General features: G+C 41.1%; 45 protein-coding genes (1 of these 45 running past the window's edge). 21 read left to right on the top strand and 24 right to left on the bottom strand.

The genetic code is table 11. From position 1 onward, the window contains the following. On the bottom strand, positions 1-861 hold an 861-nt coding region (locus tag L8106_RS00005; RefSeq protein WP_009782080.1), incomplete at its 3' end, for a calcium-binding protein. A gap of 119 nt (positions 862-980) precedes the next feature. Here L8106_RS00005 and L8106_RS00010 point away from each other — a divergent pair. The 4 genes from L8106_RS00010 (at position 981) to L8106_RS00025 (ending at position 4,949) form a co-directional block, all read left to right on the top strand. After that, complete coding sequence (locus L8106_RS00010) at positions 981-1,613, top strand: HAD-IB family phosphatase (protein WP_009782081.1); 633 nt, start codon at positions 981-983, stop codon at positions 1,611-1,613. 34 nt (positions 1,614-1,647) lie between these two features. Continuing rightward, positions 1,648-2,688 carry a patatin-like phospholipase family protein gene (locus L8106_RS00015; protein ID WP_009782082.1) on the top strand — a complete coding sequence of 347 codons (1,041 nt, stop codon included), beginning with the start codon at positions 1,648-1,650 and terminating at the stop codon, positions 2,686-2,688. A gap of 84 nt (positions 2,689-2,772) precedes the next feature. After that, on the top strand, positions 2,773-3,615 hold the full coding sequence (locus tag L8106_RS00020) for an RnfABCDGE type electron transport complex subunit D (RefSeq protein ID WP_009782083.1): 843 nt from the start codon (positions 2,773-2,775) through the stop codon (positions 3,613-3,615). A 20-nt stretch (positions 3,616-3,635) separates the two neighbouring features. Next, positions 3,636-4,949, top strand: coding sequence for a DUF2330 domain-containing protein (locus L8106_RS00025; protein WP_009782084.1), 1,314 nt, complete (start codon positions 3,636-3,638; stop codon positions 4,947-4,949). On the opposite strand, the gene L8106_RS29160 is transcribed toward L8106_RS00025, so the two are convergent. Continuing rightward, complete coding sequence (locus tag L8106_RS29160) at positions 4,950-7,028, bottom strand: diguanylate cyclase (protein WP_198012873.1); 2,079 nt, start codon at positions 7,026-7,028, stop codon at positions 4,950-4,952. It lies immediately after the preceding gene. Positions 7,029-7,267: 239 nt separating this feature from the next. Here L8106_RS29160 and L8106_RS00035 point away from each other — a divergent pair, with 239 nt between their 5' ends. Then, on the top strand, positions 7,268-9,157 hold the full coding sequence (locus tag L8106_RS00035) for an alpha/beta hydrolase (protein ID WP_009782086.1): 1,890 nt from the start codon (positions 7,268-7,270) through the stop codon (positions 9,155-9,157). On the opposite strand, the gene L8106_RS00040 is transcribed toward L8106_RS00035, so the two are convergent. Beyond that, positions 9,158-9,601, bottom strand: a complete 444-nt coding sequence (locus L8106_RS00040; protein WP_156803543.1) for a hypothetical protein — start codon at positions 9,599-9,601, stop codon at positions 9,158-9,160. Between the two features lie 225 nt (positions 9,602-9,826). Beyond that, positions 9,827-10,507, bottom strand: a complete 681-nt coding sequence (ispD, locus tag L8106_RS00045; protein ID WP_009782088.1) for a 2-C-methyl-D-erythritol 4-phosphate cytidylyltransferase — start codon at positions 10,505-10,507, stop codon at positions 9,827-9,829. Between the two features lie 71 nt (positions 10,508-10,578). Here ispD and L8106_RS00050 point away from each other — a divergent pair, with 71 nt between their 5' ends. After that, a complete protein-coding gene (locus L8106_RS00050) occupies positions 10,579-11,541 on the top strand; it encodes a glycosyltransferase family 9 protein (protein ID WP_009782089.1) in 963 nt (320 codons plus the stop codon). A 298-nt stretch (positions 11,542-11,839) separates the two neighbouring features. On the opposite strand, the gene L8106_RS00055 is transcribed toward L8106_RS00050, so the two are convergent. Continuing rightward, positions 11,840-12,832 (bottom strand): ribose-phosphate pyrophosphokinase, encoded by a 993-nt coding sequence (locus L8106_RS00055; protein ID WP_083798355.1) that lies wholly within the window; start codon positions 12,830-12,832, stop codon positions 11,840-11,842. A gap of 325 nt (positions 12,833-13,157) precedes the next feature. Between L8106_RS00055 and L8106_RS00060 the strand changes: the two genes are divergently transcribed. From L8106_RS00060 to L8106_RS00075, 4 genes are all read left to right on the top strand, one after another. Then, the gene (locus L8106_RS00060) at positions 13,158-13,616 is read left to right on the top strand and encodes a GatB/YqeY domain-containing protein (RefSeq protein ID WP_009782091.1); all 459 of its coding nucleotides are present in this window, start codon (positions 13,158-13,160) and stop codon (positions 13,614-13,616) included. 112 nt (positions 13,617-13,728) lie between these two features. Next, positions 13,729-14,304, top strand: coding sequence for a hypothetical protein (locus L8106_RS00065; protein ID WP_009782092.1), 576 nt, complete (start codon positions 13,729-13,731; stop codon positions 14,302-14,304). Between the two features lie 51 nt (positions 14,305-14,355). Continuing rightward, positions 14,356-14,985: a DUF4433 domain-containing protein gene (locus L8106_RS00070; RefSeq protein WP_009782093.1), complete on the top strand. Its 630-nt coding sequence runs from the start codon at positions 14,356-14,358 to the stop codon at positions 14,983-14,985. 285 nt (positions 14,986-15,270) lie between these two features. Then, a complete protein-coding gene (locus L8106_RS00075; protein WP_009782094.1) occupies positions 15,271-16,335 on the top strand; it encodes a macro domain-containing protein in 1,065 nt (354 codons plus the stop codon). 416 nt (positions 16,336-16,751) lie between these two features. Here the strand turns inward: L8106_RS00075 and L8106_RS00080 are convergent, their stop codons facing one another. Further along, on the bottom strand, positions 16,752-18,098 hold the full coding sequence (locus tag L8106_RS00080; protein WP_009782095.1) for a TldD/PmbA family protein: 1,347 nt from the start codon (positions 18,096-18,098) through the stop codon (positions 16,752-16,754). Between the two features lie 547 nt (positions 18,099-18,645). On the opposite strand from L8106_RS00080, the gene uvrC reads away from it, so the two are divergent. Together uvrC and L8106_RS00095 are read left to right on the top strand one after the other, a co-directional pair. Next, positions 18,646-20,595, top strand: coding sequence for an excinuclease ABC subunit UvrC (gene uvrC, locus L8106_RS00090; protein WP_009782097.1), 1,950 nt, complete (start codon positions 18,646-18,648; stop codon positions 20,593-20,595). A 101-nt stretch (positions 20,596-20,696) separates the two neighbouring features. Then, a complete protein-coding gene (locus L8106_RS00095; protein WP_009782098.1) occupies positions 20,697-25,541 on the top strand; it encodes a PAS domain S-box protein in 4,845 nt (1,614 codons plus the stop codon). Here the strand turns inward: L8106_RS00095 and L8106_RS00100 are convergent. Further along, positions 25,538-26,530 (bottom strand): nucleoside hydrolase, encoded by a 993-nt coding sequence (locus L8106_RS00100; protein WP_009782099.1) that lies wholly within the window; start codon positions 26,528-26,530, stop codon positions 25,538-25,540. The genes L8106_RS00095 and L8106_RS00100 overlap by 4 nt on opposite strands. Before the next feature lie 36 nt (positions 26,531-26,566). After that, on the bottom strand, positions 26,567-27,112 hold the full coding sequence (locus L8106_RS00105) for a nucleoside 2-deoxyribosyltransferase (RefSeq protein ID WP_009782100.1): 546 nt from the start codon (positions 27,110-27,112) through the stop codon (positions 26,567-26,569). 95 nt (positions 27,113-27,207) lie between these two features. On the opposite strand from L8106_RS00105, the gene rbsK reads away from it, so the two are divergent. The 3 genes from rbsK (at position 27,208) to L8106_RS00120 (ending at position 29,725) form a co-directional block, all read left to right on the top strand. After that, complete coding sequence (gene rbsK, locus L8106_RS00110) at positions 27,208-28,125, top strand: ribokinase (protein ID WP_009782101.1); 918 nt, start codon at positions 27,208-27,210, stop codon at positions 28,123-28,125. Between the two features lie 107 nt (positions 28,126-28,232). Beyond that, positions 28,233-28,772: a DUF2267 domain-containing protein gene (locus L8106_RS00115; RefSeq protein ID WP_009782102.1), complete on the top strand. Its 540-nt coding sequence runs from the start codon at positions 28,233-28,235 to the stop codon at positions 28,770-28,772. A 257-nt stretch (positions 28,773-29,029) separates the two neighbouring features. Next, positions 29,030-29,725, top strand: a complete 696-nt coding sequence (locus L8106_RS00120) for a GUN4 domain-containing protein (protein ID WP_009782103.1) — start codon at positions 29,030-29,032, stop codon at positions 29,723-29,725. Here the strand turns inward: L8106_RS00120 and L8106_RS00125 are convergent. Next, positions 29,722-31,740: a heavy metal translocating P-type ATPase gene (locus L8106_RS00125; RefSeq protein WP_009782104.1), complete on the bottom strand. Its 2,019-nt coding sequence runs from the start codon at positions 31,738-31,740 to the stop codon at positions 29,722-29,724. The genes L8106_RS00120 and L8106_RS00125 overlap by 4 nt on opposite strands. Positions 31,741-31,885: 145 nt before the next feature. Between L8106_RS00125 and L8106_RS00130 the strand changes: the two genes are divergently transcribed. Then, positions 31,886-33,412: a hypothetical protein gene (locus L8106_RS00130; RefSeq protein WP_039895161.1), complete on the top strand. Its 1,527-nt coding sequence runs from the start codon at positions 31,886-31,888 to the stop codon at positions 33,410-33,412. Positions 33,413-33,518: 106 nt separating this feature from the next. Here L8106_RS00130 and L8106_RS00135 read toward each other — a convergent pair whose 3' ends face one another. Beyond that, positions 33,519-33,923 carry a DUF4278 domain-containing protein gene (locus tag L8106_RS00135; RefSeq protein WP_009782106.1) on the bottom strand — a complete coding sequence of 135 codons (405 nt, stop codon included), beginning with the start codon at positions 33,921-33,923 and terminating at the stop codon, positions 33,519-33,521. Positions 33,924-34,661: 738 nt separating this feature from the next. On the opposite strand from L8106_RS00135, the gene L8106_RS00140 reads away from it, so the two are divergent. Continuing rightward, on the top strand, positions 34,662-36,923 hold the full coding sequence (locus L8106_RS00140; protein ID WP_009782107.1) for an EAL domain-containing protein: 2,262 nt from the start codon (positions 34,662-34,664) through the stop codon (positions 36,921-36,923). 37 nt (positions 36,924-36,960) lie between these two features. Then, on the top strand, positions 36,961-37,326 hold the full coding sequence (locus tag L8106_RS31185; protein WP_198012874.1) for a hypothetical protein: 366 nt from the start codon (positions 36,961-36,963) through the stop codon (positions 37,324-37,326). Here the strand turns inward: L8106_RS31185 and L8106_RS00150 are convergent. The 9 genes from L8106_RS00150 to L8106_RS00185 all read right to left on the bottom strand — a co-directional run bounded on the left by L8106_RS00150 (position 37,309) and on the right by L8106_RS00185 (position 49,578). After that, the gene (locus L8106_RS00150) at positions 37,309-37,686 is read right to left on the bottom strand and encodes a four helix bundle protein (RefSeq protein WP_009782109.1); all 378 of its coding nucleotides are present in this window, start codon (positions 37,684-37,686) and stop codon (positions 37,309-37,311) included. The genes L8106_RS31185 and L8106_RS00150 overlap by 18 nt on opposite strands. Positions 37,687-37,705: 19 nt before the next feature. Further along, a complete protein-coding gene (locus L8106_RS00155) occupies positions 37,706-38,851 on the bottom strand; it encodes a hybrid sensor histidine kinase/response regulator (protein ID WP_009782110.1) in 1,146 nt (381 codons plus the stop codon). Further along, positions 38,848-43,980, bottom strand: a complete 5,133-nt coding sequence (locus L8106_RS29165) for a chemotaxis protein CheB (protein WP_009782111.1) — start codon at positions 43,978-43,980, stop codon at positions 38,848-38,850. Before L8106_RS29165 ends, L8106_RS00155 begins: the two co-directional genes overlap by 4 nt. Before the next feature lie 60 nt (positions 43,981-44,040). After that, a complete protein-coding gene (locus L8106_RS29170; RefSeq protein WP_009782112.1) occupies positions 44,041-45,573 on the bottom strand; it encodes a serine/threonine-protein kinase in 1,533 nt (510 codons plus the stop codon). 238 nt (positions 45,574-45,811) lie between these two features. Beyond that, positions 45,812-47,506, bottom strand: a complete 1,695-nt coding sequence (locus L8106_RS00170) for a mechanosensitive ion channel family protein (RefSeq protein WP_039895193.1) — start codon at positions 47,504-47,506, stop codon at positions 45,812-45,814. 396 nt (positions 47,507-47,902) lie between these two features. Then, complete coding sequence (locus tag L8106_RS00175; protein WP_009782114.1) at positions 47,903-48,094, bottom strand: hypothetical protein; 192 nt, start codon at positions 48,092-48,094, stop codon at positions 47,903-47,905. A gap of 18 nt (positions 48,095-48,112) precedes the next feature. After that, the gene (locus tag L8106_RS29175; protein ID WP_009782115.1) at positions 48,113-48,349 is read right to left on the bottom strand and encodes a hypothetical protein; all 237 of its coding nucleotides are present in this window, start codon (positions 48,347-48,349) and stop codon (positions 48,113-48,115) included. 51 nt (positions 48,350-48,400) lie between these two features. Further along, positions 48,401-48,562 (bottom strand): hypothetical protein, encoded by a 162-nt coding sequence (locus tag L8106_RS31855; RefSeq protein WP_009782116.1) that lies wholly within the window; start codon positions 48,560-48,562, stop codon positions 48,401-48,403. A gap of 62 nt (positions 48,563-48,624) precedes the next feature. Further along, complete coding sequence (locus L8106_RS00185) at positions 48,625-49,578, bottom strand: S-adenosyl-l-methionine hydroxide adenosyltransferase family protein (RefSeq protein ID WP_009782117.1); 954 nt, start codon at positions 49,576-49,578, stop codon at positions 48,625-48,627. Positions 49,579-49,613: 35 nt separating this feature from the next. On the opposite strand from L8106_RS00185, the gene L8106_RS00190 reads away from it, so the two are divergent. Next, positions 49,614-50,450 carry a DUF3598 family protein gene (locus L8106_RS00190; RefSeq protein WP_009782118.1) on the top strand — a complete coding sequence of 279 codons (837 nt, stop codon included), beginning with the start codon at positions 49,614-49,616 and terminating at the stop codon, positions 50,448-50,450. Positions 50,451-50,452: 2 nt separating this feature from the next. On the opposite strand, the gene L8106_RS29180 is transcribed toward L8106_RS00190, so the two are convergent. Both L8106_RS29180 and aat read right to left on the bottom strand, forming a co-directional pair. Further along, positions 50,453-53,455, bottom strand: a complete 3,003-nt coding sequence (locus tag L8106_RS29180) for a PAS domain S-box protein (protein WP_050779048.1) — start codon at positions 53,453-53,455, stop codon at positions 50,453-50,455. A 253-nt stretch (positions 53,456-53,708) separates the two neighbouring features. Next, complete coding sequence (aat, locus tag L8106_RS00200; protein WP_009782120.1) at positions 53,709-54,287, bottom strand: leucyl/phenylalanyl-tRNA--protein transferase; 579 nt, start codon at positions 54,285-54,287, stop codon at positions 53,709-53,711. Positions 54,288-54,345: 58 nt separating this feature from the next. On the opposite strand from aat, the gene L8106_RS00205 reads away from it, so the two are divergent. Together L8106_RS00205 and L8106_RS00210 are read left to right on the top strand one after the other, a co-directional pair. Next, positions 54,346-54,765 carry a hypothetical protein gene (locus tag L8106_RS00205; protein WP_009782121.1) on the top strand — a complete coding sequence of 140 codons (420 nt, stop codon included), beginning with the start codon at positions 54,346-54,348 and terminating at the stop codon, positions 54,763-54,765. Positions 54,766-55,203: 438 nt separating this feature from the next. Continuing rightward, positions 55,204-55,533 carry a hypothetical protein gene (locus L8106_RS00210; RefSeq protein WP_009782122.1) on the top strand — a complete coding sequence of 110 codons (330 nt, stop codon included), beginning with the start codon at positions 55,204-55,206 and terminating at the stop codon, positions 55,531-55,533. A gap of 79 nt (positions 55,534-55,612) precedes the next feature. Here L8106_RS00210 and rpsN read toward each other — a convergent pair whose 3' ends face one another. From rpsN to rseP, 3 genes are all read right to left on the bottom strand, one after another. Beyond that, a complete protein-coding gene (gene rpsN / locus L8106_RS00215; RefSeq protein ID WP_009782123.1) occupies positions 55,613-55,915 on the bottom strand; it encodes a 30S ribosomal protein S14 in 303 nt (100 codons plus the stop codon). Positions 55,916-55,988: 73 nt separating this feature from the next. Further along, the gene (gene nth, locus L8106_RS00220; protein ID WP_009782124.1) at positions 55,989-56,663 is read right to left on the bottom strand and encodes an endonuclease III; all 675 of its coding nucleotides are present in this window, start codon (positions 56,661-56,663) and stop codon (positions 55,989-55,991) included. Between the two features lie 19 nt (positions 56,664-56,682). Continuing rightward, positions 56,683-57,671: the 3' portion of an RIP metalloprotease RseP gene (rseP, locus tag L8106_RS00225; RefSeq protein ID WP_009782125.1), read on the bottom strand. It continues 106 nt past the right edge of the window; only the last 989 of its 1,095 coding nucleotides appear in the window; its start codon lies beyond the right edge, outside the window; its stop codon occupies positions 56,683-56,685.

Below are 57,671 nucleotides of genomic sequence, written 5' to 3' on the forward strand. Positions count from 1 at the left end.
AAGATCATTTTCACTGACACCAACAACAAACCCAATAAACAAATCATTAGTATTACTATCGGTATCAATCCGAATTAAAGCACCACTTTGTCCGCCAACTGTAGTATCTTCTATTTCCAAATCTCCAAACCGTAGACCATCTATGAGGAGAATCTCATCATCATCGTCGGTAAAGTCAAGAATAAAATCAGTCTGGCTTGCAATCGAAGTTGCTCCACTCTCACCGATCACAAAAGAGTCTTCTCCCTCACCTCCAAATAAAGTATCACGGCCTAAATCACCCGAAAGATAGTCATCTCCATCAAAGCCAATCAGACTATCGTTATCTCGACCCCCGTAGAGACAGTCATCATCTATACCGCCGATGATCGTATCATTACTGAAATTACCAAAGAGCAACTTGACATCATCACGTTGTTGATCATCACCCGGTTCACCACCATAGATTGAATCCCCTCCCTGGCCTCCATAGATCGTATCATCCCCTTCTCCACCAATCAGAGTATCGAGGCCTTGATTTCCAAACAGGAGATCATTTCCGTCATCTCCTCGGAGAGAATCATCACTATCACCGTTATCATCAGGGCCACGTCCATAAATCGTATCGCGTCCTCCCGTACCATAGATACTATCGGGGCCAACATTACCGACAAGCAAATCTGCACCTGCTGTTCCTCGAAGTGTATCTCCATCGGGATCATCAATCCGTCGAGCGTCATCAAAGTCAATTTCGGGGCTTGGTGAGGATTCTCCGGGGCTTGGTGAGGGTTCTCCGGGCGTGGGTGCGGGTGTGGGTGTGGGTTCCGGTATGAGAACGCGGGGAATTTCTGAATTACTGGGGACTACACCAACTGATGTCATAATCGTAAAAAAGTTGTGTAAGGTTAAATTGCACGCTCAATCAACAGCAGATCTGATTGATATTCTATCAACTCACGAATCTATTGTTGCTGTCAGTATAGACGGTTGCTAAACCCCCGATGAATAAGATTATTTTCTGTGATTTTGATGGCACGATTACCGCCCAAGAAACTTTTGTTGCCATGCTCAAACAGTTTACCCCCCAAATCTCAGCGGAGATTATGCCAAAATTGTACAATCGAGAGTTAACCCTTCGTCAAGGGGTGCGACAGATGTTGGAGTCGATTCCTTCGGTACGATATCAAGAGGTGATTGAATTTTCTCGCCATCAGCAAATTCGCCCAGGATTGGTAGAATTGATTGATTTTCTTGATGCTCAAGCGGTTCCTCTGGTTGTAGTTTCCGGTGGCATTCGGGTGATGGTTGAAACGGTATTAGGAGACTTAGTGAATCGTGTCGCGGCAATTTATGCGGTTGATATCGGGACTCAGGGTGAGTATTGGCAAGTGCATTCTGAGTTTGAAGGCGATACTGAATTAGTCGCCAAAGTCAAGATTATGGATTTGTATGAAAGTGATGAAAAAGTCGCGATTGGAGATTCAGTCACCGACTTAAATATGGCTTTAAGTGTGCCGCTTGTTTTTGCTCGCGATCGCCTTGCCCAATACCTCAACGAACAGCAAAAGCCTTATATTGTTTGGAATAATTTTTTTGAAGTTCGTGATTATTTAGCTCGACACTGGAATCTTTAGTTTTGGTTTGTTATCTATAAATTCTGAATCTGTTATGGCTAAATTTACCCGAATATTATCTCTAGATGGTGGTGGAATGCGGGGATTAATTCCTGCTCAAGTCTTGATTTATGTCGAACATAAAATTCGAGAAAAGACGGGTAATTCCCAAGCTAAACTGGCTGAATACTTTGATTTAATCGCCGGAAGTAGTGCCGGAGGAATCTTAACCTGCTTATATTTATGCCCTGATCCCAACTCCCCCAATAAACCCTTACTTTCTGCCGAGGAAGTCTTACAGTTTTATTATCAAAAGTCTAATCAAATTTTTGCGAAATCTTTTTTACATAGTTTACTAAACTTTGGAGGTTTTTTAAATGAAAAGTATTCTCACTATAGTTTTGAAAAGCTCTTAAAAACTTTTTTTGGGGATTTAAGATTGAGTCAACTTTTAAAACCTAGCTTGATTACCGCTTATGAAATTGAACAACGTAAAACTCATTTTTTTACTCAACATGATGCCCGAGTTGATTCTCGATATGATTTTTTAGTTCGAGATGTGGTTCGGGCGACAACTGCGGCACCGACATTCTTTGAAGTTGCTCAAATTAGATCGTTAAAAAACGAAATTTATACCTGTGTTGATGGGGGTGTTTTTGCGAATAATCCGGCTCTTTGTGCCTATGCAGAAGCCCGTCACAAATTTAACCGTTATTTTAATTTAGATGAACGCTATGAAAGTGGCCCCACGGCTGAAGCAATGGTGATTCTTTCTCTAGGAACTGGAGATGTTAAACGAACTTATCCCTACAATAAAGCTAGAAATTGGGGTAAAATTGAATGGTTAATTCCTTTGTTTGATATCATTATGACCGGAGTTTCTGAGACTGTAGATTATCAGATGAAGCAAATTTATGATGCGATAGAAAAACATAGTCATTATTTGCGAATTAGTCCTATTTTGAAGGATGAAGATATCTTTCCTATTGATGATACTTCAGAAAAAAATCTTCGAGCGATTATTAAATTAGCTCAAGAACAAACCGAAAAATATCAAAATCGTCTGGATGATTTTATCGATTTATTGTTGATATAAACTTTGAACAGGGTGAATAATCAGGAACAATTAAAACCCCTGATCAAGTCATAAATCACTAGATAGCAGACCTGAAGAAAAACAATGTTTAAAGATGCTCGGAATGCTCAAATTTTGTTTCTTTCTCTCTTTTTAGGCTTAGGTGTAAATACCCGAGACTGGACAGTGAAACCTGAATTAATCATCACTGTGATTTGCACTTGTTTATTAACACAGGGAATCATCGTTGGGTTACAACAATTAAATTCTCAATCGCTTCAAGTTTGGGACTTTAATAAAGCAAGTTTATCCTCCTGGAAAAGTGCTTTAATTACGGCTTTGGGATTATGCTTATTACTTCGAGCCAATAGTGTCAATACAATGATATTAGCTGGAGTTTTTGCGATCGCCAGTAAGTTTATTTTACATCATCGAGGGAAACATTTTTTCAACCCGGCTAACTTTGGAATGATTGCAGCTTTAACCCTCACCTCTGATGCTTGGGTTTCTCCTGGACAGTGGGGAACCGAAACTTGGTATTTCCTATTCTTTTTAGGACTGGGTGGAATGATTTTAAAACAAGTCGGACGATGGGAAACGTCAGCTACCTTTTTAACCACCTACGCTGGACTTGAAGCCGTTCGTTCTGTTTATTTAGGATGGAGTTTGGATGTTTATACTCATCAGTTAATGAGTGGAAGTTTGCTTTTATTTGCCTTATTTATGTTAACCGATCCGCGTTCAATTCCCAACGCTTCTCAAAGCCGGATTGTTTGGGCAATTATGATTGCCAGCCTAACATTTATTTTACAGCATCTATTCTTTTTGTCAACGGCATTATTTTGGGCATTATTTATCCTCTCTCCCCTAACTCTTGTTTTCGATGAGATTTGGTCAGCCCCTCGGTTTATTTGGCTGAATAGTCGCTCAACTCGGTTTTCAGTTTAACCTATTTTCCTTTTTTGACGATGAAAAATATCCCTAAACTTTTAACTTTATTTCTGTTAATTTTAGCCATTTTTACTGTCTTTTCCCCCTCAGCTTGGGCATTTTGTGGATTTTATGTCGCCAAAGCCGATAGCCGCTTATACAACGAAGCTTCCCAAGTCATTCTGGCTAGAGATGGATATCGCACCGTTTTAACAATGGCAAATGACTACAAAGGAGAGGTCAAAGATTTTGCTTTAATCGTTCCGGTTCCTGTTGTTTTAACTGAAGAGCAAGTGCGAATTGGAGAACCCAAAATTATTGAACGAATTGATGCGTTTAGTGCGCCTCGACTGGTCGAATATTTTGATGAAAATCCTTGTACATATTATCCCAGAGGAACCCGAGGCGGTGGAGATGTATTCCTGCAATCAGCCCCGGAAGCTGAAGCCCAAAGTGATAAAACCTTGGGTATAACCATCGAATCTCGCTTTACAGTCGGAGAATATGATATTATTATTTTGAGTGCAAAAGAATCGGACGGATTAGAAACTTGGTTAATTCAAAATGGGTATCAAATCCCTCAAGGTGCGAGTCAACTTTTACAACCTTATATTCGACAAAATTTAAAGTTTTTTGTAGCTAAAGTCAATTTAACTGAATTTGATCGGGCGGGTTTTCAATCATTACGTCCGTTGATGATGGCTTATGAATCCCCTAGATTTATGTTACCCATTCGCTTAGGAATGATCAATGCCACCGGAGAACAAGATTTAATTGTTTATTTACTTTCTCCTCAAGGCCAAACCGAAATTACCAACTATCGCACCGTCAAAATTCCTTCTAATGTTGAGGTTCCTGAGTTTATTCAAAATAAGTTTGCTGACTTTTATCAAGCTATGTTTAAAACCACCTACGAACTAGAACAAAAAAGAGTTGCGTTTTTAGAATATGCTTGGAATATGCAAGGTTGTGATCCTTGTGCTGCTGACCCTTTAACCCCCGAAGAATTGAAACAAGCGGGTGTATTTTGGTTAAACCCCGGACAACCCACAAATGTATTTATTAGTCGGGTTCATGTGCGGTATACTCGGGAAACGTTCCCAGAAGATTTACAGTTTCAAACAACCGGAAATCAAGAACTTTTTCAAGGACGGTATGTGATTAATCATCCCTATACTGGGGAAATGACTTGTGATCTCACTGAAGCCTATCAAGAATCTGTTCAAGAACGACAAGAACAAGAAATCCAAAATTTAGCCCGGTTAACCAATTGGGATATTAACGAGATTCGTACTCAAGCCAATTTACCCCCTGTTAAAGAAGAACCCTGGTGGCGACGGTTATGGAATTAACTAATCTGCGACGACCACCTGATCTCGCCCTTGTTCTTTGGCTTTGTAAAGGGCTGCATCTGCGGCTTGAATCACAATTTCTCCCGTTAACCCTTGATCGGGGAAACAAGCCACTCCAATTGAGACTGTAATTTCATTCAACTTCTGGCTACCTCTTTTTAGTTGAAGTTTTTTGACACCTTCGCGAATTTGTTCGGCTCGATTTTGAGTCTCTTTTAAGTTGACTTCTGGAAGAATCAAAATTAATTCTTCTCCCCCGTAGCGACAAGCAATATCGCTCCCTCGAACTTGACTTTGCAAAAAATGACCTATCGCCTTTAAAACACTATCTCCCGTATCGTGACCATAGGTATCATTAAATTGCTTAAAATGATCAATATCAATCATTAAAATCCCAATTGGATAAGTATTACGAGTGACTCGATTGATTTCCCGTGTGAGAGATTCTTCCATATAGCGACGGTTAAAGAGTGTGGTGAGGGGATCACGAATACTTTGATATCTCAGACTTTCTCGGAGTTGTAAATTTGCTAATGCTAACCCAATTGAACGGGCAAACATTATCCCGAGTTGTTGTTGATTTTCATTGAGCTTGTCAACTTCTAAAAAGCTTAAATAGAGTATTCCTAGTGCTTCTCCTTGAGCGATCATCGGAATACACAAATGAGAAATTGAGGGAGAATTTTCTATGTGTTGACAGGGTAAACAAATGTCTGTTTCATCTGATAAATAGGGTTGACCTTGACGTAAACTAAAACATTCATGGGGTGCAAATACGATTTTACTGGTTTGAGTTTCTCCCCAATTGGCAATCGCTTCTACCCAGGTGTGAGAATCATTAATCCAATAAATCCCACCAGAACTTGTAGGAAAGAGTAATGGAACTGTTTTAGAAACCACTTGTGTTGCTTCTTCTGTGCTTAAAGAAGCCTGTAATAAATCATTCATTCGGTTGAGTAAGGCTCTTTCTTTATTGCGTTGTTCGAGTGTATTCACCCAAGCAATTCGTTCTTGTGATTGCTGCTCTAAATTATCATAAGTTTGTTGTAATGCTTGTTCTGTTCGATGACGTTCTTCAACTTCTTTTTGCAGATCTTGGTTGGCGATTTCAAAGTTTTTTGCCCGACGATTTAAAATTTGCGCCTGACGAATCACCAAACCCATTAAAAGGGCGATTAACCCTCCACTTCCGAGTACAAGGATAGGTAAATGAGTTTGTTCTAAAGCAAGGAGTTCTTCGGTGGGATAAACTCGCACTCGCCAATTGATGCTATCGAGGTTCACTTCTTCTTCTTTCACCAATTCTGTTAGACTGCGTTTTTGCGGATTGAAATATTCATAAATCTTGTGTTCGCCATCCCAGATTTCTATTTCATATCCCTGTAATAGATCTTCGCTCACTAATTTTTCAATTAATGTATCAGAAGGAGAAACAGTCATTATAAACCCATCAAATCTACGATATATATCATCTTCTCTACTTGTTTTGACTTGTGATGACGAAGTGTTTTCTAGTCTCACAAAAATGGGAATTGCGATCACAATATCTGCATCTTTTGAGGCATTTAAACGAGGAATTTGTTGAATAACAAGATGACCTTGTGTATAAGCTGCTTTTAAAATATCTTTGTAGGGTTGCTTGAGTGAGGCGTTGCTATCATAGATTGATTCTAGACTTATATCCGGTTCAATCCAACGCAATTGATAGTCGGAGTCAACCCAACTAATTGCCTGATAAGCCCCAAGATGCAAAACGAAAAGAGCAGCATCTCTCTCCCACTCTCGCTGAATGGGACGTCCTGAGTTTTCCCAGCGTCCCGCCATGCGAACTAAAGCTAAAATACGTTCCTCTAACTGATTGCTGATTTGGTTGGCAACGCTGGTTGCTTGTAAGCGGGTTTTGCGTTCAATTTGTTGATTTTGTTGCAGGGCTAGGGCTTGCCAAAGCAGCACAGAAAAACTAAAAATACTAATTGCAGTCAGTGCGGGTAAAAGTCGTAAGAATTGGCGTGCAATCAGTTCTACTTTCATCTTTGGAGTCGAGAGAGTGAATTTTTTGATTGCGGAATAAAGCCACATTCGTTGTTTTGAGTTGAAGATCATCGCGATGGCAATAGTAATAACTTAAGTATAAATTTTAACTGAATATAACTTTCGAGTTGGCGACATTAATTTTAACAAATATTTATAACTCTCAATCGTTTTGTATAAGTATTTGTTGTGATCAATTTGATCGAGAGACTTCTCTCTAGTGTTTCGCCTCACAACCTGTTATAAATAGAGTGAATCTCTAAGTATAATCCAAGATTAAAACAACTATGGAAATTCAGCCCACCTATGACAGTTTGCCCTTTTATTGGCAGAAAGAAACCCTAAAAAGCGATCGCCGTTGGTTAGAGTCAATTGTTCGCAATGCAGCACCCTTTTCTGACTGGTGGACAAAAGCTCGTATTGTACAGCTTGCTTACACTCAACCCACAGGTGTAAAAACCCAAGCCGTTTATGGTTTACCCACCTATGGATCTTATCAGCAAGAACAGGCGATCGCAGAGGCTTTGCGTTCAACTTGTGATCCGAATGAGTATCCTGAATTTGCCAAACAAGTCGATGAAGATTATGTGATTCGGACTCTCAATAGTTGGTACAATAAACAGTTTACACAAGCAGTTAGTCGCAACTTTGAAGTTTATGCCAATCGACAATATTCTAACATATTTTTGGTCGTAAGTACAGCCCCAACTTCATTAAATGTAGCTCGAAAGTTACCACCAATGGATCAATTTCGTCCGTTGTTTAATATTGCTGAGTTGGGAATTATCCTGCGATCGCAAAACTTCAAACGCTTGACTCTGAGAACTCATGGTTACTCGACTCCCGCAGAACAATTCTATGACTCTTTTGAGAGTGAAGCCGAATCATTATGTTTAAAAGGGCCGATTAATTATATTGGAACATTAGAAGATAAAAGTGCTTATATTGGCTATAATTGGCCGGGAGAACAGCCTTTTGTCGCCCCCGGACTTTGGACGGATGCACGATACAATTGGGGGATTTTCTTTAAGTTTTTATTAACCATTGCAGTATTAGCGGGGTTAGCTGGAACGGTACTTTATATTCTCAGTGCTTTAGCCATAGTTCCTTTCTTACAAAGTTTCGGACTAGACCCTATTTTAGATCCGCTTTGGGCTTGGTTTAATTTCTCTAAAATTAGTTCATTAATTAAACAATGGCAAGCGGTAACTTTTGTTGTCTTTGTTTTGTGGTTACTATTGATGCAAATTTTGCGATTAGTTGTCTATCAACGCGATCGCTATCGAGCCATTCATTACGGCGCACCCGACTTAGCCGAGTTCTTTTGGCGTTTAGATAAAGTATTAGGAGAAAATCCTTATATTAGTATGCCATTTGACCCAAATACTGAAGCTAAAATTCCCGCTTTTACCTCTTTAAATGTCAATTTAATTGGGCATAGTATGGGAGCTTTAGTTCTCGTAAATGTTTTAAGAATATTATCCGATAAGTTTGGTAAAGACGAACGAATTGACGAAGAAAAAAGTCAGATGGGAGATTATCTAATTGTGAATAAACTGATTTTATCCTCTCCCGACATTCCTCTAGAATTCCTCCGAGAAGGACGCAATAACTATGTCCGTTCTGCCATTCAACGCTGTCAAGATATCTACTTATTCTCCAGTGATCGAGATATCGTTCTCCGATACCTTTCCTTATTAGCCAATTGGTTTACAGAACCTAGTTTAGAAATGTCAGGATTACGATTAGGAAACGTCTACCTTAAACCCGTTAAAACCTTTCAAAATCAGACAGAATATCGTCCTTACATTCGAGTGATGATTACATCGCAATCTGCCGTCGAACCCACTTCTGCCTATGACTTATTTGAAAAGTTTAATTATCTCGACTGTTCTTTAATGAAAGGAGTTAATCGTGTAGATTTTAAGTTAAATATGTGGAATGGTTTGATGATTGATGTGATCAATATTATTTTCTTGTTTTCGGGAAAAGTCGATGTCCATGGCGGTTATCATCGGGTTGAAACCCCAAGTTTTGATATCTTGAAATGCTTAATTACCCGAGAGGACTTTTCTCACACCGAAACAATAGGTGAAATTAATCGCTTAATAGCAGATACACCCATTCGTTTCTGGCCTTGTCAGCCGTTTATAAATCGGGAAACCCGCTCAAACTGATTAGGGTTTCAAAATCCAGTTGTGACCAATATTTTCACCCTCGGAATTAATCTGTACCCATCGATTTTCATAGACAGTCAATACCGGTAAATTAGCTGAATCACCAAACCTCCACCCTTCCACTTTGCTTGGTTCGCCTAAGTTTGAATAGGAAATCGCCCAAGTTTTGAACTGAGTAGAACACCAAAAAAGTTGGAAATCTTCTTTGTCTGATAAAGACCAGGTTAACCCGGAAATCTGAGCTTGAAAACGGAGAACTTTAAACCAATTTTCTGGGAATTCGATTTTAACTGAAGCCTGACCAAGCGGATTGATAAAATCTCCTTCAAAGGGAGTTGCAGCAGATTGAAAAGTTCCTTGTCCGACTGGGGTTTGGTTTGAGTCAAAAAATACAATTTCAGAGAAAAGACTCCTTGAGTTTGTATTCCATCGCATAATCGGCAAAATTCTGGCTCCTAATTGATTGGGAAAATGGGGTTTTGATTGGGGAAATCATTGTAATCTTGACATCAGTTAAACCTGTTATAAAGTTGACGTGATTTTCAGGGGAGTTGATTGGATGCCCTAATCTTTTCATACAACTCAAGTCTCAACATTTCCTCAATTTACTCAAAATAAACTCACAACCCCAAGAAATATTCAGGGGTGCAAAGTCAGCACCCTCACTGTTTATTTTCTTTCTCTTAAAATAAACTCAGCCACTCGCAAATCTACCGGAGTTGTGACTTTCAGATTAGTTTCCTCCCCTTCGACAATATGAACAGGTAAACCACATTTTTCAAACAACGCCGCATCATCCGTCACCGCCCAACCTTGAGACTGTCCAGTATCGTGACATTGTTTAAGCAATTTTACCTCAAAGCCTTGGGGAGTTTGGGCAGCCCATAATTGTTGTCGATCAGGGGTATCTTGAACTAACCTATTGCGATCAACAATTTTAATCGTATCTTTGACAGGAATTGCAGCAATTAAACCCGGACAAGTTTGCAACACTTCCGCACAGCGATCAAATAATCCAGGCGTCACCAAACAGCGGGCGCCATCGTGAATTAAGACTCGTTCCGCCTCGGGGGGCAAAGCCTGTAAGCCGTTGTAAACGGACTCCTGACGGGTGGAACCGCCTTGAATGAACTCAATGGGGGTTTTGAGGTTTAGTTGGGCGAGAATGGCTTTAAAATCGGGGAAATCAATGGGTTGACCGATAACTCCTATCCATTGGATGGCAGTAGAAGCTTCTGCGGCTTTAAGTGTCCAGGCGAATAACGGTTGTTCGAGTAGAGTCAGAAGCAGTTTATTACGGGAAGATCCCATGCGTCGCCCCATACCTGCGGCGGGAATTAATAAGTGCATTTTGAGATTTTGAGTGTGTAAGGTGGTATTCCTTTAAAATTAAGCTGTTCAGTAGATTAACTCGTATACAGATGAGAATACTAGCCCTTGTCCCTGGCGGGATTGGTGATCAAGTTTTGTTCTTTCCGACCTTAGACGATCTCAAACAAGCTTACCCCCAAGCCCGGATTTCTGTGGTGGTTGAACCCAGGGCGAAAGGAGCTTATCGGGTGTGCAAATCAGTTTCTGAAGTTTTGGCCTATGATTTTAAAGACCGCAATAGCCTCGCGGACTGGGGAAATTTTTTGGGCATTGTCCGAGAACGAGAGTTTGATCTGGTATTATCGCTAGGAAAGCGATGGACGGTAGGGCTGCTGTTGTGGCTAACTGGAATTCCCCAACGAGTCGGTTATGCTGGAAGTGCAGGCGGGATGTTTCTCACCCAATCTGTTCCCCTAAAAACCGAACAATATGCCGCCGAAATGTATCACGATTTGCTGCAAGGATTGGATTTAAGCCTACCGTTTTCGGGTTTGGCGATCAATGTTCCAAAATCCGATATTAGTTGGGCTGAGACTCAACAGCAACAGCTAGGGATTAAAGACAGTGGTTATATCCTGATTCACGGAGGATCGAGTTTGCTGGCTCAACAACTTGGGATTGACAAGATTTATCCGGTTGAGAAATGGCAGAAAGTGATTCAAGATATGCAGCAACAACAACCCAATATCCCGGTGGTTGTGGTGAAAGGGCCAGAAGATGCCGATTGGGTCAATCAACTCACCCAGTCTTGTCGGGATGTGAAGGTGACAACACCCGGAGATATTGGTAAACTGGCGGCTATGATTGCGGCGGCAAATTTGATGGTTTGTACCGACAGTGCGCCGATGCACTTAGCTGTTGCAGTGGGAACTTATACCATTGCCTTATTTGGGCCGACTGATCCTGAGAAGTTATTGCCCAAAACTGATCGGGTGATTGGGGTAAAATCTCCCACGGGTAAAATTGCTGATCTCTCACCCGAAGATATTCTCAAAAAAGTTTGGGGAGGTTAAGGTTTTCGGTCTGCGATGATCCAAACCCGTTAGGGAGAGAGCAAAGCTGTTTCATTCTCAGTTAAAAATTGCCGAGGTTGATGGGGTGATAGGGTGATAGGGTGGTGGGGAGAAGATTTTTTGGAGATGAAAAATAGCTTTTTGTTAATAAAAATCCTCCCTATCTCCCTACTTCCCCACCTCCCCACCTCCCCACAAATCAAGTTTTAGGGTTAGAACGCGCATTGCCCTGGGAGAGAGAGGGAATAGGAAAGTCTCATTTGTAAAAGAGCTTTCCTCCTCCCGACTCTCTGTTAATCTAACGGAACATACTGCTGACCGAAGTATCTTCGTGAATACGCCAAATTGTTTCTCCGAGCAAGTTGGCTACAGATAGCACCGTCAACTGCTTAAATTGCTTTTCTGGCGGAACAGGTATGGTATTGGTAACAATGACTTCTTCCAATAGTCCTTCTGATAACCGTTTGGTTGCAGGGGGAGAAAACACCGCATGAGTCGCACAAGCATAAACTTGTCTTGCTCCTTTTTCCCGTAGGAGTCTAGCCCCTTCGCTAATCGTACCTGCCGTATCAATCATATCATCGACCAACACGGCTGTCTTCCCTTCAACATCACCAATCACATTTAAAACTTCGGCGACATTGTGAGACTGACGACGTTTATCAATAATTGCTAAAGGCGCATCATCCAACTTTTTCGCAAAGGCTCTGGCTCTGGCTACCCCACCGACATCCGGAGACACAACAACGAGATCGGGTAGGTTCTTACTCGCCAGATAATCGAGCAATACCGGAGAACCATAAACATGGTCAAAAGGAATATCAAAGTAGCCTTGAATTTGGGCTGAATGTAAATCCATTGCCAAAATTCGGCTTGCACCCGCTTGAGTAATCAGGTTTGCCACTAATTTAGCAGTGATTGATTCTCGACCTGCCGTTTTCCGATCAGCTCTAGCATATCCATAATAGGGGATAACTGCCGTTACTTGTCGAGCCGATGCTCGCCGACAAGCATCAATCATAATCAATAATTCCATTAAATGATCATTGACCGGATGGCAGGAGGGTTGGATCAGGTAAACATCACAGCCGCGAATAGATTCTTGAATCTGCACATACAATTCACCATCAGCAAATTGTTTGCGAATCATCGGGCCTAAGTCAAGTCCCAGATAACGACTGACTTCGGTAGCAAGGGTAATATTTGCCGATCCCGCAAACAACCGCAGTCGATTATGATCGGGAACTAGGGGTTCAGAATGAGGAACAGGTAAAGTAGCAGAACGGATCACGGTATGGCCTCGCAGTTCATTCATGGAAATCTTACCACTGTTATGGGGGAGCAATTCAGGATTGATTGGACGTAGACACCTCACAAGACAGCCCGGATGGGTAATGTTCGTCTACTAAGTTAACAATCACAACTCAGTTCGCTAATCTATCAAAAGACATCTCTCTTTTATTGTTAAAAATTCTGTGCCAAATTAAAATAGGGGAAATACGGATCTTGATCGAAAAGTGGATACATCTACTAGATTCAAACCGATTTCAGAAACCCTAATTCCTCACTCCCTAGACCCTGATTTTTCAGGATATTTTTGTTCAAGGATCAACCCTATGAGTTTAAAGGATCAAATCAGCGAAGAAATTAAAGCGGCGATGAAAGCCAAGGATAAAGTCCGCCTCGAAGCGGTTCGCAGCATTAAGAAGGTTTTGATTGAGAAAGAAAGTGAGGTAAAAGGCAAGGGTCAAGAGACTCTGACACCGGAACAGGAACTTGAGGTGTTAATGCAGCAAGCCAAACAACGACGAGATTCGATAGAACAATATGACAAGGCGGGACGGGAAGATTTAGCAGAAACAGAAAAGGCAGAATTAGTCATCATTGAAGAATTCCTCCCTCAGCAACTTTCAGATGCGGAGGTTGCCACTATTATTGATGAAGTGATCGCTGAAGTCAATGCCAGTTCCCCGAAAGATATGGGCAAAGTCATGGGGCCTGTGATGCAACGTTTGAAAGGTCAAGCCGATGGCAAAAAAGTTCAAGAATTGGTCAAAGTGAAGTTAAGTCAATAGAGATATATTCTGAGTTCAAAATCTCACTCACTTCTCCGTATTTTCTCGGAGGCGAAAAAATGTCGGTTTAATTTTCCTGATCTGCCTCCTGCCTTTTTGAACCGAAAACACAATGTACAAAGTCTTGTTGGTTGACGGTATGGGAACTTTAACCACCACCCTTTCCGGTCAACCCTTTTCTCAACATCCTCAAGATTTACAACCCCTTCCCGGTGTCTCTGAGGCGATCGCCTATTTCTATCGCAGTGGATGGATCATTATCGCCCTTGTTAATGATGATCAGATTAATCATCCCTCAACTCCTCAGTCTGTAGACAGCGCTAAACAGGAAAAAGTCTCTATTCTGCGTCTATTTCCCGCAATTAGCAAGATTTATTTTAGTGATTGGACAGGGGACTTTTGTTGGTCTGTGGAATTCAATTTTGCCGTTGAAAATAAGGTTCAAATCATTCAAACTGAATATCAACGTTCCGATTTTCTCAATCTCAGTCGCCGAGATCAAACTCAATTTGATTCTTTCCGTAAACCCGGAGCAGGAATGTTGCGGTTAGCTTTACTGGAACTCCCTGATGATCTTGAGGAGGTGTGGATGATTAGTCATTATGCTGTAGATCGAGAAGCGGCGATCTCAGCCAAAGTTAATTTTTGTCCGACAACAACTTGGTTAAAGCGATACAAAGAATTTTAATTGTTTCTTGAGTTCTCCTCTGCTTGAGGATTTTTTATCTATCCATCAGCAATGTCTACACCGATTTACCACATCACTCATATTGATAATCTTGTTTCTATTATCAGTTCTGGAGGATTAATTGCTTGCAGTCAACTCAGACAACAACAAGTTCGTTATACAGATATTGCCCATCAAAATATTCAAGATAGAAGGGCAAATAAACCTGTTCCTTGTAGTGTTGGGGGCTTACTCCATGATTATGTTCCTTTTTACTTCGGACCTCGTTCACCCATGCTTTACGCCATATATAGAAGAAATGTACAGGGGTATCAAGGAAGTCAAAGCTCAATCATTCATTTAGTGACCGAAATAGAAACAATAGCAAACTCAGACTTAGATTTTGCTTTTACTGATGGTCATGCAATTATGGATTACTCTGATTTTTATGACGATCTCTGGCAACTAGGTGAAGTAATTGACTGGGGACTAATGGAAGAAAGATATTGGAGTGATACAGAAGAAGATCGAAATCGCAAATGGCGGCGACAAGCTGAATTTTTGGTGCATCGTTTTTATCCTTGGAGATTCATTACAGCAATTGGTGTTATCAATGACAGCATCAAAACAAAAGTTCAAAGTATATTACAAAAAAAACAACATCAGCCTTTAGTAAGAGTCTGTTCTAATTGGTACTATTAGTAAGGCTTTGAATATTTTTAAATATACTCAATCTAAGTTTATGAATATAGTTAAAGATAAATCAAATCTTTGAATTTTTAAACAAATTAAATTACTTAAACCTTAAGGTGTACTGAACGAGTTGACAGCATCATATAAGTAAAAGCCACTAAATATGGAGATATAATATAAAGTTTAACGCTATAGGTAGCGTACTTGCGAAAAAAATTATTTATTGATAAAGTAGTAAATAAAAGTTACATAAATTTTAGAAAAAGCATTATAGAAACAAGCTAATAAAGAGAAATGATTGAATTCAAGGAAGGCAACCTGATCAAAGAGAATATCGAAGCCTTGGTCAATACAGTAAATTGTGTTGGCGTGATGGGGAAAGGTATTGCTTTGCAATTCAAACAGGCATTTCCCGAAAACTTTAAGCAATACAAAAAAGGCTGTGAGGCTAAAGAAATTCAACCCGGAAAAATGTTTACCACCTCTACAGGCAAGCTGTTTCCCCGGTATATTATTAACTTTCCAACCAAACGTCACTGGAAAGGAAAATCAAAAATAGAAGATATTGCATCTGGATTAAAAGCTTTAGTTGAAGAAGTTCAACAACTTAAAATTAAATCAATCGCTATTCCTCCTCTCGGATGCGGTAACGGTGGCTTAGATTGGGTGCAGGTAAAACCCATGATAGTTAATGCTTTTGCTGAATTTACAGACGTTAAAATAGTTATATTTGAACCCGGAAGCGCACCTGTAGCCGATAAAATTCAAGTCGCTACAAAAAAAACAAAAATGACTCTTGCTCGCGCCTTATTTATTCGTTTGCTAGAACTGTATGCAATTCCAGGTTATCAATTAACAAAACTGGAAATTCAGAAACTTGCTTATTTTCTTCAAGAAGCTCAAGAACCCTTAAAACTGAATTATGAGAAACATCTCTATGGTCCTTATGCAGATAATCTGAATCATGTTCTACAAGCTTTAGATGGTCATTTTATTCGTGGATATGGAGATCGAAGTCAGCGTTCACAAATGTATGTTTTGCCGGAAGGAAGCAAAGCAGCGCATAGTTATTTAGAAAAGCATCCCGAAGCGAATAATCGTTTAGCGAAAGTTAGTAATTTAATTACTGGTTTTGAAACACCTTACGGAATGGAAATGCTAGCCACAATTCACTGGGTAGTTACCAGAGAAGATCCGCAAGCAGCAGAAGATTGTGAAAGAGCGATCGCATTAGTGCAACAATGGAATGAAAGAAAACGCAAACTATTTAAACCTAGTCACCTACGCAAAGCATGGGAACGACTTCAGCAGCAAAATTGGTTTCTTGATGTCTCTACAAACAACAAACAACAACAGTAGACATTAAGATACTTAGAGTTGAACAAGTTATTTTAGCGGTATTCTTCAACCCCTTTGCCAAAATATAAGTTTAAATAATTTATAACCAGACGAATGTTCCGAACTTTCTATCAATTACCGATTTTTACAAAACTTAACTCAAGAATTATTCTCAATAAGCAACGGGCTTGCGTTCTTTCAGCCCTTCTGGTATGATACTCTCAAAAGAAAATAGAGGAATGGTCTGACCTATAAGGTATTTTCCCAAATTATAACGCCTCAAACCCCTAATTCTTCGTCACTTCCCCTCAAAATTTAGTCAAAACTTTATCCCTTTCCCAAGCTGCGACGCACGAGTTTTGATGACCTCTTTTTAATCAGACTTGACAGAAAAACCAAAATGTGCATTAACTCTCCGAGAGAACGAAAGACACTTTCTAGATGCTATCGGTAATGCTACTAAAATTAAACGCCTTTACCCGTACCCCTGGTACCACACTCCCGCCATAACGGTGAACCTGACTCAACCCATCAACAGAAGCCAACATTTCCGGCAAGTTTTGATTAAACCGCAAATTCTTAATCGGATAGGCAATTTTCCCGTCTTCAATCCAGAACGTTCCATCCCGCGTCATCCCCGTCACCTCTAACGTGCGAGGATTCACATAACGCACATACCAGGCGCGACTGACCAAAATCCCCCGTTCGGTTTGAGCAATCAAATCCGCCAAACTCTGATTGTCGCCTGCCATCACCACCGGATACATCGCCCCAGTCGGTTGAACTCCTTTCTGTGCCGCCCAATAGCGACTGTAAGACAAAGTTTGCAGCACCCCATCTTTAATAATTTCGAGATCATCCTTTTTCAGCCCATCAGCAAAAAACGTCGAACCTCCAATCAAAGGATGGGAGGGATTTCGCTGCACATTCACCATCGGGCTAAATAGCGCTTCGGCCAACCGATTTCCCGCCGGCTTTCCGCTTTCATCCATCCGCGACATAAACGATCGCCCTTCGTCGGCTGCCCGAGCATCCAAATTAAACATTACCCACATCAACAACTCAGCAAACGCAGCCCCATCAAAGATAACGGGGTAAACTCCCGGTTGCACTTCTTGGGGATGACGAGCAGAATAAGCCCGATTAATAATCGTTTCCGTTAACGAGGTCAGGGGTAAATCTTCGATACTAATCGCACTGCGCCGACTCCAAGCCGAACCGTTGTCTATTTTAGCCGTAAACCCAAAATCAGCACTCGTCAGACGATTACACGCTCTCAACCCCCGAGAATTTCCAATGGCAAAGACTTCCGCTTCACTGCTGAGAGTACCCGAACCCTCTACTTTCGCCTCTGTACTCATCTGACAAACCGTTTGGACTCGTTCTCCGCGTTGCAGGGGGGAAAAACAAGCAGTGGCGTGATCAAAAGCTGGAGTCCGATTTTCGTAGGTTTGGGGTTCTAACACCGCTACCCATTCGGGATCTTCTGGGGCAATTGTGGCTAACTCCTCAGATCGTTTAATTGCGGCTTTGATGGCATCGGGGTCAAGTTCAGTCGTGGAGGCTGTGGCGCTGCGTTTACCAAAATAACTGGTAATCGAGAGACTAAATCGGGTACTACTAACGTTTTGAGTAATCTGATTTTCCGAATACCGAGTTAGGGCTTCTTCACTGTTGCTGATACTGACAAAGACTTCCTCAGCTTCCGATTGTTGGATAACCGTTTCAATCAGAGACAAGGCTTCGTCTTCAGACAGGAGATTGGGAGCGCTAGCAACAGTCATAAGTAAAAGGAAGTGAAAGAAACCGAATGGTGATCGCGGATAATGCGACTGCTATGGATGGAGATTGTTTCCCCGATAATAGTAAATATATAACAAGCAAGAGCCAGAAAGCAACCGTTTTGTCGGGGCAGGTTCAGCCTAGATTGATATCTGTTATCGATCACTTGATCAACCCCTTTAAACGGGCAGGGCTGTTTCATTCTAAGTTAAAAATTGCCGGGGTTGATGGGGTGAAAGGGTGATGGTGAGTCCACCCCCGTGCGCGGGTTCCCCGCGTTGAGGGGAGTGGCGAACCCGAAGGGGGTGATGGGGAGAGGAGTTTTTTCCGAGGAAAAATAGCTTTTTATTAATAAAAATCCTCCCTACCTCCCTACCTCCCTACCTCCCCACCTCCCCACAAATCAAGTTTTCGGGCTAGAACGAAACGGCCCTGCTTTAAACGGGTGATGGGTTTTGTCGGTGTGGGTTTATAGGGTTGGTCTGTGGGAAGACATCAATGAGTTAGGGCGCAAGCCTTGCACTCCTACAAAGAATAATATAGAAAAGAATGACTTCAACTCAAATCTCAACTCTAATTAAAGATCCTGAACGCTTGGAAACTCGGTTAACAGAAATTCCTTCTGTTCCGGGAGTATATTTGATGCGGGATCATTCAGACAATATCCTTTATATTGGCAAGTCGAAAAAATTGCGATCGCGAGTTCGTTCCTATTTTCGCGACTATAACCGCCACAGTCCTCGCATTGCCATGATGATCCAACAAGTGGCAGAGATTGAATTTATTGTTACCGATACTGAAGCGGAAGCCTTAGCTTTAGAAGCCAATTTAATTAAACAGCATCAGCCTTATTTTAATGTGCTGCTAAAAGATGACAAAAAATATCCCTATCTTTGTATTACCTGGTCGGAAGAATATCCGCGAATTTTTATAACTCGCAAACGCCGCTTAGGAAAATCTAAAGATCGCTATTATGGTCCGTATGTGGATACTCGACTGTTGCGGAGTACCCTGCATTTAGTTAAACAGATTTTTCCCTTGCGTCAACGTCCAAAACCTCTCTTTAAAGATCGTCCGTGTTTGAATTATGATATCGGTCGCTGTCCGGGGGTTTGTCAGCAGTTTATTTCTCCGGAAGACTATCATCAAACGATGCAAAAAGTAGCGATGATTTTCCAGGGACGGACGGGAGAACTTCTTAACTCTCTTACCCAACAGATGGCAACCGCAGCCGAGAATTTAAACTTTGAAATCGCGGCAAAAATTCGGGATCAAATCCAAGGTGTACAGTCTTTAAATGATGATCAAAAAGTTTCTCTCCCAGATGATAGAGTGTCTAGAGATGCGATTGCTTTAGCGGCTAATGACAAACAAGCTTGTATTCAACTGTTTCAAATTCGGGCGGGTAAACTGGTGGGAAGATTAGGGTTTCAGGCGGAAGTTGAACAGTTTCAGCTTGAAGGTTTAGAAAATGATCTGAATGCTACTTTAGAAACAGAATCGGAGTTTGGGGCAATTTTACAACGGGTTTTAGAAGACCATTATCAAACGGTTGATGCGGTGGAAATTCCTGGTGAAATCTTAGTTCAATACGAGTTACCCGAAGAATCAATTCTTGCTAACTGGTTGAGTGAATATAAAGGTCGTAAAGTTACAATAATCAACCCGCAACGCCAAACCAAAGCCGAATTAATCGAACTGGTTGAACGGAATGCAGGTTATGAATTAGAACGAGTTCAAAAATTTAGCGATCGCAATAATCAAGCCTTACAAGACTTAGCAGAAATTCTTGATCTTCCCGATATCCCTCATCGGATAGAAGGATATGATATTTCCCACATTCAAGGTTCAGATGCAGTGGCCTCAAAAGTGATGTTTATTGATGGTTTACCTGCGAACCAACAATACCGCCACTATAAGATTAGAAACCCTGAAGTTCATGCTGGACGTTCTGATGATTTTGCCAGTTTAGCCGAAGTTATTGGACGACGGTTTCGAGATTATCCCACATTAACACCGGAAAAAATAGCGGCTGATAAACCTGATCTAATTATGATTGATGGTGGGAAAGGTCAACTTTCAGCCGTGGTTAAAGTGTTATCCGAATTAAATTTGTTAGAAGATCTGCGGGTGGTAAGTTTAGCCAAGCAACGAGAAGAAATTTTTCTCCCCGGTGAGTCTTTTCCTCTAGAAACCGACTCCGAACAACCGGGAGTACAACTGTTACGACGCCTACGAGATGAAGCCCATCGGTTTGCAGTCAGTTTCCATCGTCAGAAACGTTCTCAACGTCTAAAACGATCCCGTTTAGATGAAATTCCGGGTTTAGGATATCGCCGCCAAAAACAACTCCTTGCTCATTTTCGGTCTATCGATTATCTTCGGATAGCAACCCCCGAACAAATCACTGAAGTTCCCGGAATTGGATTCAAATTAGCTCAACACATCTATAATTATTTTCATCCAACATCTGACGAAAAAGATGCAACAATAGATTAGGGACGGGAAATGCTAAAAGACTGTTAGGTTGGGTTGAGGGAAACTATGATGATTAGTATAGATAGACCTAAACTCTATATATAACCCTCGACTGACTTATTATGCCTGCCAGCAGTTTATCCCGATTTGATTCTTGTCTGAATGCGGCGATTAACTCCAACCCATTAACGGTTTCTCCGCAGACCCCTCTGTACCAAGTGATTGCTTTGATGTCTCAGGTGAGACAGTCCTGTTCATTACCCGTACCTCGTCGAATTTCGACTGATCATTTGATTCAAGATGGACGAGCAAGTTGTGTTTTGGTCATGGAGAACTCTCGTCTGCTGGGGATAGTGACCCAACGAGATATTGTCCGCTTGATGGCAGCAGGAATCGTTGATGATTCAGTCAGCGTTTCTTCTGTGATGACAACGCCCCCGATCACCCTAAAGCGATCGCAATTTCACAATCTATTTACAGCAATTAATTTTTTGCGTCAGCATCAGATTCGCCATCTTCCCATCTTATCGGATCATCAACAGGTTGAGGGGTTAGTCACCTTAGAAAGCCTTCGCAGTTGCTTAATCCCTTTAGACTTACTTCAGTTGAGACGAGTCGAAGAGGTGATGAGTCCAGGAGTGATTTATGCTTCCCCAAGTGTGACTGTCAAACAAGTCGCCCAACAACTCGCCCAATATCGAATTAGTTGTATTGTGATTGCTGACAAAATCGCGAACAATCAACTTCAGCCTTTAGGTATCGTTACCGAAGGGGATATGGTACAATTTAAAGCCTTGGGGCTAGATGACCACATCCGAGTTGATCAGATCATGGATCAGCCTTTGAAGTTGCTCCATCCCGATGATAATCTTTGGGAAGCCCATCAACAAATGCAGCAACAGCAAGTCCATCACTTAGTGGTCGGGACAGAAACCGGGGTAATCAGTGGAATTGTCACTCAGACAAGCATTTTACACGCGCTTGATCCGATGGAGATGTATACTGTCATTCAAATGCTGCAACAGCAGGTGAGGCAGTTACAAAGTCAACGAGTTGAACATCTGACTCACCCACCTCGACAGCAGGTTACGGTTAATTTGATGCCAGAACAAGACCTCGATGCTGCAATTGTCGAAACGATTAGTAGTTTGGTGGTTGTCCTCGATAGGCAAGGGCGAATTGTGCGGTTTAATCAAGCGTGCGAAGTGCTAACCGGATATTCGTTTGCGGAAGTGCGAGATCAAGTGTTTTGGGAAATCTTTCTGTCCCCTCAACAACAGCAGCAATTCAAAACCTACTTTCAAACTTTACAAACTTCTAGCTTCCCATCTCAACAGGAACTTTTTTGGCAGACTAAAGGCTTACAGGCGCGCATGATCTCCCACTCTAATCGTACCCTATTCGACGAAGCAGGTCAAGTGAAATCTGTAATTTTAACCGGAGAAGATATTACCCATTGTCGTCAAATCGAAAACGCCCTCAAAAAAGAGGAAGACAACTATCGTCACCTCACCGAAGAACTCGAACAGAAGGTGCATCAACGAACTGAAAAATTAACCCAAGAAATTGCCAAATATCGAAGCCAAGAAATTGAGATAAAGTGGAAAAAAGAAAGATTAAAGTCTCTATTATCTTTAAGTCCAGCAATTATTTATAGCTGTAATTATAAGACTCGTGAAATCACCTTTGTTAGTAAAAATGTACAGACGATTTTAGGTTATAAATCCGAGAATTTTCTCAGCAATCATAATTTTTGGTGGAATCATATTCATGCCGACGACAAAACATTGATCACAGTAGAACGGGATCAAATCTTAGAAAAGGGTTACTCTCGCTCTGAATATCGCTTCCGTCATCAAGACGGTGATTATCGCTGGATACGAGATGAAGTCAAACTGATTCGAGATGAAGCGGGAAACCCCATAGAATTGATTGGATATTGGATAGAAATTAGCGAATGCAAACACATAGAAACCACCCTAACCGAAAGAGAAGCCATTCTCAGTAATTTATGTGAAAACACCACCTTAATGATGGGTGTGATTGAATTAGTCGATGATGAGATATATCATCTTTGGGATAATCAATCAACGAGGAAGTTATTTGGCTGTAATGAGCAGCAAATAAAAAACCAAAGCTGTCGTCAGTTAGGAATAGGTGAAAACCTGATTCAACTTTGGCTCAAACATTGCGACGAAACTCATAAAACTCAGAAACCTGCTCAGTTTGAATATACCCACAAAACCCCGACTGAAGACCATTGGTTCTCGGCAACTATCTGTCCGGTTCCCGGCAACTTTACCCATCCTCGATGTTGCTATGTTGTGGAGGATATCACCGAACGCAAACACACAGAAGAAGCCCTGCGCCACACCACCCAAAACCTATTAGAATCTCAACAAATTGCTCATATCGGGAATTGGAACTTTGATGTGATCAGCGGACAAATTACCTGGTCTGAGGAGATGTTTCACATTTTCGGTTTAGAAGTCTCCTTGGGTGAACCCAGCTTTGAGGAACTGTTAGAAATGATTCACCCCGAAGATCAAGAACATCACCAACAGGTTTTAGACCGCACCCTGACGATGGGAGAATACTTTGATATTGAATATCGCCTCATCCGTCCCAATGGAGAATTACGTTATCTCAATACCCAAGGGGAAGTCCGAAAAGACGAACAAGGTCAAGTTATCCGCCTATTTGGGGTGGCAATAGACGTAACCGAGCAAAAACTCGCCGAAGAAGCATTGTGCGCCTCAGAATCCCGTTATCGCGCTCTCGTTGAACAAATGCCTGCTGCCGTTTACACAATCACGGTGGGGGAAGCCAGTATGCCCCTTTATATTAGTCCCCGGATTGAACAAATGTTAGGATATACTGCCGATGAATGGATGAGTAATCCACAACTCTGGTCGCAACGTTTGCATCCCGAAGATCGAGAGCAAATGAGCAAGCGGTTGTCTAAGCTTCCCACTCATGATCATCCATTTGGCTATGAATATCGCCTGTTAACCCGCAATCAGGATATCTTATGGATACAGGATTCAGCAGTGGTGATTCGAGACGAAGACGGGACCCCAATTTTGTTACAAGGGGTGATGCTCGATATTACCGAACGTAAACAAGCTGAAGTTGCACTCCGACAGAGTGAAGAACGGTTTAGTACATTAATTCGGAATCTGAGTGTTGGGGTGACGCTGCATGGTTCTCAAGGGGAAATTTTGTTATGTAATCCCAAAGCATCCCAATTGTTGGGTTTAAGTGAAGTCGAACTTTTAGGTTTAACCTCTCTGTCTTCTGAGTGGGAAATTATTCGTGAAGATGGTTCTCCTTTTCCCTATCAAGATCATCCAGTTCCCCAAGCAATTGTCTCTCGTCAAGCGGTGAAAAATGTGTTGATGGGGATTTATCGCCCTTCGCGGAAAACGGGAGAGGAAAGAGAGTTAATCTGGATTATGGTCAGCGCCGAACCCCAACTGACAGAAAACCGAAAAGTTCAACACGTCATCTGTACTTTTAGTGATATTACTATCCTCAAACAAGTTCAGGAAAATTTACGCACCAGTGAACAACTTTATCGCACTATTGCCCATAATTTTCCCAATGGAACGATCTTTTTGTTTGATCGAGATTTACGGTATTTAGTCGCGGATGGTCAAGGACTTGCTCATCTCCAACTGCGTCGAGAAGCCTTAGAAGGTCATCGGTTGTCGGAGGTATTATCGGCGGAAATCTATACTTCAACTGAACCGTTGTATCAAACAGCGTTAGCCGGAAATGAACAAGTCGAAGAAGTTCAATACCAAGATCAGACCTATTTAGTTAGGGCGGTACCGATTAGAAATGAAGAAGATGAGGTGATTTTAGGGATGATTGTTTCTCAGAATATCACCGAACAGAAACAAGCAGAACTTTCTTTACAACGGGCTAATTTTCACCTGGCTGAAGTCAACCAACAGTTAGAACAATCAGTCAAAGAGTTGGAACAGCGTCACCACGAATCGGCGATTATTAATGAAATGATTGAGTTTTTGCAAGCTTGTCATCGAGTTGAAGAAGCTTATGGGCCGATTTCTGAGTTTCTCAAACTACTTTTTCCCAATTGCGCGGGAACGGTATTATTGAGTAATCAAAAAGTCAATCAAGTCGAGTCAATCGCCACATTTGGAGAGTTAGCCGCTTGTGAATTGAATCTCACTTTTGATGATTGTTGGGCGTTGCGACGGGGACAAATTCATCTCGCCGAAAGGAATCAACCGGGTTTGTTTTGTACTCATGTCGATTGTCATCCTTTTCCGACGTCTTCTCTGTGTATTCCCACGATTGTTCAAGGACAAGCGTTTGGATTATTTTACCTGCGGATTCAACAACCGGAGGGTTTGAGTAAAGGTCAACAACAATTAGCCCAGACGGTAGCGGAACAAATTTCTTTGGGGTTATCTAACTTACAACTGCGGGAGGAGTTACGCAATCAAAGTATTCGTGACGCCCTGACGGGACTGTTTAACCGTCGCTATTTGAAAGAGTTTTTAGTCCGAGAATTTAAGCGTTCCCAACGTTCGGGTCAACCGTTAGGGGTGATTATGGTTGATATTGACCATTTTAAGCAATTTAATGATAACTTCGGCCATGAGGCGGGAGATGTGGTGTTGCAGAAGGTCGCCCAGTTTCTACAGCATCAAGTCCGGTTGTCAGATCTCGCCTGTCGCTACGGGGGGGAGGAGATGACTTTAATTTTACCAGAAATGTCCCTAGAAAATGTCAAAGTCAGGGCAGAAGAATTGTGTCAAGGAATTCGACAGCTTCAACTCTCTTATCAAGGTAAAGATTTAGGACAAATCACAGCTTCGTTTGGTGTGGCTTGTTTTCCTCAACAGGGGTCTACCCCAGAAGAAGTGATGAAAAAAGCGGATGACGCCTTGTATCAAGCTAAACATCAAGGTCGAAATCAGGTGGTTTGTGCTTAAGGGTCTGATTTGACCAAACTTTTTAAATCTTCTACGAAAGCGGCAAATAAATCCGCCGAATTAACCTGTTGAGCAACCCAAGCATTTGCTGCTATTTTAGCATGATGGCGACGATCAAAGAGTGTTTTTCCTGGAGTGAGTTTGCCGACAACTTCGACTTCAACTCGGGCGCGACGAAATTGTAAGGTTTCGGGATAAAATAAATAAGCTAAGGTAACCGCATCATGGACTAAAAATCCTTCTATTCCTTGGGTTTCTCGGTGTGAAAGAGAGGTTTGAGTCATCGCTTTGGCTAAGGCGACTATAAACTGGGTTAGATCACTTTCTGGGTTGACTTCAGAAATCTTTTGTACCATTTCGGGGCGAAAAATTAGCGATCGCGTCACATCAAGCGGTAAAATAACGAGATGATTGCTATTGTTAAATACAATTTCTGCGGCTTCGGGACTGTAAGCAATATTAAACTCGGCTTCTGGGGTAACATTTCCGGCGACGTTAAAGGCACCGCCCATAATGATAATTTCTTTGGCTTGTTTTAAAATACCGGGGGATTTTGTTTCGGCGGCGGCTAAATTGGTTAACGGGGCGAGGGCAATGAGGGTAATTTCTCCGGGGAATGCTGTTAATTTTTCGATTAAAATATCATCAGAATACCGGGCGTTTTCATAGGACTGTTGCGGGGAAGGTAAAGTCTGGGCTAAATTTCCTAAACCATCATTTCCGTGAATATGGGCGGCATCATCAATTTCTTTTTGGGTTTTAATTACGCCTCGTCCAACTTCGATGTCCGAAAAATTGTTGAGTTGGAGGAGTTTACAAGCGTTGGTAAAGGTGAGTTTGGCATTCACATTTCCCTCAACCGAAGTCACGGCTAAAAGTTCAGCTAATCCTTTTTTAACTAAGCTAATTAACCAGAAAAAAGCAAAGGCATCATCACCACCTGGATCGGTATCGAGTATGATTTTGGGTCGGGATAAAGGTTGATTCATTTTGATTTTAAGTTGAATTAATTTAGGGTAAAAGGGTTATTTATTCAGGAGTTTTTGGGCGGCAATGTTAACGATTTTTTCAAATACTCGTAATTCTGGATAATACTGCTGGGGTTCCACAGTTTCATAGACAACACTTCCCCCACTACTAATTATTGCCCCTTCTAACATCAAATTATCCATCATCTCAAACTGTTCAATAAACATTCCCTGATCATCAAGAGTTTCTGAGGTTTTATTCTTGACTCGTTCACTGTAGAGTTTACCATCATTACTATACCCAAAGATAGGCTTTTCTAGGGCAGTCATATATCCGATTTCAAAAGCGGTTCCAGCATCTAAACTCGGACTCCGAAAGGGGGTCATATTGGCAATAATTAAATCACAACGATTCATAAGCTTAATATTACAATGATAAATTTTCATCGCGGCTTCCCGAGGTTTTAAATTGGTTAAATCTAAACTATCATCAAACGGAAATAGGCCCTCAAACCCATACATTTTACAAATTTCTTTCTTGGCTTTTGCCATTTTCAAGGGTTCGGGTAAAAAGACATCGGGGCCTGCCAAATAAACTTGCACAACGAAATTCCTGATTGAGTTAGATGATTTGAGATTAAAGTTATGATATCATCTTCACCAACATTTTGAGAAACAAAAGTTAAATCCAATCTCTGATGAGTTTAATTATTTTTGGAAGTATTAACATGGACTTAGTGGTTCAAACTCCCCGTTTACCGAGTCCTGGAGAAACCTTACAAGGGGATCATTTTTTTACCGCCCCCGGAGGAAAAGGGGCTAACCAAGCCGTCGCAGCCGCCCGTTTAGGGGCGTTAACTTACTTGGTGGGGCGAGTCGGGGAAGATAGTTTTGGTCAGGAACTTTTAGCCCATCTCAACGAAACCGGAGTACAAACGGAATGGGTAAAAGTTGACTCCCAAACAAGTTCTGGTGTAGCGATGATTGCAGTGGATCAAAATAGCGAAAATACAATTATGATTATTCCGGGGGCGAATGGTCGAGTTGAAGCTTCAGATGTTGACCGACTGAAGAATTTATTCTCTCATTCTAGTGCATTATTGTTACAGTTAGAAGTGCCTTTACCTGCAATTATTGAAGCGGCTAAAGCGGCTAAACAAGCCGGAGTAAAAGTGATTCTAGATCCTGCACCTGCCCCGGAAAGTTTACCCGATGAACTTTACCCTCTGATTGATATTATAACACCCAATGAAACTGAAGCCAAGCAGTTAACTGGATTTGATTTATCTGAGGAAAATAACTGGATAAAATCTACCGAATTTTTTATTAATCGAGGCGTGAAAACAGTCGTGTTAAAATTGGGGGCGAGAGGCGTTTTTTGTCTGAATAAAGGCGGACATTTTCGCGTGGAAGCTTTCCCGGTGCAAGCCATTGATACTGTGGCGGCGGGAGATGCGTTTAATGGGGCGATGGCGGCAGCATTTGAAGCGGGTTTATCCTTAAGAGAAGCGGTGATTTGGGGAACAGCAGCAGGGGCGTTAGCAACGACAAAACCAGGGGCGCAACCTTCACTTCCGGACAGAGAAACCTTTGAGGCTTTTTTGCATTCTCACTAAATTTCTATCCTTTGATAGTTAAAATATCTAACTTCAGGATGAGGATGAATTGCAAAACATTCTACTAAGCTGAAGCAATGAAAATGATCATAAAAAAGGAATTAATAATGCCAGATGAAATAAAAAATAAAAACTTACCTGAAGTTGATCCGACGGAAGTTGAAGATAGAAGAACTGTTATTGCTGATGAGCATCGTTCCTTTCTAGAAAAGGTGATGAAAAAAAGCGGGATGGCAGATCTCTATGATGCGAGAGATTTTACTGAAGTTGTCTTTCGGGTGATGCGGGATTTAATGACTACAGAAGCCGCCGATCGCGTAGAATCTGAACTACATCAAGAAGCGGTACCGACGAAAGAAAAAGCACTCCAGATGGAAGTTGCTGAACTGTGGAAAGATACAAATCCTATTGTAGGCTTTTTAAGCCGGGTTCGTCCACCCTGGCAAGGGCCTGGTATTTTTAAAATTGATGCAGATCGCTTCTTATTTCGAGTCGCAAATGAAGGCGGACTTCCGAAAAATGTTGATCGCGAACAGGCGGTAACAGCGGTATTTTCAGCGACAAAAGAAGAACTTTCAGAAGAACGTATAGAAGAAATTGACAGTTGGCTTCCGGGAAAAGTCAAAGAACTTTGGCAACAGGCTTAAGCGATCTGTCGTTTTTGAAAACAGATAATGGTTGGCTAAAAAAGGTTGTTCTTGTTCGGGGTGATCAAATTTAAACGGAAGCTTATTTTTAGTCTATTTATCTGCTTCCTGTTGGTTAATTCACTGAGTTTTTCTTAACTTATTGATCAGTTTAAGGGAATAGGAAAGTAACCAAGAGTTTGTCTGAAAATTCTCAAATTCATATTTCCTGTTCCCCCAAAAAGTCTCAGATTTGTGAAGAATAATGAGAAACTCAATTGTTCACCTTAGAATTGAATCAAACTCGTAAAATGCTGATTAAGCTAGACAAAAAAACTCAATTTAATTTCTGGATTTTGATTGCGTTAATCCTCGGATTTTCAGGATTATTATTAGGGATAAGCTTGAAAACTTTACCGGCTGAAAACGCGAGTTTGGTCAGGAGTGAAGCGAGAAAACAGATTAAAAATCAACTTTATCAAGAATTAGAATATTGGCTAAAAAGAAAAGAATGGAAGCTTGCCGATCTAATTACGGGAAAAATTTTACTCAATATTCTCGACCGTACCAAGAAAGGTTGGTTTGATATTGAAGCGCAGCAACAAATTCCTTGTCAAGATATCAATAAAATCGACAAACTTTGGCTCAAATATAGTGAAAATCGGTTTGGATTTAGCGTTCAAAAGCAAGTATTTTTGAAACATAATAAGAATTTGCAAGGGTATAATGAACCGATTAAATTTGAAAACTGGACGGACGGACATGAACAATTTGCAAGGGATGTCGGATGGCTAAAAGAGGGAAGATGGCTAAAATATTCGGAATTAGTTTGGAACAACATTGAAAACGCTCCCAAAGGACATCTTCCCATCGGAGTTCGAGTTTGCACCTTTGGAGGAAACCCCCAATTATGTTGGGGAATTAGAACGGGATTGAGATTTTCCCTTCTGTCGCAACAATGTATAATCAACTAAGCTTTTAATAACCTTAAACCGCTTAACGTGACTAAAACTGTCGATCCTTCATGTCCAATTACCCCCAAAGGAAGGTTAATTTGTCCGGCAAAATTAGCGACTAAAAGCAACCCAATAAAAGATAAAGCAAACACAATATTTTGGCGGACAATTCGATTAGAACGACGACCTAAATTAACGGCTTCCGGTAATTTTTCTAAACGATCCGCCATTAACACAATATCCGCCGTTTCTAAGGCTACATCCGTTCCGCCTCCTCCCATGGCAATACCGACTGTTGCGAGGGCTAAAGCAGGCGCGTCGTTAATTCCATCTCCAATCATGGCAACGGTGTTATATTGTTGTTTTAATTGGCGAATTACGGTTAATTTATCTTCGGGTAATAGATTGGCATAAACCCCTGTAATTCCCAAAGATTGAGCGACAGTATCGGCAGTGCGTTGGTTGTCGCCTGTTAACATAACAATCTGTTTAATTCCCATTTTATTTAACCGTTCAATCACGCTTTTTGCTTCAGTTCTAACGGTATCTGAAACTGCTATTAATCCTAATATTTCCTGAGATTTCGCCACCCAAATAACCGTTTTTCCTTCATTTTCTAGGCGGGTGGTTTCGGCTTGTAATTGTTGATTGTCTTGGGACAGTTCGGCGGAAACAAAACTCGATTTTCCGACAATTATCGCTTGATTTTCTACAAATCCAACAATTCCTAAACCTGCTTGGGCTTGTACATTTTTGGCGGTTAAAAGTTGTAGATTTTGGGCAGAATTTTCACCCGTTATGGCTTCTCCGATGGGATGTTCAGAAACTGCTTCTAAAGCCGCAGCCAGTTGTAAGACTGTTTCGGGAGAATTACCTTCTGTGGGAATGATTTCAACCACTTGTAATTTTCCCGTTGTTAAGGTTCCGGTTTTATCAAAAGCAATTGCTTTTATTGTGCCAATTTTTTCGAGTTGCGCCCCATTTTTAAACAGAATACCCTGACGCGCCCCGTTAGCAATTCCTGAGAGTAAAGCAGGCATAATTGCCGCCATTAATGCACAGGGAGAAGCCACCACTAAAAAAATTAAAGCCCGATAAATAGTTGTTTCCCAATTCCAACCGAATAAAAGAGGCGGAAGAATTGCCAATAAAATTCCCCCAATAACAATCACTTTGGCATAATTACGTTCAAATTTTTCGATAAATTGTTGAGAGGGCGGGGCTTCGGTTTGGGCTTGTTCAACTAAACGAATTACCCGTTGAATCAGACTACTTTCTGGGGGTTGATGCACTCGTAAACGTAACGCCCCCTGACCATTTAACGTTCCAGCAAAGACTTCATCCCCGATGGTTTTTTCAACGGGAATAGATTCTCCGGTAATCGAAGCTTGATTAAGATGACTCTGACCTTCTATAATTAAAGCATCTGTGGGAATAAGTTCACCGGGTTTGACAACCACAATATCGTCAATTTGGAGTTGATGAATCGGAACTTCAACTTCTTCAAAATTTTCAGAGGAGTCGTTAAAAACCCCGGTTTCTTGGGGAGAATTAGGGGTATAAATATGGAAGTGACTGTCAGAAACTGGGTTTTTTTGAATCTTACGAAGGGTTCTGGCTGTATCCGGTGCAACTGTCATTAAACGGCGAATATTGCGTTCAGTGCGTTGCATGGCGAAACTTTCTAACGCCCCACTAATCGCAAAAATTAGGATTAAAATTGCCCCATCAATTATTAAAGTATAATCTCGTTGCCATAACCCTAAACTTGCCGCTCCTAATGCCGCCACCATCATCAACAAATCAACATCAAGCTGATGTTCTTCAAACAGAGTGGTTAATCCTTCTTTGGTACTTTCATAGCCTCCAATCACATAAGCACCCGGAAGTAAGAATAAGGCAATACCCACCCAACCTAAGTTCAAAAATAACCAACCCAAAAATACTAAAATAGCACAACTAGCAGCCGCGAAAGCTTCGGGATATTTGTGGAAAAGTTGACGAAAATTTGGAGTAGAAAAAATACGGGTCATGGCTTGTGTAGATTCTGATCACTTTCTAAGTTTAAGACGATTCCACTCAAAAAAATCGGAAATCATCCTAAAAACTCACCCCACAACCTTAGCAAAAACATGATAATCTGTGAAAGAAAGACATCAGCGCTGACTGAGAAATTCCATGATGCAATTCCAGACTAAAACTCAATCTTGGCTGAAAAACAGTCAACCTGTGGATCGAGTCGCCACCGCTCTAATGATAGTATTAACAGTGCTGATTGGAATAATGTTGATCAGTGGCGATCGCACGACACCCAGAGTCCGAGAATTTAGCTGGAATAATAAAAATATTGGTGCTTTTGATACCGGATTTATTCTCACCTTCAATCGTCCCATGAATCGGGAAAGTGTCGAGCGTAATTTGCGAATTGATCCCCCCCTTCCCGGTAAAATTAGTTGGGCAGGACGACGGATGGCTTATACTTTAGTGGAACCTGCGCCTTATGGAACGCCTTTTAGCGTGCAGTTGCAGGATGCTCGCGATCAATTGTATGCCGGAAATGAAGGACAGGTGATTGAACCGTTTACGGGCTATTTTCGCACCCGAGATCGTGCTTTTAGCTATATTGGAGTCACAGGAGACAATGAAGGGCGGTTGATGTTGGTGAACCTGTCTCAAGAAAGCCCTCAACCGATTGCATTAACGCCACCTGAGTTGGTGGTTTTGGAGTTTGAACCCTATCCCGATGGCGATCAAATTTTATTTTCAGCGATTTCTCGCGCGGATCAAGTCAGAGGAAAATTTGAGTCACAACTCTACACAGTGACAACGGGTGTTAATCCCAATTCTCCTCAACAACAAAAAGCCAAACGCCCCAAACGCCCCGGAGAAGTCAAGTTAATTCTTGACAGTCAAGATTATCGTAATCTCAAATTTGACTTGTCTCCCAATGGGGAAATGATTGTCGTTCAGCGCGTTAAAAAAGATAATCCGGCGGACTTTGGCCCTTGGATCATTGAGTCAGAACGTGCGCCCAAATCCCTGAAAACTGAAGGCGGTGACTTTTTGATTGGGCCAGATAGTAAATCACTACTGATTGCTCAAGGGCCTGATTTAACCACTATTTTACCACTTGAACCGGGATCGGAACCGTTAGAATTTTTACCGCGATATGGTCAAGTTCTCGGTTTTGCGAATGATGGTTCAGCAGCAGTGATGGTGAAATTCAACCTCGATGGTACGCGATCGCTATTTTTAGTGAATAATCAAGGAAAAGAACGAGAACTCTATCGCACGCCCCCTTTTGGTAATATTTTGAATGCTCAGTTTGATCCGAGTAATCAGTTGTTATTTTGTCTGTTAACTGAATTGATTGATGAACAGCAAGAATATCAGGAACAGCCTTATATTGCAGTCATTGATATCAAAACTGGTGAGTTAGCGCCATTAGTGATTTTACCCAATCAACAAGAGATTAATATGAGTTTGTCACCGGATGGTTTAGCACTGCTGTTTGATCAAACGGTGATTAAAAATCAGCAAAATTCAGCACAATCTGAGATTTCACCTCGCAGTGAAGGCGGTGATGCAATTATTACCAGTCGCTTGTGGATACTGCCGTTAGAGATATTATCTGATCCAACCCAAGCCGAAATCAAACCCGAAGAATTGCCGTTTTTTGGGTTTAATCCTCGTTGGTTGCCGTGATGTAACTTGAAATATTGTTGATCTAAATCACCGCAAGATTTAAACAAAAAACTTCAAATCGTCCATTTTCTTCAGAAACCTAGATGAAATCATTTCTATAGGAAAACTAACAAACCAGTTGTTGGGCTTCTAACTCTAGCATTTTCAACAACTGCTCATCTCCGAGTTTCTGAGCGACTTGTCGGCGATGTTCGAGAACTCGACAAATATTAGCCGTATGAACCGTAATAAAGTGTTCTGGAGTCACTTTTGCGGGAGTCTGAACAGAGGGTTGAGATTGACTCTGTTGTAATACCCTAACCATTCCTTCACGTTCGGCCATTCTAACATCTTCAGCTTGATAAGCAACTCCCCGATATTTCAAGCTAGGGTTCGGTAAGGGAACAGGAATATGTCTGGGATAGTGAACTTGCCACGCATTTCCCCGATATTTGCCCCCCAGTTCGCTTTCTACAATGTCAAGGGAAGGCCGATGCTGCTCATAGCTAATTGTACGATAGGTCAGTTTCATCTTTGCGATCGCTCCTCGTCTCTGAACGAAAAATAACTTAGCTCATCAAGGTAAGTTTTTTAATTTCTGTATTCATTGTTACATTTTGAATTTTAAATTGCCAAGAATTGATCACAAATCAACACAAATCTTCCTTGGGGCATAGATCGGAAGTTGAGGAGATTGGAGGGTTAGGGTCTACAATCTTCAAAGGCTTCACAAATTTAAGTTGTTTTATTGATCAATATATACGTTCTTGTCTATGGGCAATTCCTGCTTTAGCAACGCTGACAATCATCTGGTGTGCAACTCCGAGGAGAGAGATGTGTAGGATTATTTTTTCGATTTCATATGAATAGAAAAAAGGCACTACATTATCGTACCTTCATCTGAGTGAGTCAGATTTTCTCTTTTCCCACTTTGTCTCACCATGATCTTTTGATTCTTTTTTTAAAGAACAAAGAACGAAGTTATTGAAATTTGTAAACAGTTAAGTCAGATTATCGAGGAACTTTTCAATGATATTGAGGTACGCCGACAGGAAGCATAACCGCCCATTCAATCTTGAACAAAATTGATGACATTTCAAGTGGAGTATCGGGCTTCAGGTGTCGTATTTCAATCAAAGAAAAATGGGGGTTAACGGGTGTAGAGACTTATCATAGCGCATCTGTAGAGGCGATGAAAGCACGGGTTAAGATAACGATCTCTAAAATAAAGTGTAATCATCGATAATAAGAGAGATTATCTTAACAAAAAATGATCAGAGAAGACTTGAACTCAGGTGTCGTTTTAGTGGTTGATGACTATCCACTCAATCTCAAATTCTTATGTGCTTCTTTGTCGAGAGCCAAATATGAAGTTTTGGTGGCTCAAACTGGAGAATCAGCGTTAGAGATTGCAGTATCTCAACAACCCGAGCTTATTGTACTCGATATCCGAATGCCTGAAATGGACGGATATGAGGTTTGTCGTCAGTTAAAAGCCTCACCTGTAACCCGAGATATTCCGGTTATTTTTATGACGGCTCTTTCTGAAACTGATAATAAAGTCAAAGGATTAAAACTCGGAGCCGCCGACTACATTACTAAACCCATCCATCCGGAAGAAGCCCTCAGTCGAATCCAAACTCATCTCTCTGTTCGTCGCTTGACTCTATTACTCGAAGAACAAATTAAATATCTTCAACAAGAAATTAACCGACGCAAACAAGTCGAAGAACAGCTTCGCCAAGTGAATACCTTGTTAGAACAACGAGTCGAAGAACGAACCACTGAACTGTTAGCCGTTAATACTCAACTCAAACAAGAAATACAACATCGACAGGAGATTGAAGAAGCTTTAATTCGAGAAAAAGAACTAGCTCAAATTACCCTAGAATCAATTGGGGATGGAGTGATTACGACTGACCAATGCGGAAAGATTGACTATCTCAATCCTATCGCCGAACAACTCACCGGATGGAAAAATGAAGCCGTTCGCGGACAATCCCTCTCTCAAGTATTGACAATCATCGATGAAATCACCCGAGAACCCTTAGAAAATCCGGTTCAACGGGTGTTATCTCAGGCTGATATTGTTCATTTGTCTGACCATACCCTGCTGATTTCTCGGGACGGGACAGAATATGCGATTGAAGATTCTGCGGCGCCCATCCAAGATCGTCAAGGTCAAATCCAGGGAGTGGTAGTGGTGTTTCGAGATGTCACCCAATCGCGTTTATTGAGCCGTCAACTGTCTTGGCAAGCCAGCCATGATCACCTAACCGGATTGCTAAATCGACAAGCCTTTGAGCAGAAAATCCAAGCGGCGATTACCTTAACTCAAACCGAAGAACAGCACTATGTATTTTGCTTTCTGGACTTAGACAAGTTCAAACAGGTGAATGATAGTTGTGGTCATCCAGCCGGAGATGAACTTTTGCGTCAAGTCACCGCTTTACTACAAACCCGAGTACGTGCGGCTGACTGTTTGGCGCGTTTGGGAGGAGATGAATTTGGGTTGTTGCTGCATGGTTGTTCTTTGTGCGACGGACAAGAAGTTGCGGAAACGGTGAGAAAATTAATTCAAGATTTTCGCTTCAATTGGGAAGATAAAGTCTTTTCGATAGGAGTGAGTATTGGGTTAGTGAAAATTGATGCTGATACGTCGAATGTTGCGAGTATTTTCGGTGCAGCAGATGCGGCTTGTTATGCGGCAAAGGCTCGGGGTCGGAACTGTATTCATGTGTATCAAATTGAAGATCATGAACTCATTCAACGACAACAAGAAAGACAATGGATTACAGAGATTGATCAGGCATTATCTAAAAATCGGTTTCATCTTTATGTTCAAAAAATCATTCCACTTCAGAAGATTACAAACCCCCGAGAACATTATGAGGTGTTATTACGTTTAGTGGATGAAACGGGAAATGTAGTGCCTCCGATGGCGTTTTTACCTACGGCTGAACGCTATGATTTAATGTTCAAAATTGATCAATGGGTGGTTAATAATTTTTTGGAGTGTTATCAACAGTTAAAGAATCAAGCGGAGGACTCGTTAAAAAATTATTTGTATATGATTAATTTATCAGAGAGTAGTATTAAAAATCAAGAATTTATCGAGTTTCTAAAAGTTCAATTAACTCCCGATAAAATTCCAAATCAAACCCTTTGCTTTGAAATCCCTGAAACTGTGGCAATCGCCTCTTTATCTCAAACGATAGAGTTTACTCAAACCCTCAAACAGTTGGGATGTTCTTGTGCAATTGATCACTTTGGGGGTGGGATGAGTTCGCTCACTTATTTAAAGCATCTTTCTTTAGATTATTTAAAAATTGATGGTAGTTTTGTCAAAGAAATTCATCGGAATAAAGTTGAATATGCTGTGCTTGAAAGTGTTAATAAAATTGGTCATGCGATGGGACTCAAAACAATTGCTGAGTTTATTGAACAGGATACTAGTATCGAGTTATTAAGAGAAATTGGCGTTGACTTTGCTCAAGGATATAGTATCAATCAACCTCAGCCTTTGAGGTAGAGAGATGGGGTGCAGGGGGAGGTGGGGAGATGGGGAGATGGGGAGATGGGGAGATGGGGAGATGGGGAGATGGGGAGATGGGGAGATGGGGAGATGGGGAGATGGGGAGATGGGGAGATGGGGAGATGGGGAGATGGGGAGGTGGGGAGATGGGGAGATTGGGAGGTGGGGAGATGGGGAGATGGGGAGATGGGGAGATGGGGAGATGGGGAGATGGGGAGATGGGGAGATGGGGAGATGGGGAGATGGGGAGGTGGGGAGATGGGGAGATTGGGAGGTGGGGAGATGGGGAGATGGGGAGATGGGGAGATGGGGAGATGGGGAGATGGGGAGATGGGGAGATGGGGAGATGGGGAGATGGGGAGATGGGGAGGTGGGGATAATTTTAAGAGTTTCTAAGTAACCACTTATCTGGGTAATTCGTCATATTGACAATCATGCCCAAAATTTGATTATATTGACTATAAAGTTCTCGGCCTTTGTGAAGCTCTAAATAATCACATTTAACAGCAAATTTTAACCAAACTTGGGTTTCTGCTGCCTCTGCTTCTGCATCATTTAGTCGGGCTAGAAAAGAACCTTTATATCTCCTTCTTCGCCATGCTTCAGCCAGATTAGCGCAAACTGAACGAGAAGAACGTCGAATTTGGTCAGTTAAAGAATACTTCTCTTCTTGAGGAAATTTTTTCGAGAGTTCAAAGATATTCATAGCAGCATCAAAAGCCATTTGATAGACTTGTAAATCCTCATGGTTATTAATCAATTTTCATCCAACCTCCCCATCACCCTATTTTTGGAATGGGTAATTTAACGATAAATGTTGTTCCTTGGTTGATTTCCGTTTCCAATAAAATATTACCTCCGTAGAGATTGACACATTTTTTCACAATCGCTAAACCCAAACCTTCTCCTTGAATCGTTCCCACATTATCTCCCCGATAAAACAGATCAAAAATTTTATCTCTATTTTCTTGAAGAATACCGATTCCTTGATCTTGAATATGAAACTCTATTTTATCTTGTTCTTGAACTAATTTAAAATCAAGCTGACTTTCTGGGGGAGAAAATTTAATCGCATTCGAGAGTAAATGACTCAAAATTTGTCGTAAAATTCTCTCATCCCATTGTCCATCAAACTCATTCCCTTGATTGGAAAAATTAATCGGGTGTTTCACTTGTCGGGCAACTTTTAATTCTGAAATCAAAGTTTGACAGAATTCAATCAGATTCAAAGTCACAGGTTGAAGTATAATTTTATCTTGTTCGAGTTCATTCACAAAGACAACATCATTCACCAAACTACTCAGATGTTGTACCATTTGTTGAATTCGCTGAATATGCTTTTGTTGTTTAGGATTTTCCAGATCACAATAAGTTTCTAAAAGTCCAGCCGAGGTCATAATGATAGATAAAGGGGTACGATATTCGTGAGAAATTGTGGTAATAATTCGTCGTTTAAACTCTCGATTTTCCTGTTCTTGAAGCAGAGATTCTCTTAATTGTGCTTCAATTTTAATTTGTTGTTGTAGCTTTCTTAAGCCGAGTTGATGTTGAACCCGAGTGATCACTTCTAACGACTCAAACGGCTTTGTAATATAATCTGCACCTCCGACTTCAAAGCCTTTAACTTTATTTTTTACATCATCTAAAGCACTTAAAAATATGACTGCGATTCCCCGAGTTTTCTCGTCTGACTTCATCTTTTGACAAACTTGATACCCATCCATTTCAGGCATCATAATATCAAGCAAAACCAATGCTGGGGGTTGATTGGACTTCATTAAATCCAATGCTTTTTGTCCACTAAGAACTCGTCGCACGGTGTAGCCTTGATCGATCAATAAAGCCGAGAGGACAGCGAGATTATTCAACTCATCATCAACCAGCAAAATATATTCAGAAGATTCAAGAGAGGGTTTGCTATTCATAAAGATTCAGGTTGAGTTAAGGCTTCGATTTCTTCAAACTGAAGATTATTAACCAGTTCTGTTAGCCGTTCAATCAAGAAAGTATCACATTGAGGAATTTGTTGAATTAACTGCTCAATTTCCGCTTCATTCGCCAGATAAGCTGCTTGATGAAGTTGTTCTCGCCATTGAGTTGGCATCACATCAAAATCTTCTCGAACTAACTGAGTTCGTCCTTTTTCTGCTGTCGGTTTCGGAGTGGGCTGTTGTTGTTCATAAATATAAGATACATCTAAATATTGTTGAATTTTAGCAAAAATCTCCTGTTCTTCAAAGGGTTTACGAACAAAATCATTACAACCCAGTGCAATAATATTATGGCGTTCTTCCTCAAAAACAGAAGCCGTTAAAGCAATAATAACAGTATCTTCCCCTTTGGGTGTCGCTTTAATATATTGAATCGCCTGATAACCATTCATCACAGGCATTTGCATATCCATCCAGATCAAATGGGGCGACCAACTTTCCCAAAGTTCTATCGCTTCTTGACCATTGACTGCGGCTTGCACTTCAAAACCCACTGTTTCTAATAGTTTAACAATCAAATGACGATTATCCGGACGATCTTCGGCCACCAAAATTCGATATTGGGGTTGATCGCGACTCAAACCAATCACCCTGCTTTGAGGAAGTTCGGGTTGAATACTGGCTAGTTGTACTCGCTCTAACGGTATGGTAAACTGAAAAACACTACCGTGCTTTAATTGACTCTCAACGGTAATTTTACCCCCCATCAACTCTACAAATTCACGACTAATTGCTAAACCCAGTCCCGTACTCTGTTTAACTTTTTCTCCGGCTTCTGTTTGGATGAAAGGTTCAAAGATTTTTTCGAGTTCATCGAAGTTAATTCCCGCTCCAGTATCTCTAACTTCAAACTGAAGATAACAAGAATTTGAACTCATTTCAGCCGGAACAGGTTGAGAACGAACCGTTAAACAAACCTCACCAAAAGAGGTAAACTTAATTGCATTCGACAGTAAATTAATCAGAACTTGGTGTAATTTATCCTCATCTCCTATTAACCCCCGAGGAACATTGGCATCGGCTTTTATTTCCAGTTGGAGTCTCTTATTTGCTGCTTTCAGCGAAAACATATTTTCTAAGGTTTTCAGCAAAAGAGACAAATCAAACGGCTTGGTTTTCAGGTAAATTCGACCCGCCTCAACTTTAGATAAGGTGAGAATATCATTAATTAAACCCAGTAAATGTTTACCACTGCGATGAATAATATTGAGATATTCACTCGGTTCACCAGAAAATTGAGGTTGTCGTAGCAACAACTGAGTAAACCCTAAAATAGCATTGAGAGGGGTTCGTAATTCGTGGCTCATATTGGCAAGAAAACGGCTTTTGGCAAGATTAGCAGACTCGGCGGCTTCTTTTTCCCGTTGCAATTCTCGGGCGCGTTGGCGTTCGAGTTCGGCTTGTTTGCGCTCGGTAATATCAATAACAACCGTCGCAATTCCAATAATATTATTGTCGCTATCTCGTAGCGGTTCTACACTCAGCTCATAGTAACGCATCTGTCCGTCTCGAGCGATAAAATACTCTTGGCAGTTTCTGATGCCTGTCTCAATAACGGGTTGTTTAATCGCTAGAATTCGTTCGGCTTCATCGGCCGATAAAAGCTCAGTTTCTAAGTTTCCGACAATTTCTTCAAAGGTAAAACCCGGAGCGGGATTGTAAACCCAAGTATACCGTAATTCGCAATCTTGAGTGGTGAACGTAATCGGGGAATTGCTCAGTGCTAAATTAAAGCGTTCTTCACTCCAACGCCAAGCTTCTTCCGCGACGACACGTTCAGTAATATCCATCAAACAGCCCACACATTCAAGCGGAGTATTCTGCTGATCTTTAATCATTTGCAGAGTCGCAGAAACCCAGCGATAGGTGTTCTCTGTCGTTCGTAGACGGTATTCGTGGGTGTAAAAACCGTCTTCATTGAGTCCTTTGGGGAGTCCAGTCAGAATGCGCGCGCGATCGTCGGGGTGCAGATGAGTCACCCAAAAATCCGAGTTATTGAGAAATTCCTCCGGTTCATAACCCAACAAATTTCTAATATTAGGACTAATATAGGTGGCGGCATAATCTCCCTGGGGTTTGCAACTAAAAATTACCGCCGGAGTATTATTAAGTAAATATTGCAGTCTGGCTTCACTTTGACGTAAAGCTTCTTGAACTTGTTTTAATTGCGTGACTTCGGTAACAACCACTCCAAATCCTATTTTATCGGAGGATAATTCGACCGGATAATAACTGGTGATCCAATCTCGTTTGATATCAGGTTGAGCGGCTGTTGTTCCCTGAATTTCAATGTTGAGAACGGGTTCTCCTGTCGTTTGAACTTGCCGATAAATCGGTTCAACAATCTCTAACAGTTCGGGAATCACTTCTTGGGGCTGTTTTCCGATATGTTCTTCGACAGATTTGCCGTTAATATCAGCTAAAATTTTATTCATTCGCAGATATCTCCAATTTTCATCCTGCAAACATAACCCAACCGGAATATTGGCATAGATATTTTCCAGTTCAATATTTTGACGTTCAATTTCGTTTTGAAATTCTTTTGTTTCACTGATATTCACAAAGCTTAAAACTAATCCCTCGCAGCTTTGATTCTCCTGACGATAGGGATGAATTCGCATCAACAAGGTGTCACCCGTGGTCAAAATCTTCACTTCCTGTTCAATCGGTTGTTCGTGGGTGAGTACCTGCTGCAATAATGAATAGAAGTGGGGACAATCAAAGTTATAAGAGATGTGTTGTAATGGTCGATCAATATCCACTTCATTCAAATTAATCGCGACGACAACAGCCGGAGTAAATTTACGGATTTTTAAACTTTTATCTAAAAAGATGACACCAATATCGGTACTTTGAAGTAAGTTATTGACATCATTTGAGAGTTCAATCAATTTTTGAATTTGATTTTGATATTCACTATTAATAGTGTAAAGTTCTTGGTTGGTACTTTGAAGTTCTTCGTTTGAGGCGATCAATTCTTCATTGATTGCTTGTTGTTCCTCATTGGTTGTTTCTAGTTCTTCATTAGTAGCCTGTAAGTTTTCACGGGCTTGTTGAAGTTCATCTTCCAGGTGTTGAATATGTTCAAGTGCGGCTTGATAAAGGTGAGAAGATTGAGAATTTTCGATTAACGGAGGAGGTGTATTTTTTTCGGTTTTTGGGGTGATAATTAACAGATAAAATTCTTCCTGTTGATCATTACGAGGAAAGAACTGTATTTCTAAATCAACTCGCTGACTGTTTTCATTTAGATTATAGGAAAGATCAAGATAAGAAATCGTCTTGTGTTCACGTTTAGAGCGATCTAAAGCTGTACTTACAGGTATTTTCAAAGATGGATTGATCAAATCAGTAATCTTTTGACTGAGCTTTTCAGAGCGAAATTCAAGCACTTGGATGGCATCACTGACAATTTGAAAAAGCTGATAATCGGCATTAACTAAAAAACAACTACAGTGTAACCTTTTAGCAAAAGCACTAAAGGCAAATTCTACAATATAATTAGAATATTTTTGTTGAGTTTGATTGTTTTTACTGCGTGATGATTTTCGAGTTAAGGGCGGACTTAAGCTAATGCTTGGAACAGTTAAAGGTAAGCGAATATCACTTTTTTTCTGGTAAATTTTATATGTTTCATGCAAAGTTAAAAACTCTGTTTGTAGATATCCTAAAGTTTCAGAAGACCCTAAAAATAGAATACCTTCGGTTTTGAGAGAAGTATACAGAGTTCGGAGAATTTGTTGTTGAATGTGAGGTTGTACATAGATTAAAATATTACGACAGCTAATTAGATTAATTTGAGAAAATCCTGCATTAATCGAAAGGTTATGAGGAGCAAAAATCAGCATATTCCGTAAATATTGGCTGACTTGAAAAAAGGGGGAATTGAAGGTAAAATACTTTTCTAACCGGGTACTAGAAACATGGGTAATAATACTTTCAGGATAAATCCCTTCTGAAGCAAATGCTAAAGCGTTAGCATCAATATCAGTCGCAAAAATTTTGACTCGAATATTTTTGTTGAGACTTTGACAGACTTCATCAATAATCATTCCCATAGAATAGGCTTCTTCCCCGGTTGAACAGGCTGGTACCCAGACTCGAAACTCCGCTTTTTCTGGTAGTTGTGTGATTAAATCTGGTAAGACATTGGTTTTTAAATCATCCCAAGCCGGTGCATCTCGAAAAAACTGAGTCACCCCAATCATTAAATCATCTTTTAATTTTAAACGTTCTTCTGGAGAGATTTCTAAGTTATTAATATAGTCATTGATATTGTCATATTCACCTAACGAACAACGACGCAAAACTCGACGATTAAATGTGCTATATTTATAGTAGGAAAAATCTAGATTTTCATATTGTTTAAAAAAATCAATAATAGTTTCAAATTGTTCACGATTGATCCCCAATTCGGGGTTTAAATGCGAAGCCAAAGAAGATTTACCCGTTTTGACAATCTCAGCAATACTTTCAGCAAGTTCTCGCGGCGATAGCACTTGATCGACTACACTGTTGAGAATTGCACTTTGAGGCATTCCATCAAATTCTGCTGTTGCTGGAGACTGAACTAGAGTAATTCCCCCCGCTTCATTGATAGCTTGTAGTCCTTTTGTGCCATCACTTCCGGTTCCCGAAAAGATAATTCCAATTGCGCGATCGCCATACTCAACTGCTAATGATTCAAAGAAAATATCAATTGGAAAATTAATTTTAGGGTGTAAAGTTGCTGTGGATCGAGAGGTCAAATAAAGTTGTCGCTGTCTAACAATTAAATTATTCTGAGGAGTAATCAAATAAATCGTATTGGCTTCAAGAAATATCTCATCAACAACCCGTCGAACCCTCATCGTGGTATGTTGTTCGAGGAGTTCTTTCATAAGACTTTTGAAGTCGGGAGATAGGTGCTGAATGACAACAAACGCGGCATTACTATCCGCAGGTAAATGATCAAAAAATTCTTCTAAAGCCTTTAATCCTCCGGCTGAGGCACCAATTCCAACGACATAAAATTCTGTTGATGATAATGTCTCTAAACTCGGGTTAGAATCTTCACTCGACATCGCATTTATCCTAATTTTATCAGTTCAGGTTTTGATGATCAATTTCATTAATGTAATTCTTTAAGAATCAACGATTTTTTTATCAAAATTTAATATCTTCAGCAAATTTTTAGAGTTTTGGCTAAGTTGAGGAACCGCCGAAGTGTGACTTGTTAACCAGTCATTGATCTCTCGTTTTAACCATTCCAATTCCTCAGTTTTTAACTGTTGTCCAAGATGATAAGTTTTGCGTTGGGAGAGAAAAAACATCATCGGTTTATAAATGGCAATTTCTAAGGTGGGGTAAAGTTGACTATTTCTCGCCTTTGTTTGAGTTAAGTTAATATTTTGAATTTCTGAGAGATTGACAACTTTTCGTTTAGGGAAACCGAGAGATTTCCAACAAATTTCTAAACAACTCTCATTTAATTCTATCGAAATTCGTTCAAAATAGTCAACTCCAGAATTGAGTAACAAAATCAAGAAAATCAATCCCGCAGGTACACCCACAATCAACAAAATCAGTGGTAAACCCAAAAGCGACGAGATTAAATTCAAGCCAATTTTATCCAGAGGAAGCGGTAATAACCACAGTATCCAACTGGCTAAAGCAACAACAGTCACAATTTGCAACTTGACAAATGGACGTAAAGACAAAAGCTGTTCTCCCCAACTCCACAGACTTTTTTGGAGAGTTTGTTTACCGGGGCGAAGATATTCTATTGCAAACCGAGACGGAATTTCTATTGTTAAATTATTCTCAGATTTAGCCAAACGAATCCCCGTATTTTCAGGAGACTGTATCGGCGCAGAAATCGAAGCATTAAGGGCAATTAACGCTTGATTTGCATGAGAATAACGGGCGGAAACCGACGGCTGAATTAACTGTTCTAACCAGTTGCAAAATTGAGGTTCAATCGGAGAACAAGCCCGTTCTCTAAACTTAATTTGTAGATTTTCTTGGGGTAACTCAGCCGGACAAATCCCCGTTAAAAGATGAATTAAAGTCGCACCCAACGCATACAAATCAGAAGCCGGAACCGCTTCCCCGCCAAACTGTTCAATCGGTGTATAACCATAAGTTCCAACCACTGTAAACGTCGCACCGGGAGTTCTCGGCTGAATTTGTACACAGCCAAAATCAATCAAATGAATATGATTATCTGTTCCCCAAATCAAGTTACTGGGTTTAATATCCCGATGTAAAACGGGTGGATTTAACTGATGTAAATAATTAAGGATTTCTAAAACTTCTGCCGCAATCCATTGAATTTGGGTTGGGGTAAATTTCTGATGTTTTTCTAATCGTTGTTTAAGTGAAACTCCCGGTACATATTCAGTCACCAAACAAAACCAGGGATTTAAACTATTAATCGCAAAATAATCTCGATAACGAACTAAGCGGGGATGGTCAAGCTGTTGTAGAATTTGGCCTTCTCGTTCAAGGAGTTTCAAATCATCCCAATCCATTGAACCACTTAAGGCTAACAATTTCACCACGACTTGATCTTTAAACTTCAAGTCTTCCGCCAACCAAGTTTGACGGACAGAATTGCTATTGAGGGCTTCTTTGAGTCGAAAGCGAGTGTTGAGGACTGTCCCAGTTGATAGCATGAGTTGAGGTCGGTGTGAGAAATAAATCTATTAGCCTCATTGTACCGAGACTTTTGAATCTTTTCCCACTTGAGGCTATACTTTTCAGATGGAATTGGAAATGCCGTTGACGACAACTGATGTCTTAATTGTAGCAGTGCCGGGTGTTTTCTACCGCATTTCTGTCAAATGGGTTTGCAGGACTGACGGGGTTGATCCTTGAACATCGTTGACCATTTGTTTTTCTTGATTTAAAACATCATCCTTGATTATTAAACGGATTAAGTATATTACCTAAAGTCGAGACTTTAAAACTTGGTGCTGTATAATCTTTGGGAAGATAGTTTTCTGGAATTGTTGTTTGATTTCCATCTCGCATTGCAGAGTAATGAGGTGAGAGGATTTCGATGTTTGTTTCATTGCATTTATCCTGAATATTTTGATGAAGTTCTGAATAGATATTCGCCATCACACTCGGATGGTTAGTATAAGTATTCAACTCATAACTCACGTAAAAGTCATCTAAACTGGTTTGCAAGACAAACGGTTTGGGTTCAGATAAAATATGTTGAGTGGCATAAGCTGCATCTATTAAAACTTCATGGACTGTACGCCAAGGGACATCATAACCTAAAGTAATAGTTGTGTGGAGAATCAAAGGTGCATAGTTCGGATCAGATTCTGCCATACTATAGTTAATGATTTCGCTGGTAAAAACGCTAGAGTTGGGTAGAGTAACGATAACATTTTTAACCGTGCGAATACGAGTCACAAACAGCGTTTTTTCTAAAACATCTCCTGTCGTATCTGCGATTTTAATGCGATCGCCAATCTGAAAAGCCCGAGTATAAATCAAAATAACCCCGGAGACAATATTGGCAACAATGACAGTAGAACCCAAAGAAAATAGTAAACCTAAAAACAGTGATATTCCTTGAAAGGCTGGAGAACCAAATCCAGGTAAATAAGGGAAAGCAATGACGGCTGCTAAGATGATAATCGAAAAGACTAACAGCTTATATGTCGGTTCTGCCCAATCGGGATAAAAGCCTTGAACTGTTAGTGTTCCATTGCCAACTGCTGTAAAGAATCTTCTCACGACTCGAATTAAATAGAACGTAAAAAAGATAATAATCGCCAGTGCAAAAATATTCGGTAGATAGGAAACAAATTTTTCCCAGCTAATCTCAGCGGCTTGTAAAAAGTATCCAAATACCGTTCGACTTAACTTTTTTGTCCAGGGAAAGAAACTTAAGACAAAAGTGACATAAGCGATGATTGCTGCTAAAGTTAAAAATAGTCGTAATAACTTCAATAAATTTGTTAAAAGTTGAGAAATTTGGGTCGCTTGCAGTAATTCAAAGTTTTGAATTCGGATTGCTGGAATCCTTACACCCACTACGTTGTTTGCTTGGGTATAAAGCCAGGGAAATATTACCCTAAACAAGATCAAAATTGCCAAAAAGATTCCTGTAGCGATTACTGTTCTAATCACTCCTTGACGAATGTATTCAGGACTCCGTTCGAGACGATATTCTGCGATCGCAGTTTGAATGGTATTCTGGTAGCTTTCAGCGAGTAATTCTCGTGACTGATCAGCCATTCTGGCGTCGGCATCTGTTATCGTTACTAATACCAGTTTTCCGACTGTTATATTTGTTGTCAAGGGCTGGGTATCAACTTGAATATTTTCAATGGCAATTGTTGGATCTTCGGCAACTTTAAAAAGACGATTTGTTACAGCTTTGGCACGTTCTTCTGGAGAAAAAGATCCAACTCCAGCACGAATCTCAAATAGTGTCTTTCCTCCCAATTTTACAGCAACTTCTGTTTTTGTCGGAGCCGTTTCCTGAGTAGAATTAACAGGTAATTGAGCAGAGGTTGGAGAAAAAGAAACGATCTGAAGTAAAAAACATATCGCTATTGTTATTAAAAAATATATAGTTTGATTCAAGAAAGACTTTTGTTTTCTCTTTTTAAATTGCTGAAAGCATTTCATATTAGGCGACTAAATTGTACTTTCTGAGTATAGATCTTTTAGATGCAAGTTTTCCATAACTTTATAAAAACTTAAGCAGAGGAGATCACTCAGAAAACATTACTCACTAACAATTAGAAATTTTAATACTTTGTTTTATAAATCCATAATTGCCATTACCACATTAAAATCAATTTTTTGAGCAACTTTATTTTAATTACTTTTCTTTATTTTATTTTCTTTAGTTTGAGAAAAACTCCGGGTAAATATTCAGTGTTGAGAGTCTGAGTTTGGGTGAGTGTGAAAAGAGAGTCTGTTTGTCTTATTGTACTTAAATTACCGTCGGAGTTTGGCTGGAGTGAATTCTATTCTCTAACAAGGTTCTTCAGCCGGATTACACATCGTATTCGGGTTTTCAAAGGATAGAATTGGAGCCGTATAATAGTTATAAAATTCCGTTCCGGTTACTTTATTATTGACAACAACATTACCATTTTGAGGATTGAAAATGACTTCAACTTGATCATCACTGCCAACAAAACTTCCCGTTTCTCCCCGTTTCAAAATTCCAGAAAACTTAAACTATCCTTCCGTAATTTGGATGGCAATTTCATCGCTATTTTGAACAGTTGTATAGGTTTTTGGGGTGTAAGCGGTCGAATTGGATTCGCTTTTATCAGCTTCAAAAGGGGCAGTATCCCAATAAATATATACAGATTCTTCCGGCATTCGGAAAATCAATCCTCTCTCCCCTAAACCACTTTGCCGATAAACTGCCTCACCGGATTTATTTTCAAAATTTCCGGGTTGATCTCCCACCGGACTAAATTCGTATCGGGTTCCATTTTCGCGTTGAATAGAGACAAAACCCTAGCGTTGAGAAAACGTACACACCTCAGAAGCAGAAGCTTTATCTTCCCCTTTAGGGTAAAAATCACAGCGAACTTTCACCGTATCCGCCTTTGCTGAAAAGCCAAAACTCATTAAGATTAAACCTACAGCAGACAAAAAGGTTACTGCTTTTTTTCTCATAAGTCTCTCCTCTCCACTTTCCTAAAATGACAAAAAGTTCATCTTTGAAACTGTATCAAAATTTAGGAATCCGTCAATAATATCTGAATCCGAGATCCCCATTCCAACATCAAAATTGATTGAGCATTCGCTTGATTAGCGGCAATTTCCACCCAACCATGAGAACCCACCAAAGCAATTAAATTCCCCGGTTGCACATCAGCATAAGTATAACCGCCGGGAATAATCCGAGAAACCTGAGACAAAGATTCAATCTCCGAAGCCGTTTTTTTAGAAACTTTATCTTTATTCCCTTTGCCTTTTTTCTTCTTCTTCTTGTCTTGGTTTTGATCCGAATTTTCCCCCGAGTCAACGACAACTTCCTTCTCCCCCCCAATCGCCACAAACCAGGTTTTTCCCTCAATAAAATGACCGGGAATATTTGTAATTAAATTTCCAAAATGATCAATATGCTGAATACAGCCTTCTATTCCTTCCTCTGTGAAGCTAGACTCTGATAAAATCAAATCGGAGAGGGTAGCCGGATCAATGGGATGTCCAAGTTCTCCGAGAGGAACCCCACTGGCTAAATAAGCACCTGCGGCGGCAAAAATATCCCGACCGTGAAAGGTGTTACTGGGGAGGGGAGTTCGCCAATAATCAGGATTTGTCAATTCCACCACCGTAAACTCCTCCGGTGTCTGACACTGGGCTAACATCGCCCCCATCGCCCCCGCCAATACCCCATTATCTGGCCCAACCAGGTATCCTGTCGGTAGATCAACAGCGATCGCCCGACGTTGACTCCCGACTCCTGGATCAACTACCGCAATATGAACCGTTTTTGGGGGAAAATAGGGAACAGCGTTCATCAGACAAAATCGACCCGCCCCAATATTTTGAGGGGGAATGTTGTGAGTTAAGTCGATCACCCGTAATTCCGGGTTAATTTGAGCGATCACACCCTTGATCACCCCGACATAAACATCACTCAAACCAAAGTCCGTCAGCAGTGTGACAATTCCAGATAAAGACATAGAGAAACCGTTTGTAGATACAATGAGGTTCAATTATGCGATCGCAATGGGAAAATTTTCTCAAAAATTTAGGCGAGTGGCAGGGTTCATTTACACAATTTTCCAATCAAGGGGAAATCGTTAAGGATACGCCCAGTATTTTGCAGTTAGAAGCGTTTGACGACAACACAACTGTCCGCCTAACGTTGCGTCGTTTTCCGCCGAGTCCTGATAGTATCACAAAACCCCCCGTTGATGAATTAGTCCGAGAATTTAAGTCTCTGGGGCGAGAGATCCTATTTTTTGAGAATGGGGCGTTTTCTCAAGGGACAATTCAGTTGGCACCGTTTGCGAAGTCGGGGGCGGAATTTGGGTTTATGGCGGAAAATCGTCGCTTGCGGTTGGTGGAAATGTTTGATCCAGACGGAAACTTAGACCAACTGACGTTAATTCGAGAAACCCGGGCAAATACCGACACCGTTGAACGTCCTCCCCTCAGCGTTGAAGCGTTACTGGGAACTTGGAACGGAGAGGCGGTTACGCTTTATCCCGATTTGCGTTCTCCTGATACGTTTTCCACTCAAATGAATCTTCAGTTAGATGATACCAGAAAACTCACCCAAAGTCTAACTTTTGCCAATCAAACGATTTCTTCTACTGCCACAATAAACGGATCAATTCTACAGTTTGATGGGGGTTCTAATATTAAAGTGTATTTGTTACCCGATGGCGCTTCAGCAACCGTTCCCCAACAGGTTAAACTACGTCAACCGTTCTTTTTTGAGGCGGGATGGCTCGTTCACCCCAACGAACGACAGCGGTTAATTCGTCGCTACAACGATAAGGGAGAATGGGAAAGTTTAACCTTAGTAACGGAACACAAAAACAATTAACCTCACTCAACCTCCGCCCCAACCACTCGATCCCGTCCTTCTTTTTTCGCTTGATAGAGGGCGGTATCTGCCCTTTGAACGACAGCATCTCCTGTCATTCCATGTTCGGGAAAACAAGCAACTCCTAAAGAAGCTGTAATTGTCCCCAGGCTTTGACGTTTGTGTTCAATATTAATTTGCTTGATCAATTTCCGAACTTGTTCAGCCCGTTTGTAGGTATTCTCTATGGAAGCTTCGGGTAAAATTAACGTCATTTCTTCGCCACCATAACGACAGGCAATATCAGAAGCCCGCAGACTACTTTTTAACAGTTTCCCGACTTCTTTTAGCACTGCATCACCCCCATCATGCCCAAAGGTATCGTTAAAGCGTTTAAAGTGGTCAATATCAATCATAATCACACCAACATTGTGATCATTGCGACAGGCGCGATTAATTTCTCGTTCTAAAGATTCTTCTAGGTAGCGACGATTAAATAATCCCGTTAGGGGATCACGAATACTGCGGTTTTGAAGTTCTTCTCGGAGTTGCAAGTTTGCGATCGCCAGCGCCATTTGTTCGGCGACAGTTCGGGCGAGTTGTCGTTTACTTTCACAGAGTTGATCGGGGGAGTCAGAATAGAGGTAGAGTAATCCCAGTGTTTCTCCTTGTGCCATCATCGGTAAACAAAGAGAGACTTTGGGCGGTAAAGTCTGATCGCTATGATTACAAAGTAAGTCAAACTGATCGGTATCAACCCAATGTTCTCGTCCTCGCCGCAAACACCAACAATCTTTCGGATGAAAGACTGTTTCTCCGATGGGGAGATTTCCCCAGGTGGCGACAGCTTCAACAAAATCACGGGACGCTTTGGTGATAAAAATTCCGCCCGAACACCCCGGAAACAGGGGTTTAATTAGGGTTCTGAAGGTTTTGTAAGCTTCTTCTAAAGTAAAACAAGCTTGGAGAAAATCGTTCATCTGACTGAGTAGCAATATTTCTTGATTTCGTTGTTGAAGTTGGTTGAGACGATCTGCTAATTCATCATTGAGTTGTTTTAGTTGGAGTTCCGACTCTTTCGTCCGGCTAATATTACGAAACGTGACTGTAAACCCATCTTCTAATTTAACCGCAATATTCACAAACCAAGATTTAATCCCGTCGTGTTCATAGTAAAATTCACGTTCTTGAGGTTCTCCGGTTTCGACGACTTGAATGTAGCGATCAAAGAGTCCAACTTCATAGTTTCCGGGTAATTCTTCAAGCAGCCGTTTTCCTAACAATTCGTTTTCGTGTCGTCCGACGAGTTCACACCCAGAAGGATTACTGAGTAACCATTCAAAATCAATAATTTTCCCAGTTTCGTCTCGAACTGATTTAAACGCCATAATGCCATCAATAGAACTATTGAGAACTCCAGATAATAGCAATTGAGAATTTTTTAGTTTCTCTTGAATATCAACCGTTTCGGTGATATCTCTATTGACACTAATGGCGGCGATAATTTTCCCTTTTTCGTCTTCGAGGGGAACAACATTGGTTTGACAAATTCGTTGGGTTCCATCTTTACAGATGACTTCTATTTCACCAGACCAACGACCGTTTTTGATTAGGGATCTAATAATTTTAGTCGTTAAACTTTTGGCATCTTTGAGTTTATATAAAAATTCAACACTTTTCTCTAAAACTTTAGCTTTGCTATAGCCAAATATAACCTCAGAAGCGGGATTCCAATCAATAATAATTCCCTCTAAGTTTGTAATGATAATCCCATCAGAAATATTTTCAAAGGTTAAGGCTTGTCGTTTGAGAGATTCTTCAATTTGTTTGCGTTCTGTGATATCGTAGACAACAGCATAAATCAGTTGACTTTCGGGAATGGCGGTGGAATTCCACACCAACCAGCGATAACTTCCATTTTTGCAGCGATAGCGATTTTCAAAGGAAATTGCATTCATCCCTTGGCTGACTTTTTCCGCTTCTTTTAAGGTCTTTTCTCGGTCTTCTGGATGAACAAACTCAATAAAAGGTGTAGCTAAAAGTTCGGTTTCGCTATAACCTAATGTTCTTTCCCAAGCCGGATTAACGCGGGTAAAATATCCGTTAAAGTTGGCGATACAGAGTAAATTTATGGACTGTAAAAAGAAGTGATCCCGTTCTTCTTCTGCTTGTTTTCGTTCGCTAATATCCGTTTGAATGCCTATATAATGCGTCAGTTTTCCCCAAGTATTTCGCACCGGAGAAATGGTGAGTTCGTTCCAAAATAAACGACCCTCTTTCCGATAATTTCGTAGCGTGACAGAACAACTTTCTCCGGCTTTAATCGCTTTTCGGAGTTCTTTTAACGCGGGTTGATGACGATCAGAACCTTGGAGAAAGCGACAGTTTTTTCCGATGACTTCTTCACGACTGTAGCCTGTAATACTTTCAAAGCCGGGATTAACATAGATAATCGTATTATCTCCTTGAGTAGCTTCGGTAATCACAATTCCGTTACTACTCGCTGCAATTCCCCGTTCTAGCAGTTGTAACCAACGTTGGTTTTCTTGATCTTGTGTAATATCGTGGGCTACCCAGAGAACGGTTTGAGATTGAGTTCTGAGGGAAACACTAGCAGAAAACCAAAAGGTTTTATCTTCTACGAATAAGCTATACTCAAAGGTGAGTGTTTCTTGGGTTGTGAAAACTTGTCGAATTAACTCAAGCCACTGTTCAGACTGTTCAGACTCGTAGAATTGCTCCAGGGTTTTATTGATGATTTGAGCTTGTAACTCGGAGTTTCTCTCCAGACCCGTCGGGATAACTGTAATGTTTGTAGCTTCGGGTTCAATAATGAGAATAATTTCTGAAATGGCTTTAAACAAAGCTAATGTCTCTACTTCACGAGCCTCTAGTCTACGATACCATAACTGCTCGCTAATTTGATCGGGTATCAAAGTAGAGGTCTGTGGATTAATTTCGCTCTGCTGTCGTATTTGTTGGAGGTTTATATTAGAGTCAGAATTAGAATCTATCTTAGTTTTCATAGGGGGTGTAAATTGCATTCAAAAGAGGTTTGGTTTTGTGTGATTAAACTATGACTCAAAAAATTCTCTGGTTTTCTTAGACTGGTACTGGTTTTTAAAAATTAGTCGTAGATCTGATTGTTTTTTAAGAATTGTAAAGATCGGACCCTTTTTAGATCCAATCCGTAAGCTTTTCAGAACCTATATTGTTTGTATTTATGCTTCGATTTTAATCGATATTACGAATAAAAGTCAATTCATTTTTTTTTGTAAATTATTTCAAAGAACAGTTACGACCTAGAGCTTTTGCTAGTAAATTTTTGTACTCTTTCTGAGTAATCATATAAGCTCCAAACCGCTCTAGATGAGGATTATTCATCTGAGCATCAAACAACAAAAAATCACGTTCTCTTAAGTATTCAACCAGCTTAACCATTGCCACTTTTGAGCCTTCGGGAATGCGATAAAACATCGATTCTCCAATAAAAGCACCCCCAATAACCAGCCCTAAAACTCCCCCCGCCAGTTCATCCCCTTGCCAAGTTTCAAAGCTATAAGCATAGCCAGCATGATGCAAAACATGATAAATTTCTTGTAATTCTTCAGAAATCCAAGTTACTTCTCGGTTAGCACACCCATCAACAACCGCCGAAAAATCACGATTAACCGCAATACTAAATCGATTTTGATTCAGCACTCGTTGAAGCGATCGCGGATAACGAAATCGTTCATCTAGGGGAATCAAAGCTCGTTGACGAGAAGTATACCATCCCAAGTCCTGATCGTCATCATTCGCCATGAGAAAGTAACCTTGAGCATAACCCTGAATAATTGCGGCAACATCGTATTGCATCATGCGATGATTTTGATATATTAATGAAGTAGTCTATTTTAATCCAAACTGCAAGCCAATGCTAGCATTTGATGGCTGTCCCCTACTGGAAAACACACTAGAAAAGTTAATTAATAAAACCGAAAAAAACTGGGGTTATTTACAAATTAACAAGCGAGTAGATTTTTACAGCATTAATATTTTAGGTAAAACAGAGTCAATTCTCAAGTTCAAAAGCAACGAACCAACCAACTCTTACCGTCTATTTTGGTACAAACGCCCCGAACCATCAGTCTTTGTGCAGTCAAAAACCATAAAAACCTATAACCCTTCGACTCGCACCTACGACAAGTCTAAAAGTTATCAAGTCTGTTTCAAACAAGAAGCCAACAGCATCGAGTCTTCGATCAATCAACGATTTGCGGATCTCGTCAAACAGAAAATTCTACAAACCTACGACTCCCGGAACGCACCTGCGATCGCCATTGTACGCCAGTAGAGTGCTAATCACGCAGATAGAAATCACGGGAAATAGTCCGGTAGAGTGGAAGCCCCGTGTCTTTAGACCGGGGAGGAAACTCGACACGAGCGGTTTTAACCGCCTGTAAAAAAATTAATGGGGGTATGGTTGCCCCCAACACCCATTTCTGGGGTAATGTTTGCCTCGCCAATGTTATCGGTCGGTACTTTCCACAACACACTGTCTTACCCCTCGTAGGACTGTTTAATGCTGTGGTTCTAGAGCCGGAGACTGGCCACGCATCTCCGGGTAGGAACGTTAACTCTTGCCGATAACGTAGCCCTCAAGGGACTTAGGCGGGTACTAGCTACCTAAAAAGAGAAGCATGATGCCCCGTCTCTTTAGAGCGGGGTGCTGACGCACGGTATAATTTAACCAAATTACCACTATCATTGAGTCTACAGCTATTTTAGACCCATGTCTGACCTAATTAAACCGATTACACTTCCCCCTGCTGTTGATCCCCAACAGGAAGGGGAATGGCTGCAAACAGCCTTACACACTTGGCTCGATCAAGAATTTATTCCCGAGGCGATTAACCAAACCATCGCCCAAAGAGCCGCTCAAATCTTTGTCCGTCAACGGATGGAAGGAGAAAACGATCTCGGCTGCCTAGTGATTGCGATTGTAACGGAAATGCAATCATTTGACTTTTCTCAAAGTTTTTATGGAGAGTTTGCGATCGCCAACGCCGTCAGTGATTTACTCTTAGATAGCTTAGGATACGAACGCTGTTGTGGGGGATAATCAGAGGAGATCACGCCAAAAAATCTGAGGGAGAGAGACATCGATAACTTGCTCATCTCCGACTCCCCCAAACTTCAGATTACCAACTCGACTTAACAACACCAGGTAACAATCCTTTGTGTGCCATTTCCCGAAGTTGGTTGCGGCACAGCCCAAAATCGCGATAATATCCTCTTGAACGTCCAGTCGCCCAACACCGATTACGAACTCGACTCGGAGCGCTGTTCCGGGGGAGTTGCTGAATTTTGCGGTGAATCTCCATTTTTTGCGCTTGATTGGGAGCTTGATCAAACTGTTCTTTAAGCTCTTCGCGTCTTTCAGCGTACTTTTCCACCATTTTTTTGCGCTTAATGTCGCGCATGATCATACTTTTCTTTGCCATTTGAGTGCTTTTTCCTCTGTAAACAAACGTCTATTGATATTTTTTGACGAACTCAATCCAGACTTAACTGCTGTCACTTCGCCCTAGCCCGACTTGCCTCTATTTCAGCAGACGGACATAAATCAGACAACTTACAATCATAACACGCCGGATTCCGAGCCGAACAGACAGCCCGACCGTGATAAATCAACCGAATCGACCAATTTTCCCAGTCTGGCTGAGGCACTAACAGCATCAAATCCCGTTCAATCCGAACCGGATCGGTATGTTTAGTCAGTCCCAAGCGTTGGCTCAAGCGCTTGACATGAGTATCAACCGTCACTCCCATGTTAATCCCATAGGCATTCGCTAAGACCACATTAGCCGTTTTCCGAGCCACTCCCGGCAATTCGAGCAACTGTTCCATCATCTTCGGAACTTTACCGCCAAATTTCTCCTCAATCATCCGACAAGCGGCTTTAATATTTTTGGCTTTGTTGCGATAAAAGCCCGTTGAACGCACTAATTCTTGCAGTTGCTCGTCATCAGCCTTCGCCAGGGAAAAAGCATCGGGAAAACGTTTAAACAGCGCAGGCGTGACCTTATTCACCCGCTCATCTGTACATTGAGCCGATAAAATAGTCGCCACTAAAAGCTGTACCGGAGTTTGATAAGTCAGCGTACACCGAGCATCAGGATAAAGTAATTTGAGACGGACCAAAATCTCCAAAGCCCGTTGCTTGATGCTTAATCGCTTGCGAATGGTCATATCAGTTCCCTAAAAACGGTTACTGTTGGAGAAGCGATCGCACCCAACCCAAATTAGCCGTATCGCGCACAATCAAGAAAATCCCCAAACCCAACAGAAGCATCAATCCCGTTTGCATAACCCCCTCTTGAAGGCGGCTAGGGAGAGGTTTACCCCGAATCGCTTCAATAAGAAGAAACGCCAATTGACCCCCATCGAGCGCCGGAAGCGGCAGAATATTGATAAAAGCCAGGTTAATACTAATCAACGCCGCAAATTGGAACAAATCCCCCGCATCAGAACGAGCAATATCGGCACCAATTGCCACAATTCCCACCGGGCCAGAAAGCTGTTCAGCCGTTTGACTGAAGTTGCTAATCAATTGACCAAAACCTGAAACCGTTAAGCTAATAATCCGTTGAAACTCGTTGGCGCCTTCACGAAAAGCTTCAACCAAGCCATCGGCCCGACGGCGCACGACATCGCGGTTATGAGTGAGTTGTACACCAATCCGCCCCGTACCATCATTGCTGGCTTCTGGGGTAACTTCAATCGGGATAATTTGATCTCCCCGTTTGACTTCCAAATCTAAGGGTTGGTTGGGATGAGATTGGATCTCAGAAATTAAGTCCTGAATCGCTTGTTGTCCGGGTTGAAACCGTTCCCCCTCAACAGAGATAATCACATCATTTGCTTGAATACCCGCTCGTTGCGCCGCCGAACTGACATTCGTTGCAACTTCAGGTACACTTACTCCCGCAGAGTAGTTAAACTCAGGAATACCAATAATTCCCACTTGAGCAACCAGGAGAAAATAAGCAAAAATCAGATTCGCGATCACTCCCGCACTGATCACAATCGCACGATCTAAAATCGGACGGTTGCTCAACAGATCAGGATCATCTCGGGGAATGGTACTTTCGGGGTCTTCGTCTGGAAATCCCACAAATCCCCCTAACGGAATTCCTCGTAAGGCATATTCTGTCTCGGAACCTTGATATTTCATCAAGATCGGGCCGAAACCAATGG

It is taken from the genome of Lyngbya sp. PCC 8106 (genome assembly GCF_000169095.1).
In the GTDB taxonomy this organism is placed as follows: domain Bacteria; phylum Cyanobacteriota; class Cyanobacteriia; order Cyanobacteriales; family Microcoleaceae; genus Capilliphycus.

Excerpts from the sequence above, each read along its gene's own strand:
- L8106_RS00190 (WP_009782118.1), top strand. The coding sequence starts at position 49,614 with ATGCGATCGCAATGGGAAAATTTTCTCAAAAATTTAGGCGAGTGGCAG.
- L8106_RS00020 (WP_009782083.1), top strand. The coding sequence starts at position 2,773 with ATGTTTAAAGATGCTCGGAATGCTCAAATTTTGTTTCTTTCTCTCTTT.
- L8106_RS00140 (WP_009782107.1), top strand. The coding sequence starts at position 34,662 with ATGATCAGAGAAGACTTGAACTCAGGTGTCGTTTTAGTGGTTGATGAC.
- L8106_RS29170 (WP_009782112.1), bottom strand. The coding sequence starts at position 45,573 with ATGCTATCAACTGGGACAGTCCTCAACACTCGCTTTCGACTCAAAGAA.
- L8106_RS00075 (WP_009782094.1), top strand. The coding sequence starts at position 15,271 with ATGATTGAATTCAAGGAAGGCAACCTGATCAAAGAGAATATCGAAGCC.
- L8106_RS00130 (WP_039895161.1), top strand. The coding sequence starts at position 31,886 with ATGATGCAATTCCAGACTAAAACTCAATCTTGGCTGAAAAACAGTCAA.
- L8106_RS29160 (WP_198012873.1), bottom strand. The coding sequence starts at position 7,028 with ATGTGGCTTTATTCCGCAATCAAAAAATTCACTCTCTCGACTCCAAAG.
- L8106_RS00095 (WP_009782098.1), top strand. The coding sequence starts at position 20,697 with ATGCCTGCCAGCAGTTTATCCCGATTTGATTCTTGTCTGAATGCGGCG.
- L8106_RS31185 (WP_198012874.1), top strand. The coding sequence starts at position 36,961 with ATGGGGAGATGGGGAGATGGGGAGATGGGGAGATGGGGAGATGGGGAG.
- rpsN (WP_009782123.1), bottom strand. The coding sequence starts at position 55,915 with ATGGCAAAGAAAAGTATGATCATGCGCGACATTAAGCGCAAAAAAATG.
- nth (WP_009782124.1), bottom strand. The coding sequence starts at position 56,663 with ATGACCATTCGCAAGCGATTAAGCATCAAGCAACGGGCTTTGGAGATT.
- L8106_RS00080 (WP_009782095.1), bottom strand. The coding sequence starts at position 18,098 with ATGACTGTTGCTAGCGCTCCCAATCTCCTGTCTGAAGACGAAGCCTTG.
- L8106_RS00035 (WP_009782086.1), top strand. The coding sequence starts at position 7,268 with ATGGAAATTCAGCCCACCTATGACAGTTTGCCCTTTTATTGGCAGAAA.
- L8106_RS29165 (WP_009782111.1), bottom strand. The coding sequence starts at position 43,980 with ATGTCGAGTGAAGATTCTAACCCGAGTTTAGAGACATTATCATCAACA.
- L8106_RS00100 (WP_009782099.1), bottom strand. The coding sequence starts at position 26,530 with ATGAATCAACCTTTATCCCGACCCAAAATCATACTCGATACCGATCCA.
- L8106_RS00065 (WP_009782092.1), top strand. The coding sequence starts at position 13,729 with ATGTACAAAGTCTTGTTGGTTGACGGTATGGGAACTTTAACCACCACC.
- rbsK (WP_009782101.1), top strand. The coding sequence starts at position 27,208 with ATGAGTTTAATTATTTTTGGAAGTATTAACATGGACTTAGTGGTTCAA.
- L8106_RS00050 (WP_009782089.1), top strand. The coding sequence starts at position 10,579 with ATGAGAATACTAGCCCTTGTCCCTGGCGGGATTGGTGATCAAGTTTTG.
- L8106_RS00210 (WP_009782122.1), top strand. The coding sequence starts at position 55,204 with ATGTCTGACCTAATTAAACCGATTACACTTCCCCCTGCTGTTGATCCC.
- L8106_RS00135 (WP_009782106.1), bottom strand. The coding sequence starts at position 33,923 with ATGAAACTGACCTATCGTACAATTAGCTATGAGCAGCATCGGCCTTCC.
- uvrC (WP_009782097.1), top strand. The coding sequence starts at position 18,646 with ATGACTTCAACTCAAATCTCAACTCTAATTAAAGATCCTGAACGCTTG.
- ispD (WP_009782088.1), bottom strand. The coding sequence starts at position 10,507 with ATGCACTTATTAATTCCCGCCGCAGGTATGGGGCGACGCATGGGATCT.
- L8106_RS00185 (WP_009782117.1), bottom strand. The coding sequence starts at position 49,578 with ATGTCTTTATCTGGAATTGTCACACTGCTGACGGACTTTGGTTTGAGT.
- L8106_RS31855 (WP_009782116.1), bottom strand. The coding sequence starts at position 48,562 with ATGAGAAAAAAAGCAGTAACCTTTTTGTCTGCTGTAGGTTTAATCTTA.
- L8106_RS29180 (WP_050779048.1), bottom strand. The coding sequence starts at position 53,455 with ATGAAAACTAAGATAGATTCTAATTCTGACTCTAATATAAACCTCCAA.
- L8106_RS00115 (WP_009782102.1), top strand. The coding sequence starts at position 28,233 with ATGCCAGATGAAATAAAAAATAAAAACTTACCTGAAGTTGATCCGACG.
- L8106_RS00060 (WP_009782091.1), top strand. The coding sequence starts at position 13,158 with ATGAGTTTAAAGGATCAAATCAGCGAAGAAATTAAAGCGGCGATGAAA.
- L8106_RS00125 (WP_009782104.1), bottom strand. The coding sequence starts at position 31,740 with ATGACCCGTATTTTTTCTACTCCAAATTTTCGTCAACTTTTCCACAAA.
- L8106_RS00010 (WP_009782081.1), top strand. The coding sequence starts at position 981 with ATGAATAAGATTATTTTCTGTGATTTTGATGGCACGATTACCGCCCAA.
- L8106_RS00155 (WP_009782110.1), bottom strand. The coding sequence starts at position 38,851 with ATGAATAGCAAACCCTCTCTTGAATCTTCTGAATATATTTTGCTGGTT.
- L8106_RS00205 (WP_009782121.1), top strand. The coding sequence starts at position 54,346 with ATGCTAGCATTTGATGGCTGTCCCCTACTGGAAAACACACTAGAAAAG.
- L8106_RS00015 (WP_009782082.1), top strand. The coding sequence starts at position 1,648 with ATGGCTAAATTTACCCGAATATTATCTCTAGATGGTGGTGGAATGCGG.
- L8106_RS00025 (WP_009782084.1), top strand. The coding sequence starts at position 3,636 with ATGAAAAATATCCCTAAACTTTTAACTTTATTTCTGTTAATTTTAGCC.
- L8106_RS00070 (WP_009782093.1), top strand. The coding sequence starts at position 14,356 with ATGTCTACACCGATTTACCACATCACTCATATTGATAATCTTGTTTCT.
- aat (WP_009782120.1), bottom strand. The coding sequence starts at position 54,287 with ATGCAATACGATGTTGCCGCAATTATTCAGGGTTATGCTCAAGGTTAC.